General features: G+C 51.2%; 51 protein-coding genes (2 of these 51 running past the window's edge). 27 read left to right on the top strand and 24 right to left on the bottom strand.

Annotated features, from left to right (window positions below):
* A protein-coding gene (locus DUT67_RS12755) for a LysR family transcriptional regulator (RefSeq protein WP_048260687.1) crosses the window boundary here: on the bottom strand, positions 1-442 show its 5' portion. It extends 431 nt beyond the left edge of the window; 442 of the gene's 873 nt are visible here — the first part of the coding sequence; the start codon lies at positions 440-442; the stop codon falls past the left edge of the window.
* 703 nt (positions 443-1,145) lie between these two features.
* On the opposite strand from DUT67_RS12755, the gene DUT67_RS12750 reads away from it, so the two are divergent.
* The 3 genes from DUT67_RS12750 to yeiB all read left to right on the top strand — a co-directional run bounded on the left by DUT67_RS12750 (position 1,146) and on the right by yeiB (position 5,158).
* Entirely contained in the window at positions 1,146-2,828 is a 1,683-nt protein-coding gene (locus DUT67_RS12750; RefSeq protein ID WP_113625757.1) for a methyl-accepting chemotaxis protein, read from the top strand.
* 354 nt (positions 2,829-3,182) lie between these two features.
* On the top strand, positions 3,183-3,845 hold the full coding sequence (gene folE, locus DUT67_RS12745) for a GTP cyclohydrolase I FolE (RefSeq protein WP_011094252.1): 663 nt from the start codon (positions 3,183-3,185) through the stop codon (positions 3,843-3,845).
* A gap of 137 nt (positions 3,846-3,982) precedes the next feature.
* On the top strand, positions 3,983-5,158 hold the full coding sequence (gene yeiB / locus DUT67_RS12740; protein WP_113631861.1) for a DUF418 domain-containing protein YeiB: 1,176 nt from the start codon (positions 3,983-3,985) through the stop codon (positions 5,156-5,158).
* Positions 5,159-5,167: 9 nt separating this feature from the next.
* Here the strand turns inward: yeiB and sanA are convergent, their stop codons facing one another.
* Positions 5,168-5,947: an outer membrane permeability protein SanA gene (gene sanA / locus DUT67_RS12735; protein ID WP_113631862.1), complete on the bottom strand. Its 780-nt coding sequence runs from the start codon at positions 5,945-5,947 to the stop codon at positions 5,168-5,170.
* A 182-nt stretch (positions 5,948-6,129) separates the two neighbouring features.
* Positions 6,130-7,443 (bottom strand): 30S ribosomal protein S12 methylthiotransferase RimO, encoded by a 1,314-nt coding sequence (rimO, locus tag DUT67_RS12730; RefSeq protein ID WP_113625760.1) that lies wholly within the window; start codon positions 7,441-7,443, stop codon positions 6,130-6,132.
* 222 nt (positions 7,444-7,665) lie between these two features.
* Here rimO and DUT67_RS12725 point away from each other — a divergent pair, with 222 nt between their 5' ends.
* Complete coding sequence (locus DUT67_RS12725) at positions 7,666-8,832, top strand: PQQ-dependent sugar dehydrogenase (protein ID WP_113631863.1); 1,167 nt, start codon at positions 7,666-7,668, stop codon at positions 8,830-8,832.
* Between the two features lie 131 nt (positions 8,833-8,963).
* Here the strand turns inward: DUT67_RS12725 and DUT67_RS12720 are convergent, their stop codons facing one another.
* Positions 8,964-9,950: an IS110 family transposase gene (locus DUT67_RS12720; protein WP_113631864.1), complete on the bottom strand. Its 987-nt coding sequence runs from the start codon at positions 9,948-9,950 to the stop codon at positions 8,964-8,966.
* A 307-nt stretch (positions 9,951-10,257) separates the two neighbouring features.
* The gene (locus tag DUT67_RS12715) at positions 10,258-10,875 is read right to left on the bottom strand and encodes a glutathione S-transferase family protein (RefSeq protein ID WP_113625762.1); all 618 of its coding nucleotides are present in this window, start codon (positions 10,873-10,875) and stop codon (positions 10,258-10,260) included.
* A gap of 141 nt (positions 10,876-11,016) precedes the next feature.
* On the opposite strand from DUT67_RS12715, the gene DUT67_RS12710 reads away from it, so the two are divergent.
* The 4 genes from DUT67_RS12710 (at position 11,017) to DUT67_RS12695 (ending at position 15,104) form a co-directional block, all read left to right on the top strand.
* Positions 11,017-11,862, top strand: coding sequence for a MetQ/NlpA family ABC transporter substrate-binding protein (locus DUT67_RS12710; RefSeq protein WP_101781684.1), 846 nt, complete (start codon positions 11,017-11,019; stop codon positions 11,860-11,862).
* An 82-nt stretch (positions 11,863-11,944) separates the two neighbouring features.
* Positions 11,945-12,961, top strand: coding sequence for a methionine ABC transporter ATP-binding protein (locus DUT67_RS12705; protein WP_113631865.1), 1,017 nt, complete (start codon positions 11,945-11,947; stop codon positions 12,959-12,961).
* Complete coding sequence (locus DUT67_RS12700) at positions 12,954-13,613, top strand: methionine ABC transporter permease (protein WP_039300784.1); 660 nt, start codon at positions 12,954-12,956, stop codon at positions 13,611-13,613. The genes DUT67_RS12705 and DUT67_RS12700 overlap by 8 nt, the downstream gene beginning before the upstream one ends.
* Before the next feature lie 285 nt (positions 13,614-13,898).
* The gene (locus tag DUT67_RS12695) at positions 13,899-15,104 is read left to right on the top strand and encodes a serine hydrolase (protein WP_113631866.1); all 1,206 of its coding nucleotides are present in this window, start codon (positions 13,899-13,901) and stop codon (positions 15,102-15,104) included.
* A 48-nt stretch (positions 15,105-15,152) separates the two neighbouring features.
* Here the strand turns inward: DUT67_RS12695 and deoR are convergent, their stop codons facing one another.
* The 3 genes from deoR to DUT67_RS12680 all read right to left on the bottom strand — a co-directional run bounded on the left by deoR (position 15,153) and on the right by DUT67_RS12680 (position 18,985).
* Positions 15,153-15,926, bottom strand: coding sequence for a DNA-binding transcriptional repressor DeoR (gene deoR / locus DUT67_RS12690; protein WP_113631867.1), 774 nt, complete (start codon positions 15,924-15,926; stop codon positions 15,153-15,155).
* Between the two features lie 32 nt (positions 15,927-15,958).
* Positions 15,959-16,627, bottom strand: a complete 669-nt coding sequence (gene deoC / locus DUT67_RS12685; protein ID WP_113631868.1) for a deoxyribose-phosphate aldolase — start codon at positions 16,625-16,627, stop codon at positions 15,959-15,961.
* A 669-nt stretch (positions 16,628-17,296) separates the two neighbouring features.
* A complete protein-coding gene (locus tag DUT67_RS12680) occupies positions 17,297-18,985 on the bottom strand; it encodes an aspartate:alanine antiporter (RefSeq protein WP_048261133.1) in 1,689 nt (562 codons plus the stop codon).
* A 375-nt stretch (positions 18,986-19,360) separates the two neighbouring features.
* Here DUT67_RS12680 and DUT67_RS12675 point away from each other — a divergent pair, with 375 nt between their 5' ends.
* A complete protein-coding gene (locus DUT67_RS12675) occupies positions 19,361-19,732 on the top strand; it encodes an inner membrane protein YbjM (RefSeq protein WP_048260665.1) in 372 nt (123 codons plus the stop codon).
* Positions 19,733-19,806: 74 nt separating this feature from the next.
* On the opposite strand, the gene DUT67_RS12670 is transcribed toward DUT67_RS12675, so the two are convergent.
* Complete coding sequence (locus DUT67_RS12670; protein WP_113631869.1) at positions 19,807-20,070, bottom strand: GrxA family glutaredoxin; 264 nt, start codon at positions 20,068-20,070, stop codon at positions 19,807-19,809.
* A gap of 366 nt (positions 20,071-20,436) precedes the next feature.
* Between DUT67_RS12670 and nfsA the strand changes: the two genes are divergently transcribed.
* The 9 genes from nfsA to rlmC all read left to right on the top strand — a co-directional run bounded on the left by nfsA (position 20,437) and on the right by rlmC (position 29,494).
* Positions 20,437-21,156 carry an oxygen-insensitive NADPH nitroreductase gene (gene nfsA, locus DUT67_RS12665; RefSeq protein ID WP_113631870.1) on the top strand — a complete coding sequence of 240 codons (720 nt, stop codon included), beginning with the start codon at positions 20,437-20,439 and terminating at the stop codon, positions 21,154-21,156.
* A 16-nt stretch (positions 21,157-21,172) separates the two neighbouring features.
* Positions 21,173-22,084 (top strand): 30S ribosomal protein S6--L-glutamate ligase, encoded by a 912-nt coding sequence (gene rimK / locus DUT67_RS12660; protein ID WP_113631871.1) that lies wholly within the window; start codon positions 21,173-21,175, stop codon positions 22,082-22,084.
* 247 nt (positions 22,085-22,331) lie between these two features.
* Positions 22,332-22,811, top strand: coding sequence for a YbjN domain-containing protein (locus DUT67_RS12655; protein ID WP_113625919.1), 480 nt, complete (start codon positions 22,332-22,334; stop codon positions 22,809-22,811).
* Positions 22,812-23,183: 372 nt separating this feature from the next.
* Entirely contained in the window at positions 23,184-24,293 is a 1,110-nt protein-coding gene (gene potF / locus DUT67_RS12650) for a spermidine/putrescine ABC transporter substrate-binding protein PotF (protein WP_113631872.1), read from the top strand.
* A 332-nt stretch (positions 24,294-24,625) separates the two neighbouring features.
* The gene (gene potG, locus DUT67_RS12645) at positions 24,626-25,759 is read left to right on the top strand and encodes a putrescine ABC transporter ATP-binding subunit PotG (protein WP_011094218.1); all 1,134 of its coding nucleotides are present in this window, start codon (positions 24,626-24,628) and stop codon (positions 25,757-25,759) included.
* A gap of 14 nt (positions 25,760-25,773) precedes the next feature.
* On the top strand, positions 25,774-26,739 hold the full coding sequence (gene potH, locus DUT67_RS12640) for a putrescine ABC transporter permease PotH (protein WP_048260659.1): 966 nt from the start codon (positions 25,774-25,776) through the stop codon (positions 26,737-26,739).
* Positions 26,736-27,581: a putrescine ABC transporter permease PotI gene (potI, locus tag DUT67_RS12635; RefSeq protein WP_113631874.1), complete on the top strand. Its 846-nt coding sequence runs from the start codon at positions 26,736-26,738 to the stop codon at positions 27,579-27,581. Before potH ends, potI begins: the two co-directional genes overlap by 4 nt.
* 207 nt (positions 27,582-27,788) lie before the next feature.
* The gene (locus tag DUT67_RS12630; protein WP_113631875.1) at positions 27,789-28,241 is read left to right on the top strand and encodes a YbjO family protein; all 453 of its coding nucleotides are present in this window, start codon (positions 27,789-27,791) and stop codon (positions 28,239-28,241) included.
* 125 nt (positions 28,242-28,366) lie between these two features.
* Entirely contained in the window at positions 28,367-29,494 is a 1,128-nt protein-coding gene (gene rlmC / locus DUT67_RS12625; RefSeq protein ID WP_113631876.1) for a 23S rRNA (uracil(747)-C(5))-methyltransferase RlmC, read from the top strand.
* A 387-nt stretch (positions 29,495-29,881) separates the two neighbouring features.
* Here rlmC and artJ (DUT67_RS12620) read toward each other — a convergent pair whose 3' ends face one another.
* From artJ (DUT67_RS12620) to artP, 5 genes are all read right to left on the bottom strand, one after another.
* Complete coding sequence (gene artJ / locus DUT67_RS12620) at positions 29,882-30,613, bottom strand: arginine ABC transporter substrate-binding protein (RefSeq protein WP_113631877.1); 732 nt, start codon at positions 30,611-30,613, stop codon at positions 29,882-29,884.
* 242 nt (positions 30,614-30,855) lie between these two features.
* The gene (gene artM / locus DUT67_RS12615; protein ID WP_048260655.1) at positions 30,856-31,524 is read right to left on the bottom strand and encodes an arginine ABC transporter permease ArtM; all 669 of its coding nucleotides are present in this window, start codon (positions 31,522-31,524) and stop codon (positions 30,856-30,858) included.
* The gene (gene artQ / locus DUT67_RS12610; protein ID WP_048260654.1) at positions 31,524-32,240 is read right to left on the bottom strand and encodes an arginine ABC transporter permease ArtQ; all 717 of its coding nucleotides are present in this window, start codon (positions 32,238-32,240) and stop codon (positions 31,524-31,526) included. The genes artM and artQ overlap by 1 nt, the downstream gene beginning before the upstream one ends.
* Positions 32,241-32,251: 11 nt before the next feature.
* A complete protein-coding gene (gene artJ / locus DUT67_RS12605; RefSeq protein ID WP_113631878.1) occupies positions 32,252-32,983 on the bottom strand; it encodes an arginine ABC transporter substrate-binding protein in 732 nt (243 codons plus the stop codon).
* 20 nt (positions 32,984-33,003) lie between these two features.
* Positions 33,004-33,732, bottom strand: coding sequence for an arginine ABC transporter ATP-binding protein ArtP (artP, locus tag DUT67_RS12600; RefSeq protein ID WP_167389290.1), 729 nt, complete (start codon positions 33,730-33,732; stop codon positions 33,004-33,006).
* A gap of 157 nt (positions 33,733-33,889) precedes the next feature.
* Between artP and DUT67_RS12595 the strand changes: the two genes are divergently transcribed.
* Together DUT67_RS12595 and DUT67_RS12590 are read left to right on the top strand one after the other, a co-directional pair.
* Entirely contained in the window at positions 33,890-34,213 is a 324-nt protein-coding gene (locus tag DUT67_RS12595) for a heavy metal-binding domain-containing protein (RefSeq protein ID WP_048260651.1), read from the top strand.
* Positions 34,214-34,280: 67 nt separating this feature from the next.
* Positions 34,281-35,108 carry an N-acetylmuramoyl-L-alanine amidase gene (locus DUT67_RS12590; protein WP_048261129.1) on the top strand — a complete coding sequence of 276 codons (828 nt, stop codon included), beginning with the start codon at positions 34,281-34,283 and terminating at the stop codon, positions 35,106-35,108.
* Here DUT67_RS12590 and DUT67_RS12585 read toward each other — a convergent pair.
* The 4 genes from DUT67_RS12585 to DUT67_RS12570 form a co-directional block, all read right to left on the bottom strand.
* Positions 35,105-36,541, bottom strand: coding sequence for a DUF2867 domain-containing protein (locus DUT67_RS12585; RefSeq protein WP_048260650.1), 1,437 nt, complete (start codon positions 36,539-36,541; stop codon positions 35,105-35,107). The genes DUT67_RS12590 and DUT67_RS12585 overlap by 4 nt on opposite strands.
* A 158-nt stretch (positions 36,542-36,699) precedes the next feature.
* Positions 36,700-37,725: an NADH oxidoreductase gene (gene hcr / locus DUT67_RS12580; RefSeq protein WP_048260647.1), complete on the bottom strand. Its 1,026-nt coding sequence runs from the start codon at positions 37,723-37,725 to the stop codon at positions 36,700-36,702.
* Positions 37,726-37,864: 139 nt separating this feature from the next.
* Positions 37,865-39,517 (bottom strand): hydroxylamine reductase, encoded by a 1,653-nt coding sequence (gene hcp / locus DUT67_RS12575; RefSeq protein WP_048260645.1) that lies wholly within the window; start codon positions 39,515-39,517, stop codon positions 37,865-37,867.
* A gap of 188 nt (positions 39,518-39,705) precedes the next feature.
* A complete protein-coding gene (locus DUT67_RS12570; protein ID WP_113631879.1) occupies positions 39,706-40,605 on the bottom strand; it encodes a lysine exporter LysO family protein in 900 nt (299 codons plus the stop codon).
* A gap of 310 nt (positions 40,606-40,915) precedes the next feature.
* Between DUT67_RS12570 and DUT67_RS12565 the strand changes: the two genes are divergently transcribed.
* The gene (locus tag DUT67_RS12565) at positions 40,916-42,580 is read left to right on the top strand and encodes an ATP-dependent endonuclease (RefSeq protein ID WP_113631880.1); all 1,665 of its coding nucleotides are present in this window, start codon (positions 40,916-40,918) and stop codon (positions 42,578-42,580) included.
* A 122-nt stretch (positions 42,581-42,702) separates the two neighbouring features.
* On the opposite strand, the gene cspD is transcribed toward DUT67_RS12565, so the two are convergent.
* The gene (gene cspD, locus DUT67_RS12560) at positions 42,703-42,924 is read right to left on the bottom strand and encodes a cold shock-like protein CspD (protein WP_039300708.1); all 222 of its coding nucleotides are present in this window, start codon (positions 42,922-42,924) and stop codon (positions 42,703-42,705) included.
* A 422-nt stretch (positions 42,925-43,346) separates the two neighbouring features.
* On the opposite strand from cspD, the gene clpS reads away from it, so the two are divergent.
* Positions 43,347-43,667 (top strand): ATP-dependent Clp protease adapter ClpS, encoded by a 321-nt coding sequence (gene clpS / locus DUT67_RS12555; protein WP_048260639.1) that lies wholly within the window; start codon positions 43,347-43,349, stop codon positions 43,665-43,667.
* A 29-nt stretch (positions 43,668-43,696) separates the two neighbouring features.
* Positions 43,697-45,970 (top strand): ATP-dependent Clp protease ATP-binding subunit ClpA, encoded by a 2,274-nt coding sequence (gene clpA, locus DUT67_RS12550; protein WP_048260637.1) that lies wholly within the window; start codon positions 43,697-43,699, stop codon positions 45,968-45,970.
* A gap of 157 nt (positions 45,971-46,127) precedes the next feature.
* On the opposite strand, the gene infA is transcribed toward clpA, so the two are convergent.
* From infA to trxB, 5 genes are all read right to left on the bottom strand, one after another.
* Positions 46,128-46,346 carry a translation initiation factor IF-1 gene (infA, locus tag DUT67_RS12545; RefSeq protein ID WP_002211347.1) on the bottom strand — a complete coding sequence of 73 codons (219 nt, stop codon included), beginning with the start codon at positions 46,344-46,346 and terminating at the stop codon, positions 46,128-46,130.
* 113 nt (positions 46,347-46,459) lie between these two features.
* Positions 46,460-47,164 (bottom strand): leucyl/phenylalanyl-tRNA--protein transferase, encoded by a 705-nt coding sequence (aat, locus tag DUT67_RS12540; protein WP_113625779.1) that lies wholly within the window; start codon positions 47,162-47,164, stop codon positions 46,460-46,462.
* 33 nt (positions 47,165-47,197) lie between these two features.
* The gene (gene cydC / locus DUT67_RS12535) at positions 47,198-48,937 is read right to left on the bottom strand and encodes a cysteine/glutathione ABC transporter ATP-binding protein/permease CydC (protein ID WP_113631881.1); all 1,740 of its coding nucleotides are present in this window, start codon (positions 48,935-48,937) and stop codon (positions 47,198-47,200) included.
* Positions 48,937-50,703: a cysteine/glutathione ABC transporter permease/ATP-binding protein CydD gene (cydD, locus tag DUT67_RS12530; RefSeq protein WP_113631882.1), complete on the bottom strand. Its 1,767-nt coding sequence runs from the start codon at positions 50,701-50,703 to the stop codon at positions 48,937-48,939. Before cydD ends, cydC begins: the two co-directional genes overlap by 1 nt.
* Positions 50,704-50,939: 236 nt before the next feature.
* Complete coding sequence (gene trxB, locus DUT67_RS12525) at positions 50,940-51,902, bottom strand: thioredoxin-disulfide reductase (RefSeq protein WP_048260631.1); 963 nt, start codon at positions 51,900-51,902, stop codon at positions 50,940-50,942.
* Between the two features lie 590 nt (positions 51,903-52,492).
* Here trxB and lrp point away from each other — a divergent pair.
* From lrp to DUT67_RS12505, 4 genes are all read left to right on the top strand, one after another.
* The gene (lrp, locus tag DUT67_RS12520) at positions 52,493-52,987 is read left to right on the top strand and encodes a leucine-responsive transcriptional regulator Lrp (protein WP_005967536.1); all 495 of its coding nucleotides are present in this window, start codon (positions 52,493-52,495) and stop codon (positions 52,985-52,987) included.
* Between the two features lie 114 nt (positions 52,988-53,101).
* Positions 53,102-56,572, top strand: coding sequence for a DNA translocase FtsK 4TM domain-containing protein (locus tag DUT67_RS12515; protein ID WP_113625782.1), 3,471 nt, complete (start codon positions 53,102-53,104; stop codon positions 56,570-56,572).
* A gap of 213 nt (positions 56,573-56,785) precedes the next feature.
* Entirely contained in the window at positions 56,786-57,397 is a 612-nt protein-coding gene (lolA, locus tag DUT67_RS12510; protein WP_113625783.1) for an outer membrane lipoprotein chaperone LolA, read from the top strand.
* 7 nt (positions 57,398-57,404) lie between these two features.
* Positions 57,405-57,671 carry the 5' portion of a replication-associated recombination protein A gene (locus DUT67_RS12505; RefSeq protein ID WP_113625784.1) on the top strand. Its footprint extends 1,077 nt past the window's final position, so 267 of the gene's 1,344 nt are visible here — the first part of the coding sequence; its start codon is at positions 57,405-57,407; the stop codon falls past the right edge of the window.

Here is a 57,671-nt window from a genome sequence, read left to right as displayed (position 1 = left end):
CGGGGCCATCGACTAACGCCGCTGCCAGCGTTCCTGCCCGAACGCGCTCGATGATTTCCCCTGATGTACCGGTATTCAGGGACAGCGAGACATTAGGGTAGCGCTGATGGTAAGCCGCTAATAGCGTAGGCAAGCGGGTTGCCGCCGTACTTTCCATCGAGCCTAACGAGAAATTACCTGCGGGTTCACCCGTGCGCGTCATGCTGATCGCTTCCTCACTGAGCGCCAAAATGCGCTGTGCATAGCACAAGAAATTGTGCCCGATCGGCGATAAACGCAGACGCTGTTTCTCCCGAATAAATAGGTCGGTGCCTAGCTCCAGCTCTAGCTGGCGTAACCGCGTGGTTAGATTTGAGGGCACCCGATGAAGCTGTTCAGCGGCGCGTGCGACGGATCCCGTTTCGGCGACGAGACAGAACATGCGGAGTTGGGTCAAATCCATAACTTTCTCTTTTTGTAATGAACTGATGTTTGATTATTCACTTTTTGTGAAGTGTAGCGGCAAGCTGTGCATTTCGCAACTGGTGTGGAACACGCAGATAGCGAACGCAACCTAAATCTGGCGCGTTGAAACATGCCTGAATGATGAAAATTACGGGCGTAATTATCATCAAGATTAATATCTGGATTTAGAAAATGTAGAAAGCGATAAAATGATCGCGGCCTGAATTAATAGCACCACAATCAACTATTGCAGCGAATAGGGGCATATTTCCTAGCAGAAGAGACTCGAATGAAAAAATAAGAATAATCACAGAAAAATAAAATCGTATTTCCTCCTGACACAATAGCGAAGGAGGGAAAATAAATAGACAATTAAAATAAACAGTTAAATGTATAAGTAAATAGTTGTAACTGAGCAATAGCCAAAAACTATCGCAATTCTTCATTTTGATCGCATTTGTTGATGCAAGGGCGTAAAGTGCCCGGCTAAAGTGCCGATAATGTTAATGTATGGTAGGAATACCTTATCGTTATTGTAAGGAAGTGTATCTTTTGGTCATTAAAGGAAAATAACTCTAACTAATGAGAGTCTTAGCTCTTCATTAAATGACGTAACACCCGGCGTATTTCCAATTAAAAATGTGCAGCCATCTTGTAGAAAGCGCAGAGGAAAATCGCCAGATAATTTATAGGAGTCTTCTGTGAATTTTTTAAAAAATATCACCATCAGGGCAATGCTTTTAACAATATTGGGGCTGTTTTTGGTTGTTTGGGGTGGAGCATCTTTCTTTACCTCTACCTCATTAAGCAGCATGACTAAACTATTGGAGTCCGGCGAAGCTCAGCGTAAAAACGTAGAGATGCTGGTAAAAGGCAATGACCAGTATTTTCGTACGGTTACTCGCTTGTTGCGTTCGATGGATTTTCAGCAAACGGGCGAAACTGCGGAAGCAGAAAAAGTATTTACGTCAGCAACAGCGGCGTTTAAAAACACATCAGATCAACTGGCTGTGTTTAAAGCTGCTGGACATGTCGGCGTCGATAAAGAAACAGCAGACAATATGATCGCGGCGTGGACACAATTGCTGGATAACGGGTTGACGCCAATGCTGAATGCCGCGCGTGATAATCGTCAGGAGGAGTTTCGTCAGCTTTTCCGCAAAGCGTACCCACCGCTGAGTGTGGCGTTTGGCGGCAATATGGAAAAATATCAGACTGCGATTATGTCGTCGTCAGAGACGTCAATGGATGAGGTCTACGGCCTGGTTGATTGGAGTAATCGTATTCTGCTGGGCGCGGCGGTTCTTGGGCTGCTTATCCTGCTGTTGACGGATCGCTATCTGGTTCACTATCTGGTCAAACCGCTAAATATGATCAAAGGCTATTTCCAGGTTCTGGCAGCCGGGCAGCTCGGTCACCCGCTTGACGAGTTTGGTCGTAACTGTGCTGGGCAATTGATCCCTTATCTGAAAGAGATGCAGGGAAGTCTGGTTAATACGGTTTCCATCATCCGCGACAGCTCTGCATCGATTCATCAGGGCTCGAGTGAGATCAAAAGCGGCAACAACGATCTGTCCGCACGCACCGAACAGCAGGCAGCCGCACTGGAACAGACTGCTGCCAGTATGGAAGAACTGAGTGCGACGGTGAAACAGAATGCCGATAACGTTCATCAGGCGACGAAGCTAGCGCAGGACGCTTCTGTAGCGGCGAAAAAAGGCGGTGAGGTCACGGCAGATGTAATGGCGACGATGGCGAGTATTACGACAAGCTCGAAGAAAATTGCAGACATCACCAGCGTGATCAACGGTATTGCCTTCCAGACCAATATTCTGGCGCTGAATGCGGCAGTAGAAGCAGCCAGAGCGGGTGAACAAGGTCGCGGCTTTGCGGTCGTTGCGGGTGAAGTCCGTAATCTGGCGCAGCGCAGTGCTCAGGCGGCGAAAGAAATTGAAAGCCTGATTGCGGAATCCGTTCAACGCGTCAACATGGGATCTAATCAGGTCACACAGACTGGCGAAGCGATGGATTCCATCATTTCTGCGATTACCCGTGTGAACGATCTGATGGGTGAAATTGCATCGGCGTCGGATGAACAGAGTCGCGGTATTAGCCAAATTGGTCTTGCTGTTACCGAGATGGATGGCGTTACGCAACAGAACTCCGCGCTGGTTCAGGAATCTGCCGCCGCCGCTGCATCTCTGGAAGATCAGGCTCGTCAGTTGACTGAAGCTGTATCGGTGTTCCAACTGTCGGCCGCAGAGGCACCTCGTCGTCCTCAACAGCATCTGGCGGAGAAAGCGCCAGCAGCGCAGAAACCGATGTTACTCGCGGCCGCTGGCGGTAAGAAAGGCAACGCCAACGACAACTGGGAAACCTTCTGATAATTTCATGACAAACGGCATCGGGACAATGACGGCCGCAAAAATCAGGTAATTCATCGTTAAAAGCACTGGGATTATTTTCTCAGTGCTTTTTTATTTATCGCTGAACATTTATTACTGAACATTGGTGACTGGGGCATCTATTCACTACTGAATGGGGTTTCTGAGTGTATACGAGCTGGTACGCGTTACTACGCACGGGCGCACCCGCTGCGTTTGATAACTTGAATCTATTTCAACAATCATGACATACAATCGCTGGATAATCGTTACTCTCTCAACTAGAGTGTTGACGGCGCTAGGGTCTGACCGAGACCGAGCGATAGGCATAGCTACACCTGCAGGAGAATAATAATGTCATCACTAAGTAAAGAAGCCGTTATGGTGCACGAAGCGTTGCTGGCTCGCGGTCTGGAAACGCCGCTGCGCGGGGCGTTGTTGGATCGGGATACGCGTAAGCAACGTATTGCCGAGCATATGACGGAAATTATGAATTTGCTGAGCCTCGATCTGGGCGATGACAGTCTGGCTGAAACACCGACGCGTATCGCCAAAATGTACGTTGATGAAATATTCTCCGGTTTGGACTATGCCAACTTTCCCAAAATCACCATCATTGAAAACAAAATGAAGGTCGATGAAATGGTCACCGTGCGCGATATCACACTGACCAGCACCTGCGAACACCATTTCGTAATGATCGATGGGAAAGCTACGGTGGCATATATTCCAAAAGATGGCGTCATTGGCCTGTCGAAGCTCAACCGAATCGTTCAGTTTTTCTCTCAGCGCCCTCAGGTGCAGGAGCGCTTAACGCAACAGATTTTGGTCGCACTGCAAACGCTGTTGGGAACCAACAATGTTGCGGTCTCGATTGATGCGGTGCACTACTGCGTGAAGGCTCGCGGTATTCGTGATGCGACTAGCGCCACGACCACGACATCGCTCGGCGGGCTGTTTAAATCCAGCCAGAACACGCGTCAGGAATTCTTGCGCGCGGTACGTCACCATAATTAAGCCCCTCTTATTGGCGATGATGAAGGAAATACACGTTGTCATCGCCACATTGATCGCCGCTAAATCAGTAAGCATCTTCGCTTTTTCCCCGTCTGTGCATACAATCGCTACTTCGATGCTTTGAAAATGTAATTTGTATGCCTTCTCACACTACACCGTCACCTCATTTGCCACCCTCGCGGATCGTTGCGCTAGATTTCGCGCGTGGCATCGCTATTTTGGGCATTCTACTGCTGAATATTACGGCGTTTGGTTTACCGCACGCGGCATACCTGAACCCGGCCTGGCAGGGACAAGCGACATTATCTGATGCTTTAACCTGGGCGGCGATGGATCTGATCGCGCAGGCGAAATTCCTGACGCTATTTTCTCTTCTTTTTGGTGCGGGGTTACAGCTTCTACTTTCGCGGGGGAAGCGCTGGGTACATGCACGCCTGTTCTGGTTGATGGTCATCGGGCTGATTCACGCCATTTTTCTGTGGGATGGCGACATTTTGCTCGACTATGCGCTGATTGGGCTGGTGTGCTACGGCATGATTCGCCATGCGGAGAGCAGCCGATTGCTAATGCGTACTGGGGCGGTTCTGTATCTGGTGGGGATCGGCGTGTTGTTTGTGCTGAGCCAGATTCTGAGTCTGCAACCGGGGAGATTCTGGCTGCCAGGTATGGCGGATGTCACCTATGAGGCTTACTGGCGGGCGTTAGGTGGACCGGTAGCGTGGGGAAATCGCGTTGATCTGCTAACAGAAAGCCTGTTATCACTGGGCGTACAGTACGGCTGGTTACTGGCGGGATCGATGTTGCTAGGCGCAGGGTTGATGCGCAGCGGCTGGTTGAAAGGTGAGTTCAGTACAGCCCATTATCGTAAGGTTGCCCTGTGGCTGATCCCGCTGGGCGTGGCAATTAACAGTATCGGCGTAGTGGGACAGTGGCTGGTGGGCTGGGAGTATCGCTGGAGCGGGCTGTTATTGCAGATCCCACGTGAGTTGAGCTCACCCTTACAGGCGATAGGGTATCTTGCGTTGTGCTATGGATTTTGGGCCACGCTGTGTCAGTGGCGCATCACATATTGGATTACAAATATCGGGCGTATGGCGCTAACCAACTATTTGCTGCAAACGCTGATTTGCGTGGCGTTGTTTAACCAGCTTGGCCTGTTTATGGCCTTCAGCCGCCTGCAACTGCTGGCGCTGGTTCCCGCTATCTGGGCCGTCAATCTGGTCTTTTCCCACTACTGGCTACGCTATTTCCGTCAGGGGCCGCTCGAATGGCTGTGGCGTAAACTCACCAATGCGATAGGCAAAGCCGCGTAGAAAAATACGCTACGGAGTGACTTTCTCGTTCTGCGGCGTAGGTTCCGATACTGTTTTCGTCGGTTGGTAAGGTTTAGTCTGATTCACTGGCGAGGTCAGCACCTGTTCCGGCAGAACGGCAGGGTAGTCTGGTGCATCTTCAGGGATCTTATGTTCTGCTGGGATCGGCACCTGCGGTCCTAAAAATCGTGGCTCGCGTTTGAGAATATACAGATCGAACAGCGCACCCAGACGAGCACCAAATTCACGAACCCGCACGGTCATCATATTTTTGGGGGACGGGACGGCGTAACACTGCGCCTGAATGCCAAGGTGCAGCGCAATGAATAGCGCACGCTCGCAGTGGAAACGCTGGGTGATGATGGTGAAATCATTGGTATCAAACACCTTGCGCGTCCTGACGATGGAATCCAGCGTGCGGAACCCCGCGTAGTCGAGCACGATGTCCGAAGGTGGGACACCCGCAGCGATCAAATCACGGCGCATCGTCATCGGTTCATTGTAACTTTGCAGCGCGTTATCGCCGCTTAATAACAGATAGCTGACTTTACCGCTGTTGTAGGCGTTAATCGTCCCTTGTATACGGAACAGATAATACTGATTGATCACGCCAGTACGGTAATATTTTGCTGTCCCCAATACGACGCCAACCTGACGTTTCGGCAGGGTCTGAAGCTCATCGTAAATAAAGGGCGCGGTTTTCCAACTGATCCAGCGATCGAGGGCAAAAGCAGAGAGCAGCAGCACGCCAATGAGGGCTAACAAACCGAATGTCAGGCGTTTCCACATGCTTATGCCTCGGGTAAGGCTAGTAAATTAATCATGCCCCAAGGCTACTTTACCTGACAGGGGGACGCAAGATGCAGGCGAGGAACGGGCGGTTTGTTGATTGAATTTTCAGCATTCAGCCCGATATGGCATGAAAATAAAACGCCAGCCTTTCGGGCCGAAAAGCTGGCGTGATAAGCGTATTAAACGCGACTACCCCACAGATCGTATTCATCTGCGTGTTCGACTTTCACTTTGACGATGTCACCGACTTTCACGCTAGTTTCGCCGTTCAGATAAACTGCGCCATCAATTTCAGGGGCATCAGCCATACTGCGACCAATTGCGCCTTCTTCGTCGATTTCATCGATCAGCACCAGCACTTCACGGCCAATTTTATCCTGCAAGCGTTGAGTAGAAATCGCCTGTTGAAGCTGCATGAAGCGGTGGAAACGTTCTTCTTTAACCTCTTCCGGCACCTGACCTGGCAATTCATTTGCCGCTGCGCCTTCGACTGGGCTGAATTTGAAACAGCCTACACGGTCAAGTTTGGCTTCTTTCAGGAAGTCGAGCAGCATCTGGAAATCTTCTTCCGTTTCGCCGGGGAAGCCGACAATAAAGGTCGAACGCAGCGTTAAATCTGGGCAAATTTCGCGCCAGCGCTTAATGCGCTCCAGCGTTCTTTCTACCGCGCCCGGACGCTTCATCAGTTTGAGAATCTTCGGGCTTGCGTGTTGGAGCGGAATGTCCAGATAAGGCAAAATTTTACCTTCTGCCATTAATGGGATCACATCGTCTACGTGCGGGTAAGGGTAGACATAGTGCAGGCGTACCCACACACCCAGCGATGCCAGTTGCTCACACAGACTGACCATGCTGGTTTTGACCGGTTGACCGTTCCAAAAGCCAGTGCGCTGCTTCACATCTGCGCCGTACGCCGAGGTATCCTGAGAAATCACCAGCAGCTCTTTTACGCCAGCATCGACCAGACGTTTCGCTTCATCCAGTACTGAACCGATTGGGCGGCTATCCAAATCGCCACGCATAGAAGGGATGATGCAAAACGTACAGCGGTGGTTACAGCCTTCTGAAATTTTTAGATAGGCGTAATGACGCGGCGTGAGTTTCACGCCCTGCTCGGGAACCAGACTGGTAAACGGGTTGTGCGTCGGTTTAGGGACATATTGATGTACGTGTGACAGCACTTGCTCGTAGCTGTGCGGACCGGTAATTTCCAGAACCTTGGGGTGCACTTCGCGTATTTGATTTTCTTTGGCACCCAAACAGCCCGTCACGATGACTTTGCCGTTCTCATTCAGCGCTTCGCCGATGGCTTCCAGCGACTCTTGTACGGCGCTGTCAATAAAACCACAGGTATTGACGATCACCAGTTCAGCGTCGTCATAACGTGGCACGACCTGATAACCTTCAGTACGCAGTTCGGTCAGAATCCTCTCGGAGTCGACGAGGTTTTTCGGGCAACCGAGGGAAACAAAGCCGATACGGGGTTGTTGCATATTATTCGCTCACAAAATAAACAGAAAATAAAAACCGGAGGATTCTACACCATAGTTGATTATCCTTATAGTCAGTGGTGTGAAACTCAGCATTTTATCGCTGTGACGAAGATGTTTTGACCGACGGATTTCTTCAATAAATGTAAACCTCGCCCCGTTTTTTTGCACAAACACCGCCTGCCGCCTAAATTTACAGGACTTTTGTTGGATGGAGACAACGCTATGTCCGCTTGCTTGATACCTCGCAATTCTGCTTCACATTCGGTGTTACGACGATTTTCTGCTGCGCCACACTGGTTGCTGCTTAGCGCAACGCTGCTGTTTTCCAGCCAACTGTTAGCGGCGGAACCGAAGGTGACAGAATTGCAAGATAAACTGGATCACCCGTGGTCATTAGCGTTTTTGCCGGAAGAACAGGGAATCTTGATCACGGAACGTGCCGGGAATTTACGCTTATGGAAAGCGGGTAGCGCGTTATCAGCTCCCATCGCTGGCGTGCCGAAAGTCTTTGCCAAATCACAGGGGGGGTTATTGGAAGTCGCATTATCACCGGATTTTGCGCAGAATCGGCGTATCTACCTGAGCTTTGCCGAAGAGGGGAGCGATGGCAAAGCGGGAACCGCTGTCGGGTATGGCAAACTTTCTGAAGATAATAAACGGTTAGAGAATTTCACAGTCTTCTTCCGCCAGGAACCCAAGCTGTCGACGGGTAACCATTTTGGCGGCAAGCTGGCCTTTGATCGACAAGGGCACCTGTTTATCGCACTGGGTGAAAACAACGAGCGCCCGACCGCACAGGATCTGGATAAGCTACAGGGTAAAATTGTTCGTCTGACGGCAGATGGCAAGGTGCCGTCCGATAACCCGTTTGTTAACACATCTAACGCGCGGCCGGAAATCTGGTCTTATGGGCACCGTAATCCACAGGGATTGGCGATTAACCCTTGGTCTGGCGTGCTGTGGGAAAACGAGCATGGCCCGAAAGGTGGCGATGAGATCAACATTCCCAAAGCGGGCGAAAATTACGGCTGGCCGATTGCAACACATGGCATCAACTATTCCGGGCTGAAAATCCCAGAAGCGAAAGGAAAAGAGATCGTAGGGATGGTGAATCCCGATTTCTACTGGGAAAAATCACCAGGCATCAGTGGAATGGCGTTCTATAACAGCGATCGTTTCCCGGAGTGGAAAAACTCGGTCTTTATCGGTGCGCTTGCAGAGAAGAACCTGATTCGTCTTACGCTTGAGGGTGACAAGGTCGCGTCACAAGAGCGTTTGTTGACCGACCGGGGTGAACGCATCCGCGACGTAAGGCTGGGGCCTGATGGTTACCTCTATTTGCTGACCGATCACGACAATGGCAAATTGTTGAAGGTCGGGCTGGAGTAAAAAATCAGGCACCGCGTGGTGCCCTGTTGACAAATCCATTTACGGAACGAGAACGGGGGTAATGGGATAGAAGAGTAAAGAGTTTGCGCCAGGGATGGCGCAATCCGAGCTTACAGCTACCGTCTTGATCGTCAAGCTGCTGTAGCGTAATTCTCGTCATACTTTTGCTGTTTCATCACTACACCGTAGCAGATGTGTACCAGCTTTCTCATCACCCCACCCAGCGCTGACATCTTCGCTTTTCCCGCCGCCAGAAGGCGATCATAAAACTGTTTGAGCAGAGGGTTGTGTTTGACGGCAACTATTGCAGCCATAAAGAGTTTGGCTCTCACTTCTGGAGGACCATTCTTTGATAGTCTTGTTCTGCCGCGGACAGAGCTTCCTGAGCGTTTTTCCTTAGGTACAACCCCCACCCAGGATGCTGCCTGTTCTGCACTGATGAAGTGATTTCCCCTCAGGACTACCAGCATTGTACTCCCGACTGCTGACCCTATCCCTTTTATCGACGTCAGATATTCCATATCCCGTTTCAGATCAGGATGGTTATCGATATGGTTATCAATCAGCGCTTGTACCACCTGCAGTTCGTTGTTCAGCACCTGAAGCATCTTTCTGACAGAGGCTTCAACCAGCAATGAACATCGCGTTGAGAGAAGTTTCTCGAGTCGGCTTTTTTCACGACCCACATCGTGTACCAACGCATCACGTCTGCTGAGGAGTGCTTTTAGTTCGTGGATAGCGGGAGAAGGGGGCTGCCACACATCCGGCTGACGCATAGCTCCATACCGGGCTAAAACGTCAGCATCGACAGTATCATTTTTAGTGAGGATACCCATGCCCTGAGCAAAGGCACGGACGCGGGCAGGATTGGCAATGACAACGCGTACAGCCCGCTCATAAAGGCCGTAAGCCAGATGTTCATGGTAAGTGCCTGTTGACTCCATCACCACCTGAACATCCGTGGGAGCGACTTTCTGCTTTGCCAGCCATTCCAGAACGCTGACTGCGACATCAGGTCCGTTAGTCAGTATTTTGGTTTTCTTGCGACCTTTCGGGCCATCTGGCCTGAGGCATAAGTCTATTTTGCTTTTTCCGACATCAATACCTAACTGAATCACACGTGTCTCCTTTCACATATAACCATCACGCCCATTTTCCTTGTTCATGCGGAGTCTATGCTCCTGGCTACCGTTCAAAGTTGATGCTGGCGTGAAAGGTGAAACAGGGGATCTCAGCTGTAAGACAAGGTCTGGCCTTATAGGACGTACCAGATTCACCCTGTTTCAGGTGATGGTAGCTAACCATCACCCACTACCTAGTTCAAGATACAAGGGATGTACTTGCAGCGTCTTTACGATCTACCCATTATCACCGCTCTGCATACTTTGTCAGCAAAATCAGGCACCTTGCGGTGCCTGTATTCACTTAAGACAGCGGGATCATGACGTGTTTTTGATAAGCCGGACGCTCGGTTAGCTGCTGATACCAGCGCTCCAGATGAGGATGTGTCTGACGTTCAATCGGCATATTCAGCCAGCCGTAGACCACGCAGCCTAACGGAATATCGCCCACGCCAAACCGATCGCCGGATAGCCATTGCTGACGAGCCAGAACCGTATCAACAATACCGAACAGACGTTCGCATTCAGCTATGCCTTTCTGTACCAATGCCATATCGCGTTTTTCCGGCGCGACACGCACCATATTAATGAACACGGGGCCGAAAGAAGCCGCAAGCGAGCTCGTCCAGTCCATCCACTTTTCTGCACCCGCACGTTCGCCCGCATCAGCGAAATACAGCGAGTTCTGACCGTACTGTGCCGCCAGATAACGCACGATAGTGTTGGATTCCCACAGCACCAGATCATCGTCCTGTAAACAGGGGATGAGGCCATTAGGGTTCATCGCCAGATAATCGGCATCATGGTTACGGCCGAATTGCCCGCCAGCCACAATATGCTGATAAGACAGCGCAAGTTCTTCCGCGCACCACAGGACTTTCTTGACGTTGGTCGAATTGTCACGACCCCAAATCGTTATCATACCTACCTCTTTCTGCATAAAGGATGTTCAGATGTTTGCGACAGTCGATGAGAAATAATGATATGCCTTTTTAGTCTTTATGATTTAACTTGTCATTCTTAATAATGACAGCAAGTTACATTCAGACAGGAAAGTTACACAATGAAATTGACGCATTCTGTTCGCGCCGCGCTGGGCATCACGCTGTTTGCTGCCAGCATGCAACTTGCTATGGCCAGTAGCGATCCGCAGACGATCACGTTTGGCGTGGCACCGGGGCCGTATGGTGACATGGTGAATCTGGCGATTAAACCTGAGTTGGTGAAAAAAGGCTACAAAGTCGTCGTGCGTGAATTCAGTGATTACGTTCAGCCCAATCTGGCACTGGCCAACGGCAGCATTGACGCCAACCTTTTCCAGCATACGCTGTATCTGGAGAAATTTGCCGCCGATAAAGGGTTAAAAATTTCTCCACTGATCGTTGTGCCGACAGCCAGCATGGGCTTCTATTCGAAGAAGATCACATCGCTAGATGAGCTGAAAAAAGGGGACGTCGTCACGCTCTCTAACGACGCGACCAATCTGGCGCGTGGCCTGCGTTTTCTGCAATCGATGGGGCTGATTACGATTAAGGCCGATATCGATCCAACCAAGGCTTCTGAGAAAGATATTCTTGAAAACCCACGTGGGTTGGTTTTCAAACCGATGGAAGCGGCACAACTGCCTCGTACGCTGGATAGCGTGACAGCATCGCTGGTTAACGGCAATTTTGCGCTGGCGTCGGGCATGAAACTGTCATCGGCCATCAAGCTGGAAACGCTGGATGAGAATCTGAAGAATATTATTGCTGTGCGTACCGACGATCTCGATAAGCCATTCGTGAAAGACACAAAAGCGATCGTAGAATCACCGGCCTACGCGGCTGTGATCAACGATCCAGCGTTGATGTATAGCCAGTTCCAGAAGCCAGAGTGGATGCAGGCGAAAACGCCAGCGCCTGCACAGTAAGCGTCGAGCTATACAGAAATATCATTTGGCCGGTCTATGACCGGCTTTCTTCTTTTCCGCTCAGGCCAGGAGTTTGCGGATAATGATTCAGTTAGAAGGGGTAAGCGTTGATTTCTCCCAAGGGAAGCAACCATCAAATCTCGCGGTAGACAACGTGTCGCTGCACATTCAGCGCGGAGAGGTTTACGGGATTGTTGGCACCAGCGGCGCGGGGAAAAGTACGCTACTGCGAACCATCAACCTCTTGCAGCGACCGACCTCCGGCCGAGTGCTTGTTAATGGTGTGCTTATCAGCGAATTAGCAGGGCAGCCGCTACGGGAACAGCGGCAAAAAATCGGCATGATCTTTCAGCATTTCAACCTGATGCAGACGCGTACCGTGACAGAAAACGTCGCGTTTAGCCTGAAAGCGGCTGGCAAATCCAATGCGGAAATTGCTCTGCGCGTGCCGGAAATTCTAAATCTGGTCGGGCTATCAGATAAAGCGTCGTCTTATCCGGCACAGCTCAGCGGTGGTCAGAAGCAGCGAGTAGGCATCGCCAGAGCGATTGCCAACGATCCCGAAGTGTTGCTGTGCGATGAGCCGACCTCGGCGCTCGATTTGGAAACATCAGCCGCCATTCTGACGCTCTTGAAAGAGATTAACGAGAAACTGGGCATTACCATCGTGCTGATCTCTCATGAGATGAGCGTGATTAAGGCCATCTGCGATCGGGTCGCGGTGATGACGGGCGGTCGAGTTGTGGAAGAGGGCGATGTTTTCGATATCTTCGCTACACCGCAGCACGCGTTTACCCGCCAACTAGTCTCCCATACGCTGGATCTCGCCTTGCCGCCTCGTTTGCTGGAGGATTTACAGGGCACATTATTGAAGATTCTGTTCGTCGGTGAATCAGCGGAGCAACCGGTACTGTCGGACGTGGCGACGCGCTTTGGTGTATCCGTCAACATCCTGCACGGTAAGATTGAATACATCGGTAATCGTGCGTTGGGTATACTCGTGGCGCTATTGACTCATCCATCCGACCCCGAAAAAGTGGCGGAAGCAGTGGAACATATTCAGGTAAGAACGGCGAACGTGGAGGTGCTACATGGCTGATTTATGGATCGATCTGCTCGCGGCGTTCGGTGAAACGTTCCAGATGGTGGGTATTTCCACGCTGTTTGCTGTGATCGGTGGTTTACCGCTGGGGTTGCTGATTTACGTTACGGACAGGAATCTGTTCTGGCAAAACCGCGCCGTCTATCTGTTTGGCACGGTGTTGGTGAATATCATCCGTTCTATTCCCTTCGTTATTCTGCTGGTGTTGCTACTGCCGCTTACACAGATTCTGTTGGGCAATACCATTGGACCTGTGGCGGCGGCGGTGCCGATGTCTGTCGCAGCGATTGCGTTTTATGCCCGTCTGGTGGATAGCGCGCTGCGTGAGATCGATCCCGGCATCGTGGAAGCGGCCGAAGCTTTTGGTGCCAGTCCGATGCGCATTATCGGCACGGTGCTGTTGCCAGAGGCGAAAGCAGGGTTATTGCGTGGCCTGACGATTACGCTGGTGAGCCTCATCGGCTATTCGGCGATGGCGGGTATTGTCGGCGGCGGTGGCGTGGGCGACTTGGCGATTCGCTTCGGTTATTACCGTTATGAAACCGAGGTCATGGTGATTACCGTGATTGCGCTGGTTATTTTAGTGCAGGTGGTGCAGACGCTGGGTGACTGGTTGTCGAAACGCGCCGATAAGCGCGAACGGCGCTAGAGGCTAGGCTCAGGCACGAGGGGAGGCTGTACTGCCATGGCTCCTCGTGCCATTCTCTATTTTTTCTGATTGTGGCGTGCTGCTAGCATTTTCAGATATTCCTTATTTCCCCTAAGTCCTTTCTTTATCTGCATTTTTTTAGAGACTTTCATTTCTTTGACTATCTTTACAGAAACGATGGTTTTCATCCCAGAGATGACGCGTTACCTTTGTATGTTACTAAAGTTTTCAAAACATATTGAAAATTAATAATTTTTAACGACTGATGGATATTGCGGCGAACTCATGAAAACAACTCCTTTCCTGACCAAACTCACGTCTTTCTCTATAGGTACGGTACTGCTTGTTGGTTTGGTGCCTCTCACCTATGCGGAACAGTTGCCAGCCGTGCCGCAGATTGACGCCAAAGCCTTTATCCTGATCGATCACGATAGCGGTAAAGTGCTAGCGGAGAGCAACGCCGATGAGCGACTTGATCCTGCCAGCCTGACAAAAATCATGGCGAGCTATGTGATTGGGCAGGCACTCAAATCCAGTAAAATTCGTCCGACGGATGAAGTCACGGTAGGAAAAGATGCTTGGGCAACGGGTAATCCGGCGCTGCGCGGTTCGTCGCTAATGTTCCTTAAGCCAGGCGATCGCATCCCTGTTTCTGAGTTAAATAAAGGGATTGTCATTCAGTCGGGCAATGATGCCAGCATCGCGCTTGCGGATTACGTTGCGGGCAGCCAGGATGCGTTTGTCAGCCTGATGAACAATTATGCGAAGGCGCTTAACCTGACGAATACGCATTTCCTTACTGTGCACGGCCTCGATGCGCCGGGGCAGTACAGCACCGCGCGCGATATGGCCCTGCTAGGGCAGGCGTTGATTCGCGACGTGCCGGAAGAGTATGCATTGCACAAGGAAAAAGAGTTCACCTTCAATAATATTCGCCAGCCTAACCGCAACCGTCTGCTATGGAGCACGAACCTGAATGTGGACGGCGTGAAAACCGGCCATACCAACGGCGCAGGACACAATTTGGTGGCCTCGGCAACGGAAGGCAATATGCGCCTGATTTCCGTAGTGTTAGGGGCGCAAACGGATGCCATTCGTTTTCGTGAAAGCGAAAAATTGCTCACATGGGGCTTCCGCTTTTTTGAAACGGTAACGCCTATCAAGACTGATGCACCTTTTACCACGCAGCGAGTGTGGTTTGGCACAGAGAAAGAGGCGCGGCTTGGCGTCGCACAGGATGCTGCGCTGACTATCCCTAAAGGGCAGATGAAGAATCTGAAAGCCAGCTTCACGCTGAATCAGCCGCAGCTTTCTGCACCGTTAACCAAGAATCAGGTTGTTGGTACCATCGACTTCCAACTGGAGGGTAAAAGTATCGGACAGCGCCAGCTGGTGGCGATGGATGATATCCCCGAGGCGGGTTTCTTTAGCCGCCTCTGGGATACGGTGATGATGAAGGTACAGCAGTGGTTCGGTGGACTATTCGGTTAAGCCTCTATTCCATTAACGCTATCAATCACGCTGACTATAGGACAGACGCTACTTCCCCGGATGGATTAACTGAATGCCGTTGTTGGAGAAGTAGCGTAGGTAGGATTCGTTCGGGGCGCTGTCGGAAATCACCGTATCAAACAGCGTCATCGGGCCGATACAGGCGCGTTTGATCTGACCGAATTTGCTGTTGTCTGCCACAATAATGATGCGTTGTGCGGTCGCCATCGCACGCTGCTTCATGCCCAGTTCGGCAAAGTTAAAACAGGTCGCGCCTGCGTTAAGTTCGATACCTGCCGCAGAGATAAAGGCTTTATTCGGGCAAACGTTGTCCAGCTCGCAGCGTTGGTTAAGCGGGGTAAAGATCGCGTTATCTGGATGGTATTCCCCGCCGCATAAAATCACTCTGCATGCCTTTTTTTCCTGTAACGCCAAAAAGGTGTTCAGGGAATAGCAAATCGCAGTAAAAGACAGCTCATCAGGAATCGCATCGATGATGAAAGGAATAGTCGTGCCACAGTCGAAAAAAACGGTATCGTTTGCTTCCACCAGATAGGCGGCAGTGGTACCGATAGCCTGCTTTTCTCTTACGTGTTTGGTCTGCTGGTCGGAGACAAAATAGTTTGTGACACCGTTATTCTTCAGATCGCTAACGACGTAACCGCCGAGCAGCATAACGCTGGTGGAATCTGCATTCAGATCGCGGCGCACGGTCATCTCGGACACACCGAGTAGCTGTGCGGCGTCCTTAAGATGGAGTTTATCGGTTTTCTTTAATGCCTGAGCCAGTCTGCCGATTCGTTCGTCGCGCCGCGTTTCCATAAAATTCCCTGCGAGTAAGCTATTTTTTGTTGTTAGTAGTTTCCTGCTGCGGCTGCGTCACCTGAAACGATAGCAACGCCTGAACTGGTGCCAATGCGCGTAGCGCCTGCTTCAATCATACGTTGTGCCGTTTCGCGATCGCGAACCGCGCCGGAGGCTTTTACACCCATCTCGTTGCCGACGGTATTGCGCATCAGTCGAACATGTTCTTCGCGTGCGCCGCCGGTGCTGAAACCGGTAGATGTTTTAACGAACGCGACATCCAACTGACGACACATTTCACACACCAGCACAATCTGGTCGTCATCAAGCAGACAGGTTTCCAATATTACCTTCAACGGTATAGCGGCGCAAACCTCACGCACGGCCTGGATATCCGCTTTGACGGCGTTAATCTTCCCGCTTTTCAGCCAGCCGACGTTAATCACCATATCGATTTCCTGGGCGCCAGCATCAATCGCCGCTTTCGCTTCAAACGCTTTGCTAGACGTCAGGCCTGCACCGAGAGGAAAACCGATGACAGAACACACCTGTACCGGTGAATCTTTCAGTTTTTCGGCCGCTAAGGGAACGTAGCCGGAATTAACACAGACGGCATAAAAATGGTGCGCTATCGCTTCATCGCACAGCGTGACGATTTGTTGTTCAGTGGCGTTTGCTGCCAGCAGAGTGTGGTCGATATAGCGTGCATAGTCAGTCATGGCAAATCCTTGGTTGTGTCGATAAAAAATCAGATAGCGTGATTATGGCACTCAATGATTTTAATGTCACAAAAATAACAAAAAAATTAATATTTGTTATTTTAATAACAAAAAATGAAGTGAATGTGATAGCGGATGTGTGGACATCGGGAAATAGGGAAGAGGTATACTCTAAATAATTCAAATTTCAGGACAAAAACGGCAAGGCGTTTTTGAACAGCGCTTGCGCTGACCTCGGAGGGGAGAGGCCATAAGGCCGAATAACGCGGCAAGCGAAGGACAAATTTGTCGGGAACGAATTTGACCAACCAGCGGCTGGCCTTCGGTGAGAGACAAGATGTCTCTCATTTAATCCCGATGAGCTTACACAGGTAAGTGATTCGGGTGACAAATCTGCCGGGAGCAGATTTGAACGCTGCTTGCAGCGGCCCTTCAGGGCGAGGCCTACGACGGGCCGAGTATTTGAACGTAGCCAACGCACATGCAATTTGAAGTATGACGAGTATAAGGCAGAAAAGAAAACGCCCATCGCTCTTGAACCTGAAAGGCGGGAACGATGGGCTTCCTCAATAAGGGGAATCAAAGAAAAGCAGTGGCACTTATTCAGACTGTGGGTCAAAGAAAAAGTTCTGAGTTTTCTAGAAAGAATTCACGTTTTTTTACATTTTGTTAGCCGGGCAATTCAGGCCAGATAACCACGATAAGTGAACCCGCTAATGTGAGCAGCACGTTAGCGATGGCGTAGGTACCCGCATAGCCGAGAGCAGGAATATTACTGCGTGCGGTATCGCTGATGATCTCCATGGCTGGTGCACAGGTCCGCGCGCCCATCATGGCACCAAACAGCAGCGCTCGGTTCATTTTCAGTACATACGCGCCGAACAGAAAACAAATCACCACCGGGACAAGGCTGACAATCAGCCCTGAAGCCAGCATCTGGATACCCACTTCTCCCAGGCTACTGTTGATGGTGCTGCCAGCACTCAGGCCCACGCCCGCCATAAAGACCATCAGGCCAAACTCTTTGACCATGTTAAGCGCGCCTTGCGGAATATAGCCGAAAGTCGGGTGGTTGGCGCGCAGGAAACCCAGCATGATACCGGCGAAGAGCAATCCGGCTGCGTTACCGATGCCAAAGGTGAAGTTGCTGAACTGGATGGTGATCAGCCCGACCATCACGCCGATAACAAAAAAGGCGCAGAAGGCCAGTAGATCGGTGACCTGACTGTGAATAGAAATGAACCCGATTCGGTCAGCAATGCTTTTTACCCGACGGGCGTCACCGCTGACCTGTAAGACATCGCCTTTATTCAGCACAACGTTATCGTCAAGCGGCATTTCTATCTGGCTGCGGACAATACGGTTAAGGAAGCAGCCGTGGTCAGTCAGTTTCAATTGGCTGAGGCGTTTGCCGACGGCGTTGTGATTCTTGACGACAATTTCTTCCGTCACGATGCGCATGTCCAGCAAATCACGGTCAAAAACTTCTTTGCCATCGCGGAAATTGGAATTCAGACGAGAGTGTGCGTCGGGGTAGCCGACCAATGCGATCTCGTCACCGATTTGCAAAACGGCATCGCCGTCGGGATTGGCCAGAATTCCGTTGCGTCGAATACGCTCGATGTAGCAGCCGGTCTGACGATAGATCCCCAGTTCGCGCAGATTTTTTCCCGCCGCCCAGTCAACCAGCTCAGGTCCGACGCGGTAGGCTCGAATCACGGGCAAATACACTTTTCTTTGGCTGTCGACATCCAGCCCGCGCTCGCGTGCAATTTGCTGCGCGCTGGTGGGAAGATCCTGATGCTGGAGTTTAGGCAGATAGCGTGCACCAAAAATGAGACTCACCAGCCCGACCAGATACGTCAGCGCATAGCCCAGACTCAAATGATCTTGTTCAATACTGAGTTGACCACCCAAACTGGCGGTATTGCGCAGCGTGTCACCTGCACCGACCAGCACTGGTGTCGATGTCATCGATCCTGCCAGCATTCCCGCTGTCAGGCCGATTCCCCAACCAAAGAGTTTACCTAAACCTAATGCCAGTAACATGGCGCTGCCGACCATCACCAGCGCCAGCATGAAATAATTTTTCCCATCGCGGAAGAAAATAGAAAAGAAATTCGGCCCGGCTTCCACTCCTACGCAGAAAATAAATAACATAAAACCGAGGCTCAGCGCTTCGGTATTAATCGAAAAATGTTGTTGGCCGAGTAATAAAGAAACAACTAAAACGCCAATAGAATTACCGAGTTGTACTGGCCCGAGGCGCAATTTCCCCAGACAGAGTCCTAATGAAAGAACCACGAATAAAAGCAGAATGTAATTCCCGTTTAACAAATCAGCGACGTTTATATTCATGGAATGTAACTTGTTGTTTACCAGTAAGTTCTTGATGTTATTCATTATAGCGGCTAGATTTAGCCATGAAATGCATGAATTCCCGTGACGGTATCAATACGCGTCAGCTGAAAGGAATCAGCCTCATTCAGTATAATTTATCCGATAAAAATTGTTCAGTGTAATTATTGTTTAATTTAATGATTGTGGTGTCGCTGTTGACGAAATACGCAGGTCATCGTCTTTTTCTGCGGACGACCTATACGTCGAATAAATCATAGCGAAGCCTCATGTTTTTCATATCGGGGAATAGATACACCGATCATGTTTACCATACCGAACGCTTTCGGTATCTGGTCGATGGAGATTGGGAGGCATATTGATAGGGGGCGATTTATGGCAAAAAATAAAGGTTGGGTCGGTGCGACCTGCTGTTTTCTATTGTTCACCGTGGTATTTCTGAGTCAAAAGATTGAAGTATCGGATGTCGCGGTGAATGACGGACTGCGGGGCAGTCCGGGTATGTTACTCTTTCTGCTGCCCGGTATGGTGGCGTGTTTTCTTTCCGCACGTGGTCGCCTGCTTTACCCGCTGTTTGGCGCGCTGGCAGCGATGCCGGTGTGTTTACTGGTGCTTCACCTGTGGAACACGCCGATGCGGTCTTTCTGGCAAGAACTGGCCTATGTGATGAGTGCGGTCTTTTGGTGTGTGCTGGGAGCGCTGGGCGTGATGTGTTTACGCAGTCTGTATCGACGCTATTTACGCTGAGTGGGTTCTGGACAAGGGCCCATAAAAAAAGCGCGGACTTTCGCCGCGCTCTTGTCTCGCCAGTCTAGGGATTATTACTGGAACAGCGCCAGATGCTCTTTGGCATAGGCTTCAAAATCAGTGCAGCCACCGATGTGTTTTTCATCCAGGAAAATCTGCGGCACGGTTTCAACCGGCTTTCCTACTGTCTTGGACAAATCTTCTTTCGAGATGCCTTCTGCGTGAATGTCTACATAGCGGAAGCTGAAGTCATCACGTTGCTCGGCCAGTTTCTCTGCCAGTTCTTTCGCACGTACACAATAAGGGCAAGCAGGGCGCCCGAAAATTACAGCGAACATGTAAACTCCTTCGTAAAATTAGAAAAATGTTCTCATTCTTGAAACGCATAGCGTGACGCCTGTTGCAGACAAGGTCACGGCTTAAAATGTTACGGTTAATGAGGTTACTGCGAATCGCGCTACTATGCCCGTATTCATTGATGAAAAAAAGTAGTCATTACCTGTTACAACGATTTGTTGAAGCTATTATACCCGTCATACTTCAAGCTGCATGTGCGTTGGCTGTGTTCAAATACTCGCCCCGTTGTGGGCCTCTGCCTGCGGGCCAACGCTTTGCGTTGTTCAAAACGCCAATGTTTTGTCCAGCAGCTCGAATTATTTAGGGTATAGATAACGAAATAATTTTACCGACCCAAGGATGCCAGTGTGACACCAACCATTGATTTGCTACAACGCCACCGTTCCATCCGCGCGTTTACGTCTCAGCCTGTAACGGATGAACAACGCCACGCGATCATTACCTCCGCACAAAGTGCGTCCAGCTCCAGCTTTTTACAGTGCAGTTCGATTATTCGTATTACCGATCCTGCCGTGCGTGAAACACTGGTTCACTATACTGGCGAGCAAGCCTATGTGGCGCAGGCGGCAGAGTTTTGGGTCTTTTGTGCCGATTTTCACCGCCATGTTGAGATTTTCCCACAGGCAGAAACGGGGCTGGCCGAGCAATTGCTGATTGGCTGTGTCGACACCGCGATCATGGCGCAGAATGCGCTGGTTGCGGCTGAATCGCTGGGGTTGGGCGGGGTGTTTATTGGCGGTATTCGCAATCGCATTGCTGACGTGACGCAGTTACTGCAATTGCCAACGCTGGTGATGCCGCTGTTTGGCCTGTGCCTTGGGCACCCGGACGCCGAACCGCAACTGAAACCGCGTATGCCAGCCGCTATGATGCTGCATGAAAATGTCTATCAGCCGCTCGACCGCGATGTGTTGGCACAATACGACCAGCACATGGTGGAATATTATCTGCAGCGTACCGGCAGCCGCCGTGAAAGCTGGAGTGAGCATGTTGAACTGACGCTGAAAAAAGAGTTACGTCCATTCATGCTGGACTACTTACATCAACAAGGATGGGCGATACGCTAGTATCTGTAGGATATTTATGAAGATAGCCATTCTGTCTCGTGATGGGTCGTTATATTCCTGCAAACGTCTGCGTGAAGCGGCTGAGTCGCGTAAGCACAGCGTTGAGATTATTGATCCGCTTTCCTGCTATATGAATATCAATTCGGCGGCACCGTCGGTGCATTATCGCGGACGCCGGTTGGATAAATACGATGCGGTTATTCCTCGTATCGGTTCACAAATTACCTTTTACGGCACGGCAGTATTGCGGCAGTTTGAAATGCTGGGAAGCTACCCGCTGAATAATTCTGTTGCGGTGATTCGTGCTCGTGACAAACTTCACTCATTACAACTGCTTGCCCGCGAGGGAATTGACCTGCCGGTCACCGGATTCGCTCACTCGCCGGATGATACCGGTGATCTGATTGCGATGGTGGGCGGTGCGCCGTTGGTCGTGAAATTGGTGGAAGGTACGCAGGGGATTGGCGTGGTATTAGCTGAGACGCGGCAGGCGGCGGAAAGCGTGATTGATGCGTTTCGCGGGTTGAATGCCCATATTCTGGTGCAGGAATACGTGCACGAAGCTCAGGGTAGGGACATTCGCTGTTTTGTGATTGGCAATCGGGTTGTTGCGGCCATTGAGCGGCAGGCGAAAGCGGGAGAATTCCGTTCAAACCTGCACCGCGGTGGTACGGCGAACAAAGTTAAAATTACGGCGCAGGAGCGTGCGATTGCCATCAAAGCGGCGAAAACATTGGGTCTGAATGTGGCTGGTGTTGATATTTTGCGTGCCGACCGTGGGCCGCTGGTGATGGAAGTGAATGCTTCGCCGGGGTTGGAAGGGATTGAAACAACGACCGGGCTCGATATTGCTAACATGATGATTGAATTTATTGAGCAAAATACTCAGAGGCGCGTCGCAACATCGCCAACAATAGGAAAAAGTTAGTTTTCTGAAACAGATACTGCGCCGTAAAATAGGGTGCTATCCCTTGGCGTGTGGGCATCGGCGTCAGGTTGAGTGAATGTGTCGCCGCATTGCGGAGCGAGGAATGCACATAGTGAGGTACTTTTATAATGGCATCGTCGCACAATATTCCGTAAGCTATGGGCCGTTTTTAACATCGTTTTTGCGTGAGCGGTGTTCCCTTTTCAACAACGCTGTCTTTAATGGTGGCAGGTATGAGGCAAACATGATGGATTCACTCATCGTCCCGGATTTGGCTATGCTACGGCGGTGGCTGGATCAACTGAATATTCTGTATTTCGAATGTGATTCCTGTCAGGCACTCCATCTTCCTCATATGCAAAATTTTGATGGCGTGTTCGATGCGAAAGTTGATCTGGTAGACAATGTGATCCTATTTTCCGCACTTGCTGAAGTGAAACCCAGCGCACTCATTCCTCTGGTCGGCGATCTGAGCCAAATCAATGCCAGCTCGTTGACCGTCAAAGCGTTTATCGACGTTCAAGACGATAACCTGCCAAAACTGATTGTCTGCCAGTCATTCAGCGTTGCTGCAGGAATGACATTGGAACAATTCAGACATTTTATGCAGCAATCCGAAGAACAGATCTCGATGGTGATTCTTGAAGCCGGTGCTAATAATCTGCTGTTTATCGGTGAGGAAGAAGAGGGCTCTGCTGTCGTAGTCACGACCTCACATTTGCATTGATACGGTTGCTGCCAACGGCAGCAATCGGTTTTACTTATTTTCCTTTCGCCGCCATTTATTCTGATTATTTCGCATTATTGCCAGATATTTCTCTTTGTTTGTCGCTAAACGCCTTCATCACATCGATAAAATGTGAATAAATAATCGTTAAAACCCATTTTTTACGTTCAAGTATGGTACGTACGATGTTGTGGGGTTATGCTTTATTCCTGTAAGGGACAGACTGCCTAATCAAGGCTATGTCTGTGTCTGAGCGAATAAAAACCGGTGCATACTCATTCACCAGTTGGATAGCGCGGCAGGACATATTTTGTATCGGAACGATACATACTCATTCTTATGAATCACCCCCTTGAATGGAGGAAGGAACGGATGTTCACCCAACGTAAAAAATGGCTATCGGGTGTTGTTACCGGCTTGCTGATGGCCGCGTCCGTCACCGCATCTGCGGAAGAGAAAACGCTGCATGTTTATAACTGGTCCGACTATATCGCACCGAACACGTTAGCCAATTTCCAGAAAGAAACCGGCATTAAAGTTGTCTATGATGTGTTTGACTCCAACGAAGTGTTGGAAGGCAAGCTCATGGCGGGCAGCACGGGTTTTGATCTGGTGGTACCTTCTGCCAGCTTCCTTGAGCGCCAGCTCTCAGCGGGAGTGTTTCAGCCATTAGACAAGAGTAAACTGCCGAATTACAAAAATCTGGATCCTGAGCTGATGAAGCTCATTGCGCAGCACGATCCTGATAATAAATATGCGTTGCCTTACCTGTGGGCGACCACCGGCATTGGTTATAACGTTGATAAAGTTAAAGCCGCGCTGGGTACCGATGCGCCGGTTGACAGCTGGGATCTGGTATTGAAGCCAGAGAATCTGGAAAAGCTGAAAAGCTGCGGTGTATCCTTCCTGGATGCACCAGAAGAGATTTTTGCCACGGTATTGAACTATCAGGGTAAAGATCCGAACAGCACCAAACCGGGTGATTACACCACGTCAGCGACCGACCTGTTGCTGAAATTACGCCCAAGCATTCGTTACTTCCATTCATCGCAGTACATCAACGATCTGGCTAACGGCGACATCTGCGTTGCAGTCGGCTGGGCTGGCGATATCATGCAGGCGGGGAACCGTGCGAAAGAAGCGAAGAACGGGGTAAATATCCAATACAGCATTCCGAAAGAAGGTGCATTGGCATTCTTTGATGTCCTTGCCATTCCGAAAGATGCTAAAAATCTGGATGAAGCCTACGCGTTTCTGGATTATCTGATGAAGCCGGAAGTAATGGCTGAGATCAGTAATCACACGTATTACGCCAGCGGTAATCTGGCATCCTTGCCTTTGGTGAACGAAGATATTCGTAACAACCCAGGCGTTTACCCGCCAGCCGATGTCCGCGCTAAAATGTTTACGCTCAAGGTACAATCTCCTCAGATTGACCGTACACGTACTCGTGCATGGACCAAGGTCAAAAGCGGCAAATAGCCTTTTGGATCTGGATAGTTATCCAAACGCTTGATGGTTGCTGGTTTCGGCAACTAAAGAATGGATGGGTATAAAATACTCTAAATAATTCAAGTTTCAGGCAGGCGGCAAGCGAAGGAGTCGCGATGAGCTTACTCAAGTAAGTGATTCGGGTGAGTGAACGTAGCCAACGCACATGCAACGTGAAGTATGACGAGTATTAATGTGGCAAAGAACAGGCGGAGATACCGCCTGTTCGCGCTCTATATTGTGTCACACCGCTGAATGTAAAAGTGCCTACTGGCAACATCAGCGGTGTGACTTGTTCTGCTTTTGCCGGAGAGCAATGCGAAGTGAATGACGCAATCCCCCGCCCTCAATCAAAACCTCAAAAAGCGGCCACGCCGCTGCTGGAAGTGCGTAACCTGACGAAGTCGTTCGATGGTCAGGCCGCCGTCGATGATGTCAGCCTGACGATTTATAAAGGCGAAATTTTTGCTCTGCTGGGTGCCTCCGGCTGTGGGAAATCCACGCTGTTGCGTATGCTTGCAGGTTTTGAGCTCCCCACGCAGGGGCAGATTGTTCTGGATGGTCAGGATTTGTCATTGGTGCCGCCTTACCAGCGTCCCATCAATATGATGTTTCAGTCTTACGCGCTGTTCCCACACATGACGGTGGAAAAGAATATCGCGTTTGGTTTGAAGCAGGACAAGTTACCGCGTGCAGAAATCAAAGATCGCGTGGAAGAGATGCTATCGCTGGTGCACATGCAGGAGTTCGCCAATCGTAAACCGCATCAACTTTCCGGCGGTCAGCGTCAGCGTGTTGCGTTGGCACGTAGTCTGGCGAAGCGTCCAAAGCTGTTGCTGTTAGACGAGCCGATGGGGGCACTGGACAAAAAATTACGCGACCGCATGCAGCTTGAAGTGGTCGATATTCTGGAGCGCGTGGGGGCGACCTGTGTGATGGTGACGCACGATCAGGAGGAAGCCATGACTATGGCTGGTCGTATTGCCATCATGAATCGCGGCAAGTTCGTACAGATTGGCGAGCCTGAAGAGATTTATGAGCACCCGAATACGCGTTTCAGCGCAGAATTCATCGGTTCGGTTAATATGTTTGAAGGGATATTGCAGGAACGTCAGGACGATGCGCTGATCATCAAAAGCCCTGGGCTGGTGCACTCGCTGAAAGTCGATTCAGATGTCTCAGTGGTCGATGGCGTTCCGGTTTACATCGCGTTGCGCCCTGAAAAAATCATGCTGTGCGAAGAGGTTCCGGCTGACGGCTGTAATTTCGCGGTGGGCGAAGTTGTGCACATCGCTTATCTGGGCGATTTGTCGATTTACCACGTCAGGCTCAACAGTGGGCAAACTATCAGCGCGCAGTTACAAAATGCCTACCGCTATCGCAAAGGCACACCGACCTGGGGAGATGAGGTTCGGCTGTGTTGGGATGCGGATAGCTGTGTGGTTCTGACGGTGTAACGAGGAAGAATGCCATGACTTTATTTCCTGAACATCACACGGCGGAACCACCGGGCAAGGCCAAACTCTGGCTGCGAGTGTTGATGGCGCGTTGGCGTCAAAAACATGGGCGCAAGCTGGTTATCGCACTGCCGTATCTGTGGCTGCTGCTGCTGTTCATGCTGCCGTTCCTGATCGTATTTAAAATCAGTTTTGCTGAGATGGCGCGAGCGATTCCGCCCTATACCGATCTGGTTTCCTGGATGGACGACAAGCTGGATATTTCCCTGAATCTTGGGAACTACCTGCATTTGTTGGACGATCCGCTGTATTTCGATGCCTATATGCAATCGCTTCAGGTTGCTGCGGTGTCGACGCTGTGCTGCTTGTTTATTGGCTATCCTCTAGCTTGGGCGGTGGCGCACAGTAAACCCTCAACGCGTAATATCTTGCTATTGCTGGTGATTCTGCCGTCATGGACGTCATTTCTGATTCGCGTTTATGCCTGGATGGGGATTCTGAAAAATAACGGTATCCTGAATAATTTCCTGCTGTGGCTGGGCGTGATTGATGAACCGCTGATCATTCTGCATACCAATCTGGCGGTTTATATCGGCGTCGTCTATTCCTATCTGCCGTTTATGGTGTTGCCTATCTATACCGCGCTGACACGGCTGGATTATTCGCTGGTGGAAGCCTCGTTGGATCTGGGGGCACGACCGCTCAGAACCTTTTTCAGCGTGATCGTCCCGCTAACGAAAGGCGGAATTATTGCGGGCTCGATGTTGGTATTCATCCCCGCGGTGGGGGAATACGTGATTCCAGAACTGCTTGGCGGGCCGGACAGCATCATGATTGGCCGTATTCTGTGGCAGGAATTCTTTAATAACCGCGATTGGCCAGTGGCATCCGCTGTTGCCATCGTCATGCTGCTGCTGTTGATTATGCCAATTATGTGGTTCCACAAACATCAGAGCAAAACCGCGGAGGGGGAAGCGTGAATAATTTACCTGTTGTTCGCTCACCGTGGCGTATTGTGATTTTGGTGCTGTGTTTTACGTTCCTCTATGCGCCGATGCTGATGTTAGTCATCTATTCGTTCAACAGCTCCAAGCTGGTTACCGTATGGGCGGGGTGGTCGACGCGTTGGTATGTCGAGCTATTCCACAATACGGCGATGATCAGCGCGGTGCTTCTGAGCCTGACGATTGCTGCCGCCTCGGCCACGATGGCCGTGATTCTTGGGACGATCGCCGCCGTGGTGATGGTGCGTTTTGGTCGCTTCCGTGGCGCTAATGGGTTTGCGTTTATGCTGACGGCACCGCTGGTGATGCCGGATGTGATCACCGGTCTGTCGCTGCTGTTGCTCTTTGTCGCATTAGGGCATGCGATTGGGTGGCCAGCAGAGAGGGGAATGTTCACCATCTGGCTGGCGCACGTCACGTTCTGCACCGCGTATGTCACCGTGGTGATCAGTGCTCGTCTGCGTGAACTGGATCGTTCGATTGAAGAAGCCGCGATGGATCTGGGCGCAAACCCGCTCAAAGTTTTCTTCATTATCACGGTGCCGATGATTGCCCCTGCGCTGCTTTCAGGCTGGCTGCTGGCGTTTACGCTGTCGCTGGACGATCTGGTTATCGCTAGCTTCGTGGCGGGGCCGGGATCGACAACGCTGCCAATGCTGGTGTTCTCCAGCGTCAGAATGGGCGTTAATCCACAAATTAACGCATTGGCTTCCCTGATATTGTTAGTCGTTGGTATTATTGGGCTTATCGCCTGGTGGTTTATGGCGAGAGCAGAGAAGCAGCGTTATCGCGATATGCAAAAAGCGAGACGTGGCTGATTCGATTTCTCATCGTAATTTGTTAGCCTAGCGAAGATTTCCAGCAACGCCGCCAGAGGATGGGGGCGTTGTTGTTTTATATGACTATCACGTTTTATATCCGTATCACGTTTTATATTGGCATCGAATTTTATCGTGGTGCTGTATTTTTGGCGGATAAATGCCGCATGAAGGGAGAGCGTTGAAATTCTGTACACAAAGAAGGAAATGACACAACGCAAAGTTTATGCCCCGGTGCCAGTTATGGTGGCGGGGATTGCTATTATAGCTACCCGTTTTTTGGGGATTTTGCTGCTAGTGTGGGAGTTAGGGCTCAGCGATTTAAGCGGCTGGATTGGTAGCAACGCGGAAGCCTGGGATTCGACGCTGGTGTTACTGTTATCGCTCGTTATTGTCGGCATTGAGATCCGCTGTGGCTTTGCCGTTTTGGCCGGCGTGAATTGGGGGCGTTGGGGTTATATAGTCTGTCAGGGCATCGTTGTGTGTTATCTCTTGCTGGCGTCGCTAAGTGAATTTATGCCAGCGATATTCCATATTTCAGGAGAGAACAACGCCGCCGTACTGCATCAACTCCTGCTACAAAAAATCCCAGATCTTCTGGTGATTGTTTTACTGTTTCTGCCACGGCGCAGTAAGCGCTTTTTTCTGCGCCAGAAATAGACATTTCTATCTCCTGAGCCAATCGGCTGCTGGCTTCGCCCATGAACAAGCGGAAAGTTCGCGGGCTGACGCCGTCAGGGTGATATAATCCTCTCATTCTGTATTATTTTAATAGTTAGATTTTTATGCATTGTGCCCGCTACAACACGGGAACCTGTCGTTCCTGCCAATGGTTGGAAAAAGCCTACCCACAGCAATTGTCTGATAAGCAGCAGCACCTTGAAGGCTTGCTGCAACCGCATGCCGTACAGCGCTGGATACCGGTGCAACCTTCTGCGCAGACTGCATTTCGTAATAAAGCCAAAATGGTGGTGAGCGGCAGTGTGGAACGCCCGTTATTGGGGATGTTACACCGTGATGGAACTGCGGTGGATCTCTGTGATTGCCCACTTTATCCGACCAGCTTCGCGCCAGTTTTCGATGTGCTTAAAGTTTTTATCGCCCGTGCGGGGCTGACGCCTTATAACGTGGCCCGACGCCGTGGCGAACTGAAATACTTACTGCTGACTGAGAGTACGCAGCGCGGTACATTCATGCTGCGCTTTGTCTTACGCTCGGAAACGAAGTTGGCGCAGCTGCGTGCCGCATTGCCTTGGCTACAACAGCAGTTGCCCCAGCTTGAGGTGATATCCGCTAATATCCAGCCCGTGCATCAGGCGATTATGGAAGGGAAAACGGAGATTATCCTGAGTGATGCTGCGGCGCTGGCAGAGCAGTTCAATCAGGTGCCGTTGTATATCCGTCCGCAAAGCTTTTTCCAGACTAATCCACAGGTAGCAGCTGCGCTGTATGCGACGGCGCGCGACTGGGTGGCAGAACTGAAGATTACCAGCATGTGGGACCTGTTTTGCGGCGTTGGGGGTTTTGGCCTGCACTGCGCATCATCCGACATGCGTTTGACGGGCATTGAAATCAGCGCCGAAGCGATAGCCTGCGCGCGTCGCTCCGCAGAACAGTTGGGGCTTAAACAGGTGGAGTTTCAGGCGCTGGATTCAATGCAGTTCGCGACAGCAAAATCAGAAATCCCCGAACTGGTGCTGGTCAATCCACCGCGTCGCGGTATCGGCAGTGAACTGTGCGCTTACCTGAGCCGGATGGCACCGGACTATATTCTCTATTCCAGCTGCAACGCTGAAAGCATGGCAAAAGACATGACGGAACTGGCGAACTACCGCGCGCTGCGCGTACAGCTGTTCGACATGTTCCCGCACACGGCGCACTACGAAGTACTGACGTTATTGAAGCGCGCTTGATAAGCGATGACTGTATGTAATAAAAAATATCTCGGTAGCAATTTACTACGTTGTTGTATCCATGTTCGACAGTATGAAAGTTTCGGGCGTGTCAATTCTAGTGCTTTTCTATGATTTCATCACACGCCCGACAAGGAGCGCTCAATTGCCGCAGCTCCTTGACCATTGGCTTTTGGCGTGAATTGCGCCGCTGCGCGGCGCCTTCGGTGATAGTTCCCGCTTTTCGAGCCGCCAGTGACGCGTTCCCGACGCGGCACTGTCTTTCGCGGCGTCCTGCCGCTCACTCGACGGTAACGATCACCTCAGCGCAATTTTTTACGCCTGGACGACAAAAAAGCGGCGTTATATGCATGATTTCATACGATATCACACTGCGCAGATCGAACCTTATTGCGGGAACCACTTATCATTGATGGTTTTGTACGTGCCGTCGGCTTTGATGGCATCCAGCGCTTTATTCAGTTTTTCTAGCAGCGCCTTGTCATCGGGACGAACGGCGATACCTAACCCGGTGCCGAAGTATTCAGCGTCAGTCACATGCTCGCCAACTGTTGCCAGTTCCGGGTTCGTCTTAATCCACTCGTTGACGACAGCGGTATCACCGAATACGCCGTCGATACGGCCATTCTTGAGATCCAGCACTGCGTTCTGATAGCTGTCATAAGAGACGGTTTGTACTTCCGTGTGCTTATCGTGCATGTATTTCTGGTGCGTCGTGCCATTTTCCATACCGATACGTTTACCTTTCATTGCAGCAAAATCGCTGAATTTCCCTTTCTGCGCGATAACTACGGCAGAGTTGGCATAGTAAGGCTGCGTGAAAGCGACCTGCTTGCTGCGCTCCGGGGTGATATCCATACCGGAAATCACTGCGTCATAGCGACGGAATTTCAACGCAGGGATCAGGCTGTCAAACGCCTGATTGGTGAACGTACAGGTGGCTTGCATTTGTTTACACAGTGCTTTCGCCAAATCCATATCAAAACCGACAATTTCGTTGCTGGCATCCAGTGACTCAAATGGCGGGTAGGTGGCTGATGACGCAAAACGGATGGTGTCTGCTGCGGTGGCGCTGAAGGCGATTCCTGCCAGTAACGTGGCGAGCACTAACTTTTTCATTACTTACTCCTTTCTACTTTTTTTATATAATAGAGTTGCGCGGAAGGATTCCAGCGTCATGGTGATTACCATGCCAGTTATTGAATTTGTATGCAATTAAAATGATTAATAAATCGATTTGTTGCATGTTTTTACATCAGCAGGCAATGAAAAATTTCCGTAAGGGGGGCGGTCAGGGATGGCACGCCATAAAAAAGCAGGCTATCAAAGCCTGCTTTCTAAACGGATAAGTGCGTTAAAGATCAGTTACGGCGTTCGAATACCAGTGAGCGACGTTCAACCCAGCGCATCAATAATGTCAGTAACCCATTGACGCACAGATAGATAATTCCGGCTGCACCAAACACCATCACATCATATGTCCGGCCGTACATCAGCTGACTGTAACCCATGACTTCCATCAGCGTGATGGTATAAGCCAGCGACGTGCTCTTAAATACCAGCACTACTTCGTTTGAATAAGAAGACAGCGCACGTTTAAACGCGAACGGCAGCAAAATGCGTAATGTCTGCTTCTGATTCATTCCCAGCGCCGCGCAGGATTGCCACTGTCCAGCAGGAATGGCTTTTACTGCACCGTAGAAAAGCTGTGTGGTATAAGCCGCGCTATTGAGTGCCAGCGCTACCATCGCACATAGCCACGGTTGTGACAGCAGGCTCCACAGCCAGGGGATTTGCTGGATAGAAGTAAATTGCCCGGGGCCGTAGTAAATCAGGAAGATTTGCACCAGCAGCGGCGTACCGGTAAACAGCGTAATGTAGCCTTTCGCCAACAGTGATACGACGGGCGTTTTTAGCGTCAGCACAACAGTCAGCAGCAGTGACAGCACCAGCGCCACGACAATCGAGACGGCGGTTAATGTCAGACTGGTATGCAGACCTTTTAATAGCTCAGGTAAATAAGCGAGCATCAGGAAGGTCTCCGCTCAAAACGCGTGGTGTGCAGATCAATGCGTTTCAGCACATACTGACTTAATAGCGTGATAACCAAATAGATTGCTGCTGCGACGACATACCAGGTAAAGGGCTCCTGCGTCCGTGTAGCAATGCTTTTGGTTTGCAGCATCAAATCGTTAACGCTAATTAGGGAAACCAGCGCGGTATCTTTCAGTAATACCAGCCACTGATTACCTAACCCCGGCAGGGCGTGACGCCACATCTGCGGCATAATCAAACGGAAAAAGATCGCAGATTTGCTGAGCCCCAACGCTTGTCCTGATTCCCATTGTCCTTGCGGTACGGCTTTCAACGCGCCGCGCAGCGTTTGGGATGCGTAGGCCGCATACAGCAGCGCCAGCGCAATCACGCCACACAGGAAGGGGCTAATTTCAAACATGCCGATATCCAGCTTTACCGGAATCTGCACAATGAAAAGATTCAGAGTAAAGCCATCCGCCAGCATCATCAGCAGTTGGGAGGATCCGAAATAGATAAACAGCACCACCAGAATTTCTGGCAGACCGCGCAAGAGTGTGACTACCGCTGTACCTGTCCAGCTAACGGCTTTCCAGCGAACGGTTTCCCAAACGGCAAACAGCATCGCCAGCGCGAGGCCGAGCACCAGTGCACAAACGGCAAGGCCGACGGTCATCCCGGCGGCGCTTGCAAGAGGTTGAAATTCAATCATTGAGCGTCAGATTACTGCTGGAACCATTTTTTGTAGATGGTCTCGTAAGTACCATCCTGCTTGATTTTGCTGAGCGCATCGTTGAATTTTTTCAACAGCTCATCGTTATTCTGGCGTATCGCGATGCCTAGACCGACACCGAAGTAACCTTTATCCGTCACGCTTTCACCAACGGAGGACAGCGTATCGTTTTGCTTCAGCCATTCGTTAACCACGGCAGTGTCACCGAATACGGCATCCAGACGGCCACTTTTCAGGTCCAGCACCGCATTCTGGTAGCTGTCGTAAGGTACGGCGGTAATTTCAGGATGTTTTTCCAGCAGGTATTTCTGGTGGGTACTACCATTCTGCATCCCTACACGTTTGCCTTTCAGTGCAGCGACATCGGCGACCTTGCCTTTCTGGGCGATAAACAAGGCAGCGTTATCATAGTAAGGCTGGGAGAATGACACCTGCTGCTGACGCTCTGGGGTAATATCCATTCCCGCGATGACGGCTTCAAAACGACGGAATTTCAGACCAGGGATCAGACTGTCGAAAGCCTGATTGCTGAACGTGCAGTTTGCCTGCATTTCTTTGCACAATGCGTTAGCCAGATCGATATCAAAGCCCTGAATCTGGTTATTGGCATCAACAAATTCAAACGGAGGATAGGAGGCTTCTGTCGCGAAACGGATGGTATCCGCGGCGTTAGCAGAGGCGGCACCCACAGCGAATAAGGCTGCAACAATCAATTTTTTCATTGTCATTTTCCTGATAGTAATCAATGTGATAAATAACCAGCGAACTCAGGCGTTTGCGGCTGAGCAAAGTGCGTCGCATCTCCTTGTTCAACGATGCGGCCGTTTTCCATATAAACCACTCGGCTGGCCGTTTTACGGGCGAACTCGACTTCGTGGGTTACGATCACCTGCGTAATGCCAGTTTGCGCCAATTCACGGATGATGTTGACGACCTGAGCGGTAATCTCTGGATCTAATGCGGCAGTCGGTTCATCAAACAGCAAGACCTGAGGTTCCATCATCAGCGCACGAGCAATCGCCACGCGCTGCTGCTGCCCACCAGAAAGATGGAGAGGAAAGCGATCGGAAAAATCATTGAGACGCAGGCGAGTCAGCAGCTTGTCTGCACGCGCTTTCGCTTCTTCCTTACTCAGCCCCAGCACGCGGCAGGGCGCTTCTATAAGGTTTTGCACCACGGTCAGATGCGGCCATAAATTATATTGCTGGAAGACCATCCCAACGTTCTGACGCAGTTCACGTATCGCGTTGTCGGATGGCGTGCGCTGAAAATCAAACTGATTACCAGCGATGGAAAGTGTGCCTGAGCGCGGCATTTCGAGCAGGTTGAGAACGCGTATCAGCGAACTCTTTCCTGCCCCGCTAGGACCAAGAAGCACCAGCGTTTCACCCGCAGGACAATCAAGGGTGATATCAAATAGCGCCTGGTATGTGCCGTAGAAACAGTTAATGCCGTTTAGTTGAATACTCATGCGTAATAATTGAATAGACATTGATGCGGCGAATGTTAACGTTGGCAGAATAGTTATGCAATCACCGTGGGTTAAAATTTGCCAATAAGCGATTTATTGGTTAAATAATAGCACAAAATAGTGGTTTACGGCTTGAGGCCTGCTTTAGGAGAAACGAATGCAATTATCCACCACGCCCAATCTGGAAGGCTTCACCATTACTGAATATTGTGGCGTCGTGACCGGCGAAGCTATCCTGGGCGCGAACATCTTCCGTGACTTTTTCGCCAGTATCCGCGATGTGGTCGGCGGCCGTTCCGGTGCCTATGAGAAAGAGTTGCGTAAGGCACGGCAGATTGCATTCAAAGAGCTGCAAGAACAAGCTGATGATTTAGGTGCGAATGCGATTGTAGGCATTGATCTTGATTATGAAACCGTCGGGAAGGATGGCAGCATGCTGATGGTGACCGTCAGTGGCACCGCAGTGAAGGTTCGCCGCTAGTAAGGAGAGTTGCCTCTATAGAGGGTCAAGCGATATGGCGAAAAAGGCACATAACAGTGGAATAACGATGTTGAAATGGATGGTCTGCATAGCGTTGGGGCTGTTGGCGGGTTGTCAGGCTTCTCCCTCGTTGCAGGAACAGAATAATTATGTGCTTGAGACTGCATTGCAGTCTCGGGCGCAGGAGTCCCGTATTCGTTTTTTGGTGATTCACTACACGGCGGAAGATTTTGCCACCTCGCTGAATATCTTGACGGACGATCACGTCAGCGCCCATTACCTTATTCCGGCACATCCGCCGTTGCAGCACGGCAAGCCGCTTGCCTGGCAACTGGTGCCTGAATCTCAGGCCGCATGGCATGCGGGAGCGAGTAGCTGGCGCGGATTTAGTCGACTGAATAATTCCTCGATTGGTATTGAGATCGAAAATGCAGGTTATCAGCGTACGCTAACGGGCTATACGTGGGAGCCGTTCACCGCTGCACAGATTCAGCTCGTGACCGCAATCGCTCATGATATTGTCGAACGTTATCAGATTGCACCGCAGAATGTGGTGGCGCACAGTGATATTGCTCCACAGCGGAAACAAGACCCTGGGCCGCTTTTCCCCTGGCAGGCGTTGGCACAAGCGGGCATTGGTGCCTGGCCGGATGCGCATCGGGTGACGTTCTATTTGAATGGGCGTCCGCCGCTACAGCCCGTTGATGAAGCGGTTCTGCTAGAAAAGCTGGCGCGTTATGGCTATTCGGTGCCGGAAACGATGACGGCACGCGAAAAGCGGCAGGTGATTGCCGCTTTCCAGATGCATTTCCGATCTGATAACTACCAAGGTCAGCCAGATGCGCAGAGTGAAGCGATCGTTGATGCGCTGCTGGAAAAATACGGCAGCCGCTAAACTGCGTTCTTCTCCGCCAGTTTCGCAGTACGTGCCGCCATGCCACGGAAGATAAACAGGTGGGCGGGCATCATCAAAAACCAGTAGACGAGTCCGTTAAACCCTGAAGGGTGCCAGCGGGCGCGAACATCGATGGTGCGGTGAGTGCCTTTGTCTGTGATAGTAAAATTGAGTTTACCCAGCCCGGGTGCTTTCATGCCGAATAGCAGCACCAGCTGACGCTGTGGCTTGATAGAAATGACCTTCCAGCCGTCAATCTTGTCGCCGACTTCCAGCGTCGGGCGTTCGGGGCGTCCATAAGTCACACCGTTGCCGCAAAGATCGTCCAGTCGGGCACGGATTTTCCATAGCGTATTGGCGTAAAAATAGCCTTCTTTGCCACCAACCTGCTGGATAACCTGCCAGAGTGCTTGGTTGGAGGCTGATGTCTCAAGCGTGTGACCCGCCTGTTTGGGATAAAAACCGTAATTCGGCTTCCAGCGTGCACGTACCTCGGTATCATCTCCCCAGTCAGCCTGCTGTACGCTCTCCATTTCGCTTTGCAGCGTGAGGCGCACAGCATCATCAAAGCTCATCAGCTTTTGTGGAATCAATGCCTGTAGTTCGCGTCCATCGGCCTGTAAATCGTGCTTTAACCCCTGAATCAGAGCGCGGGCGATGGAAGGGGGCACCGATGTCACCAGATGCAAGAACCAGACAGACACTAGATGCGTCGGCATGGGAACTGGAATTAGCAATCTGCGCTTGCCGCTGATTTGAATGAAGCGCTCGAACATCGTCTGGTAGCTGATGTATTCGGGGCCTGCGGCATCCATGATGCGATTTTCTGTCGCGGGGTAATGCGCAATGTCGATCAGATAAACCAGCAGGTTTTCCAGCGCAATAGGCGACGATTTAGAGCGCACCCAGCGTGGCGGCGTTAATATCGGCAGGTTATAGACCATATCGCGCATGATCTCGAACGCTGCCGATCCGGTACCGATAATAATACCTGCACGCAGCTCTGTGACGGGAATACCACTACTACGTAAGACATCACCGGTGATCTGGCGCGCCAGCATATGCGGCGAGGTGTCATCCTTCGCCTGAAGCGATCCCAGATAGATAATCTGTTTTACGCTGCTAGAGGCCAGCGCTAGCAGAAGATTCATGGCAGCCATGCGCTCTCTGGCGACGAAATCCGCACCGTCGCCCATGCTGTGCACCAGATAATAGAGCGTTTCCGCCCCCCACAGGCCACCAGGTAGGCTTTCTGGTTTGGTGAGGTCAACCTGCTGGCAGTCAACGCCCGGCCAGTCCCTCGACGCGAGGGACTCAGTATTTCGACCAGCAGCAATCACCCGGTTGCCCTGCTTGCTCAAGCGTTCGGTTAAATGGCGGCCAATGTAGCCAGTTGCGCCCAGAATTAGGATCGGGGCTAAGGGGGATGTCATGCGTCAGCGGCTCCACAGCAAAATATAACCATGGCTTACTATAACGGGGAAAAGAAAGAAAGTGAGGAAAAGTGTGCGATAACAAGGCGTAATTTAACATGGCCTACCTGCCCGATAGCTGTGCTACCGAGCAGAAGGGGGTAAAGCGGGGGAGAATATCAGGCCAGAACGGTGTTGCCTTGTAGCTGGCAGCTACAGGCCAGAACATAGCCTTGCTCGATCTCGGCAGGCGTCAGTGTCATGGTGCTGGTAGTGGTGTATTTACCGGACAACACGCGAGTTTTGCAACTCCCGCACACACCCGCGCGACAGGCGGCGAGAACCTGCACCTTATTGGCCTCCAGTGCAGCCAGTAGGCTGATACCCACCGGCACACGTAGATTCTTCAGCGGACGGCTGATGGTCAGCGTGATCTGATCGGCGTCTTCATCCACGACTTCATCAGTCGGGCGGAACTGCTCTTTAAATATGCGATTTGACGCCACGCCAAGCTGCTGACTCAGCGTTTCAATCTGGTTCATGTATGGCGCAGGGCCACAGGTCATCACGGTGCGGTTGGTGATATCCGGCACGCGTTCGACGAGCAGATCGCCGCTGATGCGTCCGGCGAGGAAACCGGGCACGGCGTCAAACTCCGCCATCAGCGTCAGATGTAATTGCTGCGGGTAGCGTTGCACCAGATCTTGCCATTCGTTGGCGAAAATCACCTGCTGTGGATTGCGTACGTTGAAAATGACGTGGATATCGGTTTGCGGTTTATTCGCCAGAAGCCAGCGGCACATCGACATAATCGGCGTGACGCCGCAGCCTGCTGCTGCCATCAAGTAACGATCGCTGATCGCGTTGGCGCAGGTAAATTCGCCCTGTGTATCGGACAGCCAGAGATAATCACCGACCTTCAGCGTTTGAGTCAGCCAGCGGGAACCGACGCCGTCGTCCAGCCTTCTTACTGTCAAGGTAATGAAGCGGCTGAGGCCCGGCGAAGAAGAGATGGTATAAGCCCGTAGCGTCTCCTCGCTGTTAGCAATGCTGACGAGCGCATACTGACCCGGCTGATACGGATAAAAGTCATGATTAACCAGTGATATCGTCCAGACATCCGGCGTTTCCTGGGTAATCGAGTGCACCTGCATGCGGTTAGAACAAAGCGGTGTCGGCCCAGCGTGTGGTACTGGCATCGTCATAGTCAATCTCCATAACAAACGGATACGGTGAAGCGTGTAAAAATAGCGGCCCATGAAACGATAGGCTTAGCGTGAAGCATCAATGCCGACACTTCACGCTGCGTGACGAGGAACGCGCTCCTCCGTCCGCGTTGATTCATCAAGCGGCCAGAATGGTGTTCATGTCCTGTTCAACGGTGGTAATCGCCCGCATACCGAATTTGTCGTTCAGAATGGCAAGCAGGTTGTCCGTCAGGAAGCCCGGTGCAGTTGGTCCGGTGTAGATGTTCTTCACGCCGAGGGACAGCAGGGTCAGCAGGATGACAATCGCTTTCTGCTCAAACCACGACAGTACCAGACTCAGCGGCAGGTCGTTGACGCCACAGCCCAGTTTCTCTGCCAGTTTGACGGCCAGAATAATGGCTGCGTAGGCATCGTTACATTGGCCGACATCTAGCAGACGTGGAAGACCTTCCAGCGTACCGAAGTCCAGTTTGTTGAAGCGGTATTTACCGCATGCCAGCGTCATGATCAGACAGTCTTGTGGGACGCTCAGCGTGAAGTCAGTGAAGTAGCTACGTTCTTCACGGCTGCCGTCACATCCGCCAACGAGGAAGACGTGGCGCAGTTTTTTCTGTGCAACCAGGTCGATGACGGTATCGGCGGCGCTCAGCAGCGTTTCACGACCAAAGCCGACGGTGATCATGTGTTCGATTTCGCTGTATGGGAAACCAGCCAGACCTTGTGCCTGTTCGATAACCGGGCTGAAATCGTCGCCTTCCAGATGGTTCACGCCCGGCCAGCCGACGATGCTACGCGTCCAGATGCGATCGCCGTAGTTGCCTACGTTTGGGTCAATAATGCAGTTAGACGTCATGACGATCGCGCCAGGGAATTTGGCAAACTCAGTCTGTTGATTCTGCCAACCGCTGCCGTAGTTACCTGCCAGATGTTTGAATTTTTTCAGCTCTGGGTAACCGTGTGCAGGCAGCATCTCGCCGTGCGTATAAATATTCACGCCGGTGCCGTCGGTTTGCTCCAGCAGCATGCGCAGGTCTTTCAGGTCATGACCAGAAATCAAAATGGCTTTACCGGCAATAGGGCGCACGTTAACGGAGGTTGGCTGTGGGTGACCGTAAGCATCAGTTTCGCCATGGTCGAGGATTGCCATGACGTTGAAGTTCATTTTACCGATGCCCATCGCGTTGTTCAGCAAGGTATCGACATCGGCTGGCTGTGTGCCCAACCACGCCATGAAAGCATGGTATTCAGCATAGAGTGCGTTGTCATATTGACCGAGAACGTGGGCGTGTTCCATGTAGGCCGCCGCACCTTTCAGGCCGTAGAGGTTGAGCATACGCAAACCGTGAACGTCATCACCGATAATGGCTTTATCGCTGTCCAGTGCAAAATCCTCTGCCTGTTGCAGCAAGGTCGGAATATCGTTGCCAGCCAGTTGCAGCGCGGCCATCGGGTGATCTACTGTCGTCGTGGCATCGTGCAGGCGGCAGCGAACTGCCAGCGACTCACGCAGTGTGATAGCTTCCTGCGCGTAGCCAATAATACGTTGGGAATCGAAGTTAACGTTGGTCAGCGTAGAGAAGAAGGCGCGTGGCGCAAAGCTATCGACATCGTGATCGATAATATCCAGCTCGCGTGCTTTCAGCGCCCAGGCAGAAAGCCCTTGTAGCACAGCCACCAGTAGGTCTTGCAGATCGGAGGTTTCTGCGGTTTTGCCGCACATGCCCTGCGCGTAAGAGCAGCCGTTTCCAACAGGGGTACGAATCGTTTGTTCACATTGCACACAAAACATAATGACTTCCTTTTTTAAGTTGCATTTTAAATGCTTGTTTAAAGCATAGTGTCAGCCGAGGCAGGTAAAAAGGCTTTTTTAATGCAACTTTAGGTAAATTTGATTTAGCGCAAGTTTGGCGATGGGCAATGAAAATCACTCTCAATCACAGCCCATAAACGAGGAAGAAAACGATGAGGCTAGCGTTCTTAGGAGGTAAAGAATGCCATCAATATTGGCGCCGCGAGGCTTAATAAGAAACCATGTACGATGGCAGCGGGTACGATATCGACACCCGCGCTGCGTTGTAAAACAGGTAGCGTGAAATCCATCGACGTTGCGCCGCAGAGGCCTAATGCGCACGAGCGATTGCGCTGTGCCAGCGCAGGAATCAGCATAATCGCCAGCAACTCGCGAGTCAGATCGTTGAAAAATGCGGTACTGCCGATGACAGGGCCGAGGGCGTCGGTCAGCAGAATGCCTGACAGTGAATACCACCCATAGCCGGATGCCATCGCCAGACCGGTTTTCAGCGGCAGACCCAGAATCCATGCGGCGAGTAGGCCGCCACCGAGTGCGCTAATACCCACGATAAGCGCAATAATCAGACCGCGACGGTTTAATACGATCTGGCGCAGCGTCATCCCGCTGTTACGCAGTTGAACGCCCACCAGAAATAACAGAAAGATCAGGGCATATTCACTGCCTTTGCTGGCGTAAGTGAACCCCGACCATTGCGTTAAGCCGAGCGAAAAACCTCCGAATACTACGCCGCAGAGTTTGAACGATTCAACGATCATACGCAGTCGGGAAGGCGGTGCAGCCTCTTTAAACTTGCTGTGCCACACGCTGCGTTTTTCCCATAGCCACAGCGCAATACCGTTTGCCGCGACAATGCAGAATGCAAAAACGGCGGTGTAGCGAAAGATCAGTAACAAATTGCTGCTGAGATCTTCCAGAAAGGCCAGACTCATCCCCATCAAAAACAGAATAACGTACACCATCCAACTCAGTAGTTGGTTAATCAGCTGTAATGCTTTTTTGGCGCGCAGTGGTACCAGATAGCCAATGATGAGCGGTAATAAAATAATTAATAATCCTGAATACATCACAGAATTGATGTCCTTACGCGAGAAAAACGGCGCTAACCCGTATTTTAGGATTGGCAGGGGTGGTCGTAGTCAAACAATGAGGTTTTTCTTCTTCATTTCTACCTCGATAGGCGTGACACGGCGGAAACACAAACCGTGCGTTAACAACATCGCGGGATTCATCGGCTACACTTGGCGGGAAGAAAAACGATAATCTATTAAAATTAAACAAATTATCGGAACGAGTAAAGCGCTGTCTGGCAGGATATTCTACTCGGTGGGGATCTTGTCAGCAGAAACCCGCAGGCAGCCGCTACAGGAGAGAAGAATGCATCTGGAAAGTATTGAAATCCTGGGGTTTCGGGGAATCAATCGTCTGTCGTTGCTACTGGACGAGAATAACGTGCTGATTGGGGAGAACGCCTGGGGTAAATCGAGCCTGCTGGACGCACTTTCGCTGCTGCTGGCACCGACGTTGCCGCTTTATCACTTTGATATGCAAGATTTTCACTTCACTCCGGGGGATGAAAACAGTCGGGAAAAGCACCTTCAGATTATTTTCACTTTTTGCGAGACGGCACCCGGTCACCATTTGTCTTCTCGGTATCGTTCGCTTAGCCCCGTTTGGGTGGAGGGAAACGAGTCGCTATACCGCGTTTTTTATCGGCTAGAAGGTGAAGTGGACGAAAGCCAGTCAGTCTTCACCTGGCGCAGCTTTCTGGACGCCGATGGGCATCCGATACCGCTAGATGATATTGACGAACTGGCCAGAGAAATCATCCGCTTGCATCCAGTGTTGCGGCTGCGCGATGCGCGCTTTATGCGGCGCCTGCGCTCCGGGACGCTGGCGGCGACGTTAGATAACAGCAATGAAAAGCTGGCTCAGCAGTTTGAGCAGTTGATGCGTGAATTGGTGCAAAATCCGCAGAAGCTGACGGACAAAGAGCTGCGTCAGGGCTTGGTGGCGATGCGGCAACTGCTGGAGCACTATTTTTCCGAACAGAACGCTACGGGTAATGACCGACGTCATCATCGTCATGCGCGAACCCACAACGGTAAATCGTGGCGATCGCTGGACAACATTAACCGCCTGATTGCCGACCCAAACAGCCGCAGTCGCCGAATTATCCTGCTAGAGCTGTTTTCCACGCTGTTACAGGCGAAAGGGTCTGTAGCGTTGGATCCCCACGCTCGTCCGCTCTTGCTGATTGAAGACCCAGAAACCCGGCTGCACCCGATTATGCTGTCTGTTGCCTGGGGACTCCTGACGCAACTGCCACTCCAGAAAGTCACGACAACCAATTCGGGAGAGCTGCTGTCGCTGGTGCCGATGGAGCAGGTGTGTCGTCTGGTTCGGGAATCCTCACGGGTTGCGACGTATCGCATTGGTCGTCAGGGCATGAATGCGGAAGATAGTCGGCGTATTGCGTTTCATATTCGTCTGAATCGACCCGCTTCTCTCTTTGCTCGCTGTTGGCTGCTGGTGGAAGGGGAAACCGAAGTCTGGATGTTGAATGAACTCGCGCGTCAATGCGGCCATCATTTTGAGGCGGAAGGGGTAAAAGTGATTGAATTTGCCCAGTCGGGTCTCCGGCCTTTATTGAAGTTCGCGCGGCGTATGGGGATTGAATGGCATGTGTTGGTTGATGGTGACGACGCAGGAAAAAAATATGCCGCGACGGCGAAGAGTCAATTAACGGTACAGGATGAAAGTGAGCGAGATCATCTGACGGTGTTGCCCGCATCGGACATGGAGCACTACATGTATCGTGAGGGGTTCAGTCAGGTTTATCACCGTATCGCACAATTGCCGGAGAAAGTGCCGCTATCGATGCATAAAGTCATCATCAGGGCTATCCATCGTTCATCAAAACCCGACCTGGCGATAGAAGTGGCGATGGAGGCCGCGGCGCTGGGCAGTGATGCGATCCCGCCACTCATTCGCAGCATGTTCTCTCGCGTGCTATGGCTCGCTCGCGGATGTGCCGATTAGATGAATGTGACGAGTATAAATAAAAATGCCGTTCAGTGTGCTGAACGGCATTTGTCGCATTATATTAATTTTTACTGTTTAGCGTCGTGTGTTCTGAGTAGAAGTGTAGGGTGTAGAAGGGGTCAGGATACGGCCTCGACGATTTGCGGGACGATCAGGCAGGCATGATTGCCTTTCGGCCCTTGATGAACATCAAACCTGACAACCTGTCCGGCTTTTAGAGTCCGGTAGCCATCCATTTGAATCGTTGAGTAGTGCGCGAAGATATCGTCACCGCCCCCTTCTGGACAGATAAAACCAAACCCTTTGGCATTATTGAACCATTTAACAGTACCTGTCTCCATGCATTGACATCCTTCGCAAGAGTATTCTTTTCAGTAAGGTGTGGTTATTTGGTTACTACGAATACGAATTGATTAAAACCCCATCAATTCATCCGTACACTTTAGTGAAATCGATCCCGGCGTCAAGCGATCCACCGCGTGGTGGCAAGGGGAGTTTGTCAAAGTTTGATGCAGATAACGCTATTGATGAACCAACAATCGTGTTGCGTAATCAAGATATCGGATGCAGGCCTTGAATTTTGCTTTCCGGGAACCATTTCATTCCTCAGGTGGTAAAATAAAAAGTAGACGTGCTACTGTAAATGTAGAGATACCCGTCATCTTTCAAGTCGCAGGCACGCATTTCCTGCTGCTCGGATTTATTGGGAATAAACAGACCAATGTCGCGAGTCGCGATATTCGTTACATGATGTGGATAGAGAATGGGAAACAAAAGTACGTGGTCACAATCGGAAAGCCTGACCGCCGATCAACAGAAAGAAAAATTGCAGCCGCCATCCATGTATAACGTGGTGTTGAATAACGATGATTACACCCCGATGGAATTTGTTATTGACGTTCTGCAAAAGTTCTTTTCTTATGATATTGAACGTGCCACACAGCTTATGTTAACTGTGCATTATCAGGGTAAAGCAATTTGTGGCGTATTCAGCGCTGAAGTGGCTGAAACCAAGGTCGTACAAGTCAATCGTTATGCCAGAGAAAACGAGCACCCGCTGCTCTGTACGCTGGAAAAAGCCTGAAGTCAGGCGATTTATTGGGAGAGGTGCCTATGCTCAATCAAGAACTGGAACTCAGTCTCAACATGGCTTTCGCCAGAGCGCGTGAGCACCGACACGAGTTTATGACCGTGGAGCACCTGCTGTTGGCTCTGCTCAGTAATCCAGCCGCCCGTGAAGCACTGGAAGCCTGCACGGTAGATTTAGCCGCGCTGCGTCAAGAGCTGGAAGCCTTCATTGAACAGACCACACCAACATTACCGCAGAGTGACGATGAGCGAGAAACTCAGCCGACGCTCAGCTTCCAGCGCGTACTACAACGCGCCGTCTTCCACGTGCAGTCTTCCGGCCGCAGTGAAGTGTCTGGCGCCAACGTTCTGGTCGCGATTTTTAGCGAACAGGAATCTCAGGCCGCCTACCTCCTGCGCAAGCATGACGTTAGTCGTCTGGATGTCGTGAACTTTATTTCTCACGGCACACGTAAAGAAGAATCCGATCAGGCACCTAGCGCTGAAAGTCCCGTCAATGAAGAACAGGCAGGAGGGGAAGATCGTATGGAAAACTTCACCACCAATCTGAATCAACTGGCTCGCGTCGGCGGTATTGACCCGCTCATTGGCCGGGAGAAAGAACTGGAGCGCACGATTCAGGTGTTGTGCCGCCGCCGTAAAAATAACCCGCTGCTGGTCGGTGAGTCCGGTGTCGGTAAAACCGCGATTGCCGAAGGGCTGGCCTGGCGTATTGTGCAGGGCGATGTACCGGAAGTGATGGCGGAGTGCACCCTGTACTCACTGGACATCGGCGCGTTGCTGGCCGGTACCAAATACCGCGGTGACTTTGAAAAACGCTTCAAGGCGCTGTTGAAGCAGCTAGAGCAGGATAAAAACAGCATCCTGTTTATTGATGAAATCCACACGATTATCGGCGCTGGTGCAGCGTCCGGTGGTCAGGTTGATGCGGCTAATCTGATTAAACCGCTGCTTTCCAGCGGCAAGATCCGCGTTATTGGTTCCACCACGTATCAGGAATTCAGCAATATATTCGAAAAGGATCGGGCGCTGGCGCGTCGTTTCCAGAAAATCGATATCACTGAGCCTAGCGTGGAAGAAACGATACAAATCATTAATGGCCTGAAGCCGAAGTATGAGGCTCACCATGATGTTCGCTATACGTCGAAAGCGGTTCGCGCAGCGGTAGAGCTGGCAGTGAAATATATCAATGACCGTCATTTGCCAGATAAGGCCATCGATGTGATCGATGAAGCGGGTGCGCGCAGCCGTTTGATGCCTGTCAGCAAGCGCAAGAAAACGGTCAACGTGAGTGACATCGAATCGGTTGTCGCCCGCATCGCCCGTATTCCAGAAAAAACCGTCTCCGCCAGCGATCGTGATGTGCTGAAAAACCTCAGCGATCGCCTGAAAATGCTGGTGTTTGGGCAAGACAAGGCTATCGAAGCGTTGTCTGAATCTATCAAGATGAGCCGTGCAGGATTGGGTCAGGAGCGTAAGCCGGTAGGGTCCTTCCTGTTCGCAGGCCCTACAGGTGTTGGTAAGACGGAAGTGACGTTGCAGCTGGCAAAAGCGCTGGATATTGAACTGCTGCGCTTTGATATGTCCGAATACATGGAGCGTCATACCGTCAGCCGCTTGATTGGTGCACCTCCAGGCTATGTGGGCTACGATCAGGGCGGCCTGCTGACGGATGCGGTGATCAAGCATCCTCATGCCGTGCTGCTGCTGGATGAAATCGAAAAAGCGCATCCGGACGTCTTTAACCTGCTGTTGCAGGTGATGGATAACGGTACGCTGACGGATAACAATGGCCGTAAAGCGGATTTCCGCAATGTCATTGTCGTCATGACCACCAATGCGGGCGTGCGGGAAACACAGCGTAAATCTATCGGTATCATCCATCAGGACAACAGCACGGATGCGATGGAAGAGATCAAAAAGGTGTTTACGCCGGAGTTCCGCAACCGTCTGGATGGCATTATCTGGTTCAATCATCTGTCTACCGATGTTATTCAGCAGGTTGTCGATAAGTTTATTGTTGAACTCCAGGCACAGTTGGACGCGAAAGGCGTGTCGCTAGAAGTGAGCGACGAAGCACGTGACTGGCTGGCAGAGAAAGGCTACGACAAGGCGATGGGTGCCCGACCAATGGCTCGCGTGATGCAGGAAAGCCTCAAGAAACCGCTGGCCAACGAGCTGCTGTTTGGTTCGCTGGTGGATGGTGGCTCTGTGACGGTAGAACTGGATAAAGAGACGCAACAGCTGACGTACGGCTTCCAGAGTGCGCAGAAGCGGAAAGCGGAAAGCGTTAATTAATCGATACCGTGTGTTACCTAAGAGGGATGCTGATGCATCCCTTTTTTACATCTTGTGCACGAGCCCTTCCAAAAAACAAAGCCCTTGCCATGAAGGAAAGGGCTGGAGAGGGAGTCACATCCTCATATACCGCTGGTATCAGCGATGAGCTAACCGGTTAACGGCTGCGGAAGACAATGCGGCCTTTACTCAGGTCGTACGGGGTTAACTCTACAGTGACTTTGTCACCCGTCAGGATGCGGATATAGTTTTTACGCATTTTACCGGAGATATGAGCGGTAACCACGTGCCCGTTTTCCAATTCAACGCGGAACATGGTGTTGGGCAGCGTATCAAGCACGGTGCCTTGCATTTCAATATTGTCTTCTTTGGCCATCGAATCCTCTAGGTCTAACTACCTTTATTTTTTAACCGCAAGATAATGCCGAAAAACCGACATTATGTAAAGAAGCGTTCACGTTTGGGGTGTTATTTACCCATTTTTCTCTATTAAAAAGTGGGTTCTGCGAGCTTTTGTGGTAGCCAACAACCCTCATCGACAGCGATATTCTGCCATTGGGAGAGCTGTTGCAGAAAATGATCTCGTGGAATCTCACTCACGCCAAGCGAAGCCGTATGAGAGTTTAACACCTGACAATCAATCACATTACCGCCGTGGCGAATAAAATGCTGTTGAAACGCCAGCAGTGCGTATTTTGAGGCATTATCCATGCGGCTGAACATTGACTCACCACAAAATAATCGCCCTTGTTCAATACCATATAACCCACCAACCAGTGCGCCATTGTGCCACACTTCGACGGAATGTGCTTTCCCAACCTGATGAAGCTGGCGATAAGCTGAAATTATGTCTGGCGTAATCCAGGTGCCATCATGGTGTTCATGCGCGCAGGCGTGAATAACATCATCGAACGCCTGATTCAGCGTGGCATGAAAAGTATGGCGCTTCAGAAATTTTTTCAGGCTGCGGCTAAGATGGAGTTCACCGGGAAACAGAACCGCACGCGGATTCGGAGACCACCACAAGATAGGCTCACCGGGGGAGAACCAAGGAAAAATACCTTGTCGGTAAGCTGCTTTCAGCCTGGCAACGGAGAGATCGCCGCCAACGGCCAGCAGGCCGTTGGGGTCATCCAGTGCATGATTCGGGTCAGGAAACTGAAGTGATTGAGACGATAACTGATATAGGCGCATGTTTTTCAAACGTTATGTTTCATTGAAATTGCCTTAAACGTGTTGGCGAAATTGCCAATAACGCCCTTGTTGTGCCATCAAAGCCTGATGGCTGCCTTGTTCGATCACTTTACCGTCATCCAGAATGCAGATGCGATCCATCGATTCTAAACCGTATAGCCGATGAGTGATGACAATTAAGGTCTTATCGGCACAGTGTTGGCGGAGCAGCAGCAGGATACGTTTTTCGGTTTCTGCATCCAACCCCTCAGTGGGCTCATCCAACAGAACTAACGGCGCATCGTGTAATAAGGCACGTGCTAAAGCGATACGACGCTGTTCTCCACCGGATAGCTGACGGCCGCCTTCTCCCAACCAGGCATTCAGCCCCTCATTTTCCAGCAGTTTTTCTAACCCGACCTGTTGTAATACTTCGGCCAATTTTTCGTCCCGTGCTGTCGGCGCTGCCAGCAGCAGGTTATCGCGCAGCGTTGCGCTGAATATATGTGCGCGTTGTGGTACCACGCTCATCATGGCGCGGAGATCGTCTTCGCGCCAATCGGCAAGAGCGTGGCCGTTAAGTGCAATATCCCCGTATTCAGCATTCCATGCTCGAGTCAGCAATTGTAATAGCGTCGATTTTCCACACCCAGTACGACCCAACAGCGCCAGATGCTCTCCAGGTTGAATGGAAAGGGAGATATTTTGCAGCACAGGCTGTGGCTGACCAGGATAAGTGAAGCCGACATGTGAGAGTTCAAGCGAAGCCGCGCGCGAGGTTTCCGGACCATGTTCTGGGAATGTGACGTCAACGGGCTGACGAATAATTTGATCGACCCGAGCTGCGGACGCAATAACTTGCCCCATGTGCTGGAAAGCCACTGTGACGGGAGCCAGCGCCTCGAAGGCTGCAAGCGAAGCGAACACGAAGAGGGCGATCAACGCGCCGGGCTGTGGATTACCGCCAACGCCATCGGCTGCCAACCACAGAATCAGGGTAACAGTCAGCCCACTGCATAAAATCATCACCGCCTGAGACAGACCAGTAAGATTTGCCTGTTGGCGCTGGCGACGCAGCCAGTTAATTTCCACCAGTGCCAACTGTTGACGGACGCGATCGAGTGCACCGAAGACGGTTAACTCCGCCTGACCTTGCAGCCAGGTCGTTAACTGAAGGCGGTATTGTGCACGCAGCGCGGTCAAGTCCTGTCCTATGCCGTTCCCCGCCCGATAAAAGAGAACAGGCAGGCACAGGAGTAACGCCAACATAATGGCACCCAGCGTCAGAGCCAGTGAACCATCAATGAAGCTTAAACCGTAACAAACGATAAGAATGACGGCGAAGGCGCTGATGATGGGGGAAATAACACGAAGATAAAGATGATCGAGCGTATCAACGTCCGCTACGAGCCGGTTGAGTAGCTCGGCCTGACGAAATTGTGCTAGCCCTCCCGGGGAGAGCGGTAAAATGCGGGAGAATGTGAAAACACGCAAGCGCAGCAGAACGCGGAATGTGGCATCGTGGCTAACGACTCTTTCGCCATAGCGCCCAGCCGTACGCGCGATGGCGGCACCCCGCACGCCAGCGGCGGGCAGCATGTAGTTAAAGGTCAGTAGCCCGACGATCCCAGCCAGCGAAGCACCTGCCAGAAACCAGCCAGATAGCGCGAGCAGGCCAATGCTGGCCAGCAGCGTAGCAATCGCTAGCACTACACCCAGACTTAAATACCAGAAGTGCTGACGATAAAGCGCCAGAAACGGTTTTAATACCCGCATCGTTTTCACCTGAGCCATCACAGTGCCTCCTGTCGTTGTGCCAGCAGCGCCGCGAAGGGGCCTGTTTCAGCTCGGAGTGTTTGATAATCACCTTGTTGAACTAACCGACCGCCTTCCATCACCCAAATCGCATCATACTCGGTGATATCAGTGAGCTGATGCGTGACGAGTAGCGTGGTCTGGGAGCGTGCAGCTTCGTTCAGCGCTGTCATAACGAGCTCCTCGCTATGAGCATCCAGGCTGGCTGACGGTTCATCCAGCAGCAGTAAATTACAAGGGTGAATGAGGGCACGGGCAACGGCGACGCGCTGTGCTTGCCCGACAGATAAACGTGCCGCTCCGTCACCGATCGTGGTTTCTAACCCCTGTGGAAGCTGTGGTAAGAACTCTTGCACATAAGCGCGTTCAATCGCCTGTTGCAGCTCAATCATACTGGCTTGCGGGTTGCCCAGTAGAATATTGCTGCGCAGCGTCTGTTCCGGCAAATGGGGATTTTGTCCAACCCAGCTCAACTGTTTGCGCCATGATTCCGGCGTAAGCGCGTTCAACGCCTGACCATTCACGGTTAATGAACCGCGGTAAGGCAGGAACCCCAAGAGCGCATTAAGCAGTGAGCTTTTTCCTGCTCCGCTGATACCGACCAGCGCGATACGTTCGCCTGAGCGAATCTCGAACGTCAACGGTTGAGTCAACGGTGTGCCATTCGGTGCGAGGACAACCAGGTCTTCTGCCCTAATGGCAATGGCGGTATCGCTGCTGAATTCGTGTGTGCCGAAGCCGACTGTCTCGCCTTCCTCTGACAAAAAGGTCACTAGCGATTCTGCCGCGCCAATAGCTTGGGCCTTGGCATGATAGAACGTGCCGAGGTCGCGTAGAGGCTGAAAGAATTCCGGTGCCAGAATCAGCACGAGAAAACCGGCGAAGAGCGTCACGCCCGTACCATAATGTCCAAAGTTCAGCTCCCCGAGATACGAGAAACCAAAATAGACGGCGACAACGGCGATCGAAATGGAGGCAAAAAATTCAAGGACACCCGATGAGAGAAATGCCATGCGTAGCACTTCCATGGTGCGGCTACGGAAATCTTCGGAAGCCTGCCGGATTTGTTCGGTTTCAGCTTGGCCACGATGAAACAGACGTAGCGTTTCCATTCCGCGTAGGCGGTCGAGGAAGTGTCCGCTCAGACGAGCCAACGCCAGAAAGTTACGTCGGTTGGCATCCGCAGCGCCCATACCGACCAGCGCCATAAAAAGAGGGATGAGCGGTGCTGTCAGAAACAGAATCAGACCCGCTGCCCAGTTGATCGGAAAGATCGTTATCAAGATAAGCAGCGGGATAAGTGCAGCAAGATACATTTGCGGCAGATAGCGGGCGTAATAATCCTGCATATCATCAACCTGCTCAAGAATCATCGTTGCCCAACTGCCTGCGGGTTTACCCTGTACCCAGGCTGGGCCAAGCTGTTGCAGTCGATCCAGTACCAGCTTACGAATTTGCTGCCGAACGGCTTGTCCGCAAAGAAAACCAACACGCTCACGTACCACACTATTGAGAGCACGTAGAATAAATGTAGCGACCAGAAGGAGGAAGGGCGAGATCAGGGATTCTCGTGGAGCATGAACGATGATCAAGGCATGAAGCAAAGTGGCTAACAGCCAGGCTTGTGCCACGATTAACGCGCCGCTCAGGAATCCAAGCAGCAGTGAAAGCCGTAGCCAACGTTGCGCCAGTTTACTTTGCTGCTTCAGCCAGGCGGTCAGTTCTTGCTGTCTGGTTTTTTTCATCAGGCACCAGTTCGTTATGTTGCAGAAATGGACTTAACAGAAAATAACTCTCATGTAACTGTTAGGTAACAAAATTATCTTCTATCATGCAGAATGACGCCATGTTACCGCGACAGAGACGCGCTGCAAATGAAAAGCAGAAAGGAAATGGGGGAGGCGATCAATTTTTGTGTTGCGGGAGGCAAACTGGAAGGAAGAAAACGGAACGGCAGTTGCCGCCCCGTTTCAGTATCGTATTACTTATTGACGGTCAGTCCGTCCAGGTAACGTTCTGCATCCAGTGCAGCCATACAGCCTGTACCGGCTGAGGTAATAGCCTGACGATAAATGTGATCCATCACGTCACCTGCTGCAAAAACGCCAGGAATGCTGGTCTGTGTCGCATTGCCGTGAATGCCGGATTGTACTTTGATATAACCGTTTTCTAGTTCCAACTGACCACCGAACACGGCCGTATTCGGGCTGTGGCCGATAGCAATAAATACGCCAGCCAGTTCCAGTTCTTCTGCGACATCGCTTTGTGTATCGCGGATACGTACACCCGTTACACCCATGTTATCGCCCAGCACTTCGTCCAGCGTACGGTTGGTATGCAAGACGATGTTGCCGCTTTTGACTTTATCCATCAGACGGTCAATCAGGATTTTCTCTGAACGGAACGTCTCGCGACGGTGGATCAAATGCACTTCCGCAGCGATGTTAGACAAATACAACGCCTCTTCTACGGCTGTATTCCCACCGCCAACAACGGCGACTTTCTGATTACGGTAGAAGAACCCGTCACAGGTTGCGCAAGCGGAAACGCCTTTGCCTTTAAACGCGTCTTCAGATGGCAGGCCAAGATAACGCGCTGACGCGCCTGTGGCGATGATCAGCGCGTCACAGGTGTACTCGGCGCTATCACCGAATAAACGGAATGGACGGTTCTGCAAATCAACGCGCTCAATATGATCGAAGATCACTTCGGTATTGAACTTGGTCGCGTGTGCGTGCATACGCTCCATCAACAGCGGGCCAGTTAAATCATCGGCGTCGCCCGGCCAGTTTTCTACTTCAGTCGTGGTCGTCAGCTGACCGCCTTTTTCCATACCAGTGATTAATACTGGCTGTAAATTCGCCCGTGCAGCATAAACTGCGGCAGTATAGCCAGCAGGGCCTGAACCCAGAATCAATAACTTGTGATGTTTAACGGTACCCATGCTTTCCTCATTTCATGACGGCGGATAATGCTCATACGGATGGTTCCTACGACAACGGACGTCCTTACTATGAACAATTTATAACGATGAACATATCTACCACGGACAATGAGAACGATTGTAAGGAAATTACAGGAGTAAAAAAAGTATGCAGAAAAGTTACTGGCTATTTGTTTAATCGTTAATGACGATGATGATGACAAATCGCTGAAAAATCAGCCACATTCATAAGTAAAATGATTGAAGTCACCTTGGTGAATGGCTCTGGCTTATCCAATCTGGCAGTTTCTTCTGATTTTCATTGTTTTGCTTTGACAATCGGCTGTGCATTTGCGAAAACATCTGGGTAAGAGGAAATTTTTTGTATGTGGACAGTTAAAAGCTCGGCTTTTTATTCGTTTTTGCGCAGATAGGCCTTTGGGCTACGGATATGACGTGATGGCCTTCTTCGCGGTGAGTGAGGCGATAACGAGAAGTTAATGACTGTTGATATACAAAATAGGCAGCGTGTCTTCTTTAAGGGTAACTCTGATACATGAGGTCTATCGGGGTAAAGCGTGTGCAGGGAAAAGTGAAGAGAGACAATAATAATGGTAGACACTAAAAAACGGCCAGGAAAAGATCTCGATCGTATTGATCGTAACATCCTGAACGAATTGCAAAAAGATGGGCGTATTTCCAATGTCGAGCTTTCCAAACGGGTTGGGCTGTCACCAACGCCTTGTCTGGAGCGTGTGCGTCGTCTGGAAAGACAGGGCTTCATTAATGGCTACACAGCGCTGCTAAACCCGCATTATCTGGATGCGTCATTGCTGGTTTTTGTTGAAATAACGCTAAACCGTGGTGCGCCTGATGTGTTTGAACAGTTTAACTCTGCGGTGCAGAAGCTGGAAGAGATTCAGGAATGCCATCTGGTTTCCGGTGATTTTGACTACCTGTTAAAAACACGCGTGCCGGACATGTCCGCTTACCGTAAGCTCCTGGGTGAAACGCTTCTGCGTTTGCCGGGCGTAAACGACACCCGTACTTACGTGGTGATGGAAGAAGTGAAGCAAAGCAATCGTCTGGTCATTAAGACGCGATAAACGTGTGGGTGCAAAACCCGATAAATTCAGCTACACTCCTGTGAATTTATACAGTCCCAGCGCCGGGTTTTCTCGGCGCTTTGTCATAAACCTTACAGGCCCCTGGAGAGACTCTTGAGCCAGGAATATACAGAAGATAAAGACGTTACCCTGAAAAAACTCAGCGGAACTCGTCGTTTGCTTGAAGCGATTTTAATCGTTGTGGCACTTTTTGCGGTTTATCTCGGTGTCGCACTACTCAGTTTCAGCCCCTCGGATCCCAGTTGGTCGCAGACTGCGTGGCATGAGCCTATCCATAATTTTGGTGGTGTGGCAGGTGCCTGGCTGGCCGATACGCTGTTCTTCATTTTTGGCGTTTTAGCTTATGCCATTCCGCCGATTATGCTATCCCTGTGCTGGGCGGCTTTCCGTCAGCGTGATAACCACCAATCTATTGAGTATTTTACCTTTTCACTTCGCCTGATTGGAACATTGGCGCTGATCCTCACCTCTTGTGGTTTGGCTGCGTTGAATATTGACGATCTCTACTATTTCGCTTCCGGTGGTGTTTTGGGAAGTCTGTTGAGCAGCTCAATGATTCCACGTTTCAATAGCATGGGTGCGACGCTAATTCTGCTGTGCGTGTGGGGCGCAGGGTTGACGTTGTTTACCGGCTGGTCATGGTTAACGATTGCCGAAAAAATAGGTGCTGGTGTATTGGGCTGTCTGACATTTATGTCAAACCGTTCGCGTCGCGATGAAGAGTATCGTGAAGAAAACGAGCGTGAAGACGATGAGCATAATGCGCTTAACATTCAGCACGATGAAGTATCAGGCGAACCAATACCGCAACAACGTGATGACGATGATGTCCTGTTTTCTGCGCCTTCCGTTGCTGATGCCATAAAGGGTACGACGACGGATAATAGGGCAGAAGAAGCGTTATCGCCTGCTGTTGAAAATGCGCCAGTCGCTACACAACCGACCTCGTTAGCAGAAACATCAGTAGCGGATTCGACATTATCTGATATAGCGCCACCCCTAGCGCTATCAGCGATTGATGCGACGCCGTCACTGAACCCGCCGTTGTATTCGTTTGAAGTCCCTGAAACACCTGTAGCGATGCCGGAGAATGTTACTACGTCGGAGCCTCATAGCAGCGCGTATCCCCCATTTGGGAATTCTTATGGGAACAGTTCTTATGGAAATAGCTCTTATGAGAATAGTGTTGTACCGCCGATCGTAACGTCATCGGTCGTTCAACCGTTTGCTGAACCGCCACAGCCTGCACAAGAGACGGATTTCAACGCGAACAACACCTTTATGCCTGCGTTCAGTGCCGATGGGGATGATAATCCGCAGATTAAACGCGGCGTAGGGCCGGAACTGCCGCGTCCTAATCCGGTTCGTATTCCTACGCGCCGTGAACTTGCGTCATACGGAATCAAGTTACCGTCACAGCGTTTGGCCGAAGAACAAGCAAGGCTGCAGGCGCAGAATGGTAGTGCAGAAACGGAATTGACGAACGACGTGTATCAGGAAGAGACGCCGGATGACATCGCCCAGCAAGAAGCTGCGTTGCAGCAAGCGTATCTGGACCAGCAGCGCCAGCGTTACGGCGATGAGTACCCGTTACAGGAAGACGATGAAGACGCGCTTCTGCAAGCGCAGCTAGCCAGAGATTTCGCTGCACAGCAGCAGTCACGTTATGACGCGAGTACGTCGTCGCGCGATGAAGAAATTCCTGCTCCGATAGCATCGCCTGCGACCCGTGAGCCGGTTCAATCAAACCCTGTGGTGTCACATAACGCCTTTTCATTCTCACCATTTAGCGCTGAGAGTGAGCGAGAGCCTGAATTTGAGCCACGTACGTTCAGCGAGCCGACGTATTCGCCGCCGGCTTATAACACTGAGCCCGATCTTCCGCCGATGCATGTTGGCGAAGATAAAGACGACAACGATGAGCGCAACCCGTTGATGTTTGAGCAGCCAGTGCAATCGACACCTGCGCCTGTTGACGTTACGCGACAGGAAAATGCAGATGCGCCAACGCATCATCCGGCAATGGATGGCCTAATTCATCCGTTCCTGATGCGTAATGAACAACCGTTGCAGAAGCCGACCACGCCATTGCCAACGTTGGATTTGTTGACTCCGCCACCAGCAAGTGAAGCGCCTGTTGATAATTTCGCTCTGGAGCAAACGGCGCGACTGATTGAAGCGCGGTTGGCTGATTTCCGGGTAAAAGCGGATGTGGTCGATCACTCTCCTGGACCCGTAATCACACGGTTTGAATTGGATCTGGCTCCGGGTGTTAAAGCCGCGCGTATCTCGAATTTGTCGCGTGATTTGGCGCGTTCACTGTCAGTCGTTGCAGTACGTATTGTTGAGGTTATTCCCGGTAGGCCATATGTCGGGCTGGAGTTGCCGAATGCACACCGTCAGACGGTTTATCTGCGAGAAGTGCTGGACTGTGATGCATTCCGGGATAACCCTTCGCCGCTGGCGATAGTATTAGGGAAAGATATTTCTGGCGAACCTGTCGTTGCCGATTTGGCGAAAATGCCACACCTGCTGGTTGCGGGTACGACGGGGTCGGGTAAGTCGGTCGGCGTCAACGCCATGATCATCAGTATGTTGTATAAAGCTACGCCAGAAGACGTGCGCTTTATCATGATCGACCCGAAAATGCTGGAGCTCTCCGTGTACGAAGGCATTCCACATTTGTTGACGGAAGTTGTGACCGACATGAAGGATGCGGCAAATGCGCTGCGCTGGTGTGTCGGTGAAATGGAACGTCGCTATAAGCTGATGTCAGCGCTTGGCGTGCGTAATCTGGCGGGATACAACGAACGGGTGATGACGGCAAATGCAATGGGGCGTCCGATTCCCGATCCGTTCTGGAAGCCGGGCGACAGTATGGATATGACGCCACCCGTGTTGGAAAAACTGCCGTATATTGTCGTTATGGTCGATGAATTTGCTGACCTGATAATGGCAGTGGGTAAGAAGGTTGAAGAATTGATTGCTCGACTGGCGCAAAAAGCGCGTGCTGCGGGGATTCACTTGGTACTGGCGACGCAGCGTCCGTCGGTCGATGTGATCACTGGGCTGATCAAAGCGAACATTCCGACGCGTATTGCGTTTACGGTTTCCAGCAAGATCGACTCACGCACTATCCTCGATCAAGGTGGCGCGGAATCGCTCTTGGGGATGGGGGACATGCTGTATATGGCACCTAACTCCTCTATACCTATCCGCGTTCATGGTGCTTTTGTGCGCGATGAGGAAGTTCACGCTGTCGTTCAAGACTGGAAAGCGCGTGGTCGCCCTCAATATATCGATAATATTGTCAGCGGTGGCGATGATGCTGAAGGTGGAAGCCTGGGGCTTGATAGTGATGAAGAGCTCGATCCTTTGTTCGATCAGGCCGTGGAGTTTGTGGTCGATAAGCGTCGAGCCTCCATTTCCGGCGTACAGCGCCAGTTCCGTATTGGCTATAACCGCGCGGCGCGAATCGTTGAGCAAATGGAAGCGCAGGGTATCGTCAGTTCTCCTGGGCACAATGGCAACCGCGAGGTCTTGGCACCACCATCAATAGAATAGAACGCGGTATTGATTGAAGTCACTCCCCATAAGGGCTGCGCGAGCAGCCCTTATGCAAAGAAGCGTAAAAGCGGCAATAAGCAGATAATTCACCTATCACCGCTCGAGTGGGTTCAGATAACATAGATCTACGAATAACGTGGTCGCTATGTAAAACGCCCGATCTCGCTAGGCGAGGGCGCGTTATATTTAGAAATTCAAAGGATTATGCGTATGAAAAAGTGGTTAGCTATCAGTTGCCTGATTGCAGGTGTTACCTCAACCGCTGTCTATGCGGACGCGGCAAAAGATTTGCAAGGTCGTCTCAATAAAGTAAACAGTTTCCATGCAAACTTCAGCCAGAAGGTAACCAGTTCCGATGGTGCAGCGGTGCAGGAAGGGGAAGGCGAACTGTGGCTGAAACGTCCTAACTTATTTAACTGGAAAACCACATCGCCTGATGAGAGTGCATTGATTTCTGACGGTAAAACACTGTGGTTCTACAACCCGTTTGTTGAGCAAGTCACGGCGACCTGGTTGAAAGATGCAACGGGAAATACGCCGTTCATCCTGATTACGCGTAACGATACCAGTGACTGGAGTAAATACGATGTGCGTCAGAAAGGCGATGATTTTGAACTTACGCCGAAGTCAGCGAGCGGTAATCTGAAGCAGTTCGCGATTAATGTGACGACAAACGGCACGATCAAGCAGTTTACCGCGACGGAACAGGATGGGCAGCGGAGCACTTATGTGCTGAAGAACCAGCAAAATGGCGCGGTGGATGCGGCGCAATTCACTTTCACACCGCCGAAAGGCGTTACGCTGGACGATCAGCGTCAGTGAGGTAAGAGTGAGCAATCTGTCACTGGACTTTTCCTGTAACGAATTCCAACCACTGGCCGCGCGTATGCGGCCAGCGACATTGGCGCAGTATATTGGTCAACAGCACCTGCTCGGTGCTGGTAAGCCGTTGCCACGGGCCATCGAGGCGGGGCAGTTGCACTCAATGATTCTTTGGGGGCCGCCAGGAACGGGGAAAACCACGCTGGCAGAACTGATTGGGCATTATGGGCAGGCCGATGTTGAACGCATTTCTGCCGTGACGTCTGGCATCAAA

Source organism: Pectobacterium peruviense (assembly GCF_003312355.2).
GTDB classification, from domain to species: Bacteria; Pseudomonadota; Gammaproteobacteria; order Enterobacterales; family Enterobacteriaceae; genus Pectobacterium; species Pectobacterium peruviense.
The sequence above is the reverse complement of the archived record's forward strand: the minus strand, read 5'-3'. Positions and strand labels throughout refer to the sequence as shown.

Coding starts and splice junctions, on each gene's coding strand:
- DUT67_RS12715 (WP_113625762.1), bottom strand. CDS start 10,875: ATGATAACGATTTGGGGTCGTGACAATTCGACCAACGTCAAGAAAGTC.
- deoR (WP_113631867.1), bottom strand. CDS start 15,926: ATGGAAACGCGGCGCGACGAACGAATCGGCAGACTGGCTCAGGCATTA.
- DUT67_RS12670 (WP_113631869.1), bottom strand. CDS start 20,070: ATGTTCGCTGTAATTTTCGGGCGCCCTGCTTGCCCTTATTGTGTACGT.
- lrp (WP_005967536.1), top strand. CDS start 52,493: ATGGTAGACACTAAAAAACGGCCAGGAAAAGATCTCGATCGTATTGAT.
- artQ (WP_048260654.1), bottom strand. CDS start 32,240: ATGATTGAATTTCAACCTCTTGCAAGCGCCGCCGGGATGACCGTCGGC.
- artJ (WP_113631877.1), bottom strand. CDS start 30,613: ATGAAAAAGTTAGTGCTCGCCACGTTACTGGCAGGAATCGCCTTCAGC.
- rimO (WP_113625760.1), bottom strand. CDS start 7,443: ATGCAACAACCCCGTATCGGCTTTGTTTCCCTCGGTTGCCCGAAAAAC.
- potF (WP_113631872.1), top strand. CDS start 23,184: ATGTTCACCCAACGTAAAAAATGGCTATCGGGTGTTGTTACCGGCTTG.
- artM (WP_048260655.1), bottom strand. CDS start 31,524: ATGCTCGCTTATTTACCTGAGCTATTAAAAGGTCTGCATACCAGTCTG.
- deoC (WP_113631868.1), bottom strand. CDS start 16,627: ATGACTGACTATGCACGCTATATCGACCACACTCTGCTGGCAGCAAAC.
- infA (WP_002211347.1), bottom strand. CDS start 46,346: ATGGCCAAAGAAGACAATATTGAAATGCAAGGCACCGTGCTTGATACG.
- potH (WP_048260659.1), top strand. CDS start 25,774: ATGACTTTATTTCCTGAACATCACACGGCGGAACCACCGGGCAAGGCC.
- DUT67_RS12710 (WP_101781684.1), top strand. CDS start 11,017: ATGAAATTGACGCATTCTGTTCGCGCCGCGCTGGGCATCACGCTGTTT.
- sanA (WP_113631862.1), bottom strand. CDS start 5,947: ATGTGGAAACGCCTGACATTCGGTTTGTTAGCCCTCATTGGCGTGCTG.
- hcr (WP_048260647.1), bottom strand. CDS start 37,725: ATGACGATGCCAGTACCACACGCTGGGCCGACACCGCTTTGTTCTAAC.
- DUT67_RS12675 (WP_048260665.1), top strand. CDS start 19,361: ATGGCAAAAAATAAAGGTTGGGTCGGTGCGACCTGCTGTTTTCTATTG.
- DUT67_RS12595 (WP_048260651.1), top strand. CDS start 33,890: ATGCAATTATCCACCACGCCCAATCTGGAAGGCTTCACCATTACTGAA.
- DUT67_RS12700 (WP_039300784.1), top strand. CDS start 12,954: ATGGCTGATTTATGGATCGATCTGCTCGCGGCGTTCGGTGAAACGTTC.
- DUT67_RS12655 (WP_113625919.1), top strand. CDS start 22,332: ATGGATTCACTCATCGTCCCGGATTTGGCTATGCTACGGCGGTGGCTG.
- DUT67_RS12725 (WP_113631863.1), top strand. CDS start 7,666: ATGTCCGCTTGCTTGATACCTCGCAATTCTGCTTCACATTCGGTGTTA.
- rimK (WP_113631871.1), top strand. CDS start 21,173: ATGAAGATAGCCATTCTGTCTCGTGATGGGTCGTTATATTCCTGCAAA.
- artP (WP_167389290.1), bottom strand. CDS start 33,732: ATGAGTATTCAACTAAACGGCATTAACTGTTTCTACGGCACATACCAG.
- DUT67_RS12705 (WP_113631865.1), top strand. CDS start 11,945: ATGATTCAGTTAGAAGGGGTAAGCGTTGATTTCTCCCAAGGGAAGCAA.
- cydC (WP_113631881.1), bottom strand. CDS start 48,937: ATGGCTCAGGTGAAAACGATGCGGGTATTAAAACCGTTTCTGGCGCTT.
- clpS (WP_048260639.1), top strand. CDS start 43,347: ATGGGAAACAAAAGTACGTGGTCACAATCGGAAAGCCTGACCGCCGAT.
- yeiB (WP_113631861.1), top strand. CDS start 3,983: ATGCCTTCTCACACTACACCGTCACCTCATTTGCCACCCTCGCGGATC.
- cspD (WP_039300708.1), bottom strand. CDS start 42,924: ATGGAGACAGGTACTGTTAAATGGTTCAATAATGCCAAAGGGTTTGGT.
- folE (WP_011094252.1), top strand. CDS start 3,183: ATGTCATCACTAAGTAAAGAAGCCGTTATGGTGCACGAAGCGTTGCTG.
- rlmC (WP_113631876.1), top strand. CDS start 28,367: ATGCATTGTGCCCGCTACAACACGGGAACCTGTCGTTCCTGCCAATGG.
- DUT67_RS12630 (WP_113631875.1), top strand. CDS start 27,789: ATGACACAACGCAAAGTTTATGCCCCGGTGCCAGTTATGGTGGCGGGG.
- DUT67_RS12695 (WP_113631866.1), top strand. CDS start 13,899: ATGAAAACAACTCCTTTCCTGACCAAACTCACGTCTTTCTCTATAGGT.
- artJ (WP_113631878.1), bottom strand. CDS start 32,983: ATGAAAAAATTGATTGTTGCAGCCTTATTCGCTGTGGGTGCCGCCTCT.
- hcp (WP_048260645.1), bottom strand. CDS start 39,517: ATGTTTTGTGTGCAATGTGAACAAACGATTCGTACCCCTGTTGGAAAC.
- DUT67_RS12570 (WP_113631879.1), bottom strand. CDS start 40,605: ATGTATTCAGGATTATTAATTATTTTATTACCGCTCATCATTGGCTAT.
- DUT67_RS12680 (WP_048261133.1), bottom strand. CDS start 18,985: ATGAATATAAACGTCGCTGATTTGTTAAACGGGAATTACATTCTGCTT.
- trxB (WP_048260631.1), bottom strand. CDS start 51,902: ATGGGTACCGTTAAACATCACAAGTTATTGATTCTGGGTTCAGGCCCT.
- DUT67_RS12590 (WP_048261129.1), top strand. CDS start 34,281: ATGTTGAAATGGATGGTCTGCATAGCGTTGGGGCTGTTGGCGGGTTGT.
- aat (WP_113625779.1), bottom strand. CDS start 47,164: ATGCGCCTATATCAGTTATCGTCTCAATCACTTCAGTTTCCTGACCCG.
- cydD (WP_113631882.1), bottom strand. CDS start 50,703: ATGAAAAAAACCAGACAGCAAGAACTGACCGCCTGGCTGAAGCAGCAA.
- clpA (WP_048260637.1), top strand. CDS start 43,697: ATGCTCAATCAAGAACTGGAACTCAGTCTCAACATGGCTTTCGCCAGA.
- DUT67_RS12565 (WP_113631880.1), top strand. CDS start 40,916: ATGCATCTGGAAAGTATTGAAATCCTGGGGTTTCGGGGAATCAATCGT.
- lolA (WP_113625783.1), top strand. CDS start 56,786: ATGAAAAAGTGGTTAGCTATCAGTTGCCTGATTGCAGGTGTTACCTCA.
- DUT67_RS12585 (WP_048260650.1), bottom strand. CDS start 36,541: ATGACATCCCCCTTAGCCCCGATCCTAATTCTGGGCGCAACTGGCTAC.